General features: G+C 40.9%; 72 protein-coding genes and 2 pseudogenes (1 of these 74 only partly in view). 9 read left to right on the top strand and 65 right to left on the bottom strand.

Going from position 1 to position 53,893, the window contains the following annotated elements:
• The 11 genes and pseudogenes from T501_RS07285 to T501_RS07245 form a co-directional block, all read right to left on the bottom strand.
• Nucleotides 1-208 (bottom strand): annotated as a pseudogene (locus tag T501_RS07285) (radical SAM mobile pair protein A); the annotation flags it as partial.
• Entirely contained in the window at nt 205-642 is a 438-nt protein-coding gene (locus T501_RS07280; RefSeq protein WP_013282512.1) for a radical SAM mobile pair system MarR family transcriptional regulator, read from the bottom strand. The gene T501_RS07280 and the pseudogene T501_RS07285, both read right to left, overlap by 4 nt.
• A 165-nt stretch (nt 643-807) precedes the next feature.
• Entirely contained in the window at nt 808-1,122 is a 315-nt protein-coding gene (locus T501_RS07275; protein WP_050008183.1) for a hypothetical protein, read from the bottom strand.
• Nucleotides 1,122-1,505: a hypothetical protein gene (locus T501_RS22850; protein ID WP_044914009.1), complete on the bottom strand. Its 384-nt coding sequence runs from the start codon at nt 1,503-1,505 to the stop codon at nt 1,122-1,124. Before T501_RS22850 ends, T501_RS07275 begins: the two co-directional genes overlap by 1 nt.
• A gap of 33 nt (nt 1,506-1,538) precedes the next feature.
• Complete coding sequence (locus T501_RS07265; RefSeq protein ID WP_442856354.1) at nt 1,539-1,967, bottom strand: oxidoreductase; 429 nt, start codon at nt 1,965-1,967, stop codon at nt 1,539-1,541.
• Between the two features lie 46 nt (nt 1,968-2,013).
• Entirely contained in the window at nt 2,014-2,172 is a 159-nt protein-coding gene (locus tag T501_RS22845; protein ID WP_155994806.1) for a hypothetical protein, read from the bottom strand.
• A gap of 12 nt (nt 2,173-2,184) precedes the next feature.
• On the bottom strand, nt 2,185-2,832 hold the full coding sequence (locus tag T501_RS07260; protein WP_035773381.1) for a YoaK family protein: 648 nt from the start codon (nt 2,830-2,832) through the stop codon (nt 2,185-2,187).
• A gap of 54 nt (nt 2,833-2,886) precedes the next feature.
• On the bottom strand, nt 2,887-3,171 hold the full coding sequence (locus tag T501_RS07255; protein WP_022762007.1) for a metal-sensing transcriptional repressor: 285 nt from the start codon (nt 3,169-3,171) through the stop codon (nt 2,887-2,889).
• Between the two features lie 53 nt (nt 3,172-3,224).
• The gene (locus T501_RS22680; RefSeq protein WP_255345354.1) at nt 3,225-3,356 is read right to left on the bottom strand and encodes a heavy-metal-associated domain-containing protein; all 132 of its coding nucleotides are present in this window, start codon (nt 3,354-3,356) and stop codon (nt 3,225-3,227) included.
• 96 nt (nt 3,357-3,452) lie between these two features.
• Nucleotides 3,453-4,103 (bottom strand): deoxyribose-phosphate aldolase, encoded by a 651-nt coding sequence (gene deoC, locus T501_RS07250; protein ID WP_022762004.1) that lies wholly within the window; start codon nt 4,101-4,103, stop codon nt 3,453-3,455.
• A gap of 184 nt (nt 4,104-4,287) precedes the next feature.
• Nucleotides 4,288-5,325 carry a YeiH family protein gene (locus T501_RS07245; RefSeq protein ID WP_026496659.1) on the bottom strand — a complete coding sequence of 346 codons (1,038 nt, stop codon included), beginning with the start codon at nt 5,323-5,325 and terminating at the stop codon, nt 4,288-4,290.
• A 127-nt stretch (nt 5,326-5,452) separates the two neighbouring features.
• Here T501_RS07245 and T501_RS07240 point away from each other — a divergent pair, with 127 nt between their 5' ends.
• Nucleotides 5,453-6,346 carry a LysR family transcriptional regulator gene (locus T501_RS07240; protein ID WP_044914005.1) on the top strand — a complete coding sequence of 298 codons (894 nt, stop codon included), beginning with the start codon at nt 5,453-5,455 and terminating at the stop codon, nt 6,344-6,346.
• On the opposite strand, the gene T501_RS07235 is transcribed toward T501_RS07240, so the two are convergent.
• The 9 genes from T501_RS07235 to T501_RS07200 form a co-directional block, all read right to left on the bottom strand.
• Complete coding sequence (locus T501_RS07235) at nt 6,334-7,296, bottom strand: hypothetical protein (protein ID WP_155994805.1); 963 nt, start codon at nt 7,294-7,296, stop codon at nt 6,334-6,336. The genes T501_RS07240 and T501_RS07235 overlap by 13 nt on opposite strands.
• A gap of 131 nt (nt 7,297-7,427) precedes the next feature.
• Nucleotides 7,428-7,583 (bottom strand): hypothetical protein, encoded by a 156-nt coding sequence (locus T501_RS21255; RefSeq protein WP_155994804.1) that lies wholly within the window; start codon nt 7,581-7,583, stop codon nt 7,428-7,430.
• Nucleotides 7,584-7,814: 231 nt separating this feature from the next.
• Nucleotides 7,815-8,252, bottom strand: coding sequence for a hypothetical protein (locus T501_RS07230; RefSeq protein ID WP_044914002.1), 438 nt, complete (start codon nt 8,250-8,252; stop codon nt 7,815-7,817).
• Nucleotides 8,252-8,692 (bottom strand): hypothetical protein, encoded by a 441-nt coding sequence (locus T501_RS07225; protein WP_026499363.1) that lies wholly within the window; start codon nt 8,690-8,692, stop codon nt 8,252-8,254. Before T501_RS07225 ends, T501_RS07230 begins: the two co-directional genes overlap by 1 nt.
• A 79-nt stretch (nt 8,693-8,771) precedes the next feature.
• Nucleotides 8,772-9,041 (bottom strand): DUF6017 domain-containing protein, encoded by a 270-nt coding sequence (locus T501_RS07220; RefSeq protein ID WP_044914057.1) that lies wholly within the window; start codon nt 9,039-9,041, stop codon nt 8,772-8,774.
• A 159-nt stretch (nt 9,042-9,200) separates the two neighbouring features.
• A complete protein-coding gene (locus T501_RS07215) occupies nt 9,201-11,738 on the bottom strand; it encodes a family 78 glycoside hydrolase catalytic domain (RefSeq protein ID WP_044914001.1) in 2,538 nt (845 codons plus the stop codon).
• Nucleotides 11,701-14,508, bottom strand: a complete 2,808-nt coding sequence (locus tag T501_RS07210; protein WP_081843072.1) for an alpha-L-rhamnosidase — start codon at nt 14,506-14,508, stop codon at nt 11,701-11,703. Before T501_RS07210 ends, T501_RS07215 begins: the two co-directional genes overlap by 38 nt.
• A gap of 25 nt (nt 14,509-14,533) precedes the next feature.
• Nucleotides 14,534-16,963, bottom strand: coding sequence for a beta-glucosidase (locus T501_RS07205; RefSeq protein ID WP_044913999.1), 2,430 nt, complete (start codon nt 16,961-16,963; stop codon nt 14,534-14,536).
• Nucleotides 16,964-17,023: 60 nt separating this feature from the next.
• On the bottom strand, nt 17,024-18,430 hold the full coding sequence (locus T501_RS07200; protein WP_044913998.1) for an MFS transporter: 1,407 nt from the start codon (nt 18,428-18,430) through the stop codon (nt 17,024-17,026).
• A gap of 121 nt (nt 18,431-18,551) precedes the next feature.
• Between T501_RS07200 and T501_RS07195 the strand changes: the two genes are divergently transcribed.
• Entirely contained in the window at nt 18,552-19,745 is a 1,194-nt protein-coding gene (locus T501_RS07195; protein WP_050008181.1) for a helix-turn-helix domain-containing protein, read from the top strand.
• A gap of 24 nt (nt 19,746-19,769) precedes the next feature.
• Here T501_RS07195 and T501_RS07190 read toward each other — a convergent pair whose 3' ends face one another.
• The gene (locus T501_RS07190) at nt 19,770-21,260 is read right to left on the bottom strand and encodes an MFS transporter (RefSeq protein WP_442856352.1); all 1,491 of its coding nucleotides are present in this window, start codon (nt 21,258-21,260) and stop codon (nt 19,770-19,772) included.
• Between the two features lie 35 nt (nt 21,261-21,295).
• Nucleotides 21,296-22,840 (bottom strand): NAD-dependent epimerase/dehydratase family protein, encoded by a 1,545-nt coding sequence (locus T501_RS07185; protein WP_242845494.1) that lies wholly within the window; start codon nt 22,838-22,840, stop codon nt 21,296-21,298.
• Nucleotides 22,841-23,101: 261 nt separating this feature from the next.
• On the opposite strand from T501_RS07185, the gene T501_RS07180 reads away from it, so the two are divergent.
• Nucleotides 23,102-23,647: a TetR/AcrR family transcriptional regulator gene (locus T501_RS07180; protein ID WP_026511882.1), complete on the top strand. Its 546-nt coding sequence runs from the start codon at nt 23,102-23,104 to the stop codon at nt 23,645-23,647.
• A 113-nt stretch (nt 23,648-23,760) separates the two neighbouring features.
• Here T501_RS07180 and T501_RS07175 read toward each other — a convergent pair whose 3' ends face one another.
• The 15 genes from T501_RS07175 to acgA form a co-directional block, all read right to left on the bottom strand.
• Nucleotides 23,761-24,549: a hypothetical protein gene (locus T501_RS07175; protein WP_044913996.1), complete on the bottom strand. Its 789-nt coding sequence runs from the start codon at nt 24,547-24,549 to the stop codon at nt 23,761-23,763.
• Nucleotides 24,550-24,652: 103 nt separating this feature from the next.
• The gene (locus tag T501_RS07170; protein ID WP_026511884.1) at nt 24,653-25,192 is read right to left on the bottom strand and encodes a DUF3592 domain-containing protein; all 540 of its coding nucleotides are present in this window, start codon (nt 25,190-25,192) and stop codon (nt 24,653-24,655) included.
• A 231-nt stretch (nt 25,193-25,423) separates the two neighbouring features.
• Complete coding sequence (locus T501_RS20095) at nt 25,424-25,846, bottom strand: DUF3021 domain-containing protein (RefSeq protein ID WP_049945950.1); 423 nt, start codon at nt 25,844-25,846, stop codon at nt 25,424-25,426.
• Nucleotides 25,836-26,315, bottom strand: a complete 480-nt coding sequence (locus T501_RS07160) for a LytTR family DNA-binding domain-containing protein (RefSeq protein ID WP_049945951.1) — start codon at nt 26,313-26,315, stop codon at nt 25,836-25,838. The genes T501_RS20095 and T501_RS07160 overlap by 11 nt, the downstream gene beginning before the upstream one ends.
• A 20-nt stretch (nt 26,316-26,335) precedes the next feature.
• The gene (locus T501_RS07155) at nt 26,336-26,842 is read right to left on the bottom strand and encodes a hypothetical protein (RefSeq protein WP_044913995.1); all 507 of its coding nucleotides are present in this window, start codon (nt 26,840-26,842) and stop codon (nt 26,336-26,338) included.
• A gap of 68 nt (nt 26,843-26,910) precedes the next feature.
• Nucleotides 26,911-27,108: a hypothetical protein gene (locus T501_RS07150; RefSeq protein ID WP_044913994.1), complete on the bottom strand. Its 198-nt coding sequence runs from the start codon at nt 27,106-27,108 to the stop codon at nt 26,911-26,913.
• A 239-nt stretch (nt 27,109-27,347) separates the two neighbouring features.
• Entirely contained in the window at nt 27,348-27,611 is a 264-nt protein-coding gene (locus T501_RS07145; RefSeq protein WP_044913993.1) for a hypothetical protein, read from the bottom strand.
• Nucleotides 27,595-27,987, bottom strand: coding sequence for a hypothetical protein (locus tag T501_RS07140; protein ID WP_044913992.1), 393 nt, complete (start codon nt 27,985-27,987; stop codon nt 27,595-27,597). Before T501_RS07140 ends, T501_RS07145 begins: the two co-directional genes overlap by 17 nt.
• A gap of 410 nt (nt 27,988-28,397) precedes the next feature.
• A complete protein-coding gene (locus T501_RS07135; protein ID WP_044913991.1) occupies nt 28,398-29,555 on the bottom strand; it encodes a M20/M25/M40 family metallo-hydrolase in 1,158 nt (385 codons plus the stop codon).
• A 26-nt stretch (nt 29,556-29,581) separates the two neighbouring features.
• Complete coding sequence (locus T501_RS22380; RefSeq protein ID WP_255347425.1) at nt 29,582-29,707, bottom strand: hypothetical protein; 126 nt, start codon at nt 29,705-29,707, stop codon at nt 29,582-29,584.
• 259 nt (nt 29,708-29,966) lie between these two features.
• Nucleotides 29,967-30,533 (bottom strand): GrpB family protein, encoded by a 567-nt coding sequence (locus tag T501_RS07130; RefSeq protein WP_044913990.1) that lies wholly within the window; start codon nt 30,531-30,533, stop codon nt 29,967-29,969.
• A 28-nt stretch (nt 30,534-30,561) separates the two neighbouring features.
• On the bottom strand, nt 30,562-31,056 hold the full coding sequence (locus T501_RS07125) for an AAA family ATPase (RefSeq protein ID WP_044913989.1): 495 nt from the start codon (nt 31,054-31,056) through the stop codon (nt 30,562-30,564).
• Nucleotides 31,057-31,065: 9 nt separating this feature from the next.
• The gene (locus T501_RS07120) at nt 31,066-31,647 is read right to left on the bottom strand and encodes a nitroreductase family protein (protein ID WP_044913988.1); all 582 of its coding nucleotides are present in this window, start codon (nt 31,645-31,647) and stop codon (nt 31,066-31,068) included.
• Nucleotides 31,641-32,702 carry a radical SAM/SPASM domain protein, ACGX system gene (gene acgM, locus T501_RS07115; protein ID WP_044913987.1) on the bottom strand — a complete coding sequence of 354 codons (1,062 nt, stop codon included), beginning with the start codon at nt 32,700-32,702 and terminating at the stop codon, nt 31,641-31,643. Before acgM ends, T501_RS07120 begins: the two co-directional genes overlap by 7 nt.
• Nucleotides 32,703-32,803: 101 nt before the next feature.
• Nucleotides 32,804-33,019 carry an ACGX-repeat peptide gene (gene acgA, locus T501_RS07110; RefSeq protein WP_044914051.1) on the bottom strand — a complete coding sequence of 72 codons (216 nt, stop codon included), beginning with the start codon at nt 33,017-33,019 and terminating at the stop codon, nt 32,804-32,806.
• Between the two features lie 206 nt (nt 33,020-33,225).
• On the opposite strand from acgA, the gene T501_RS07105 reads away from it, so the two are divergent.
• The gene (locus T501_RS07105) at nt 33,226-33,555 is read left to right on the top strand and encodes a winged helix-turn-helix transcriptional regulator (RefSeq protein WP_026491803.1); all 330 of its coding nucleotides are present in this window, start codon (nt 33,226-33,228) and stop codon (nt 33,553-33,555) included.
• A gap of 85 nt (nt 33,556-33,640) precedes the next feature.
• On the opposite strand, the gene T501_RS07100 is transcribed toward T501_RS07105, so the two are convergent.
• From T501_RS07100 to T501_RS22840, 18 genes are all read right to left on the bottom strand, one after another.
• Complete coding sequence (locus tag T501_RS07100; protein WP_044913986.1) at nt 33,641-34,153, bottom strand: GrpB family protein; 513 nt, start codon at nt 34,151-34,153, stop codon at nt 33,641-33,643.
• A gap of 18 nt (nt 34,154-34,171) precedes the next feature.
• Entirely contained in the window at nt 34,172-34,657 is a 486-nt protein-coding gene (locus T501_RS07095; RefSeq protein WP_044913985.1) for an NUDIX domain-containing protein, read from the bottom strand.
• A 200-nt stretch (nt 34,658-34,857) separates the two neighbouring features.
• Entirely contained in the window at nt 34,858-35,013 is a 156-nt protein-coding gene (locus T501_RS21250) for a hypothetical protein (protein ID WP_155831552.1), read from the bottom strand.
• Between the two features lie 16 nt (nt 35,014-35,029).
• Entirely contained in the window at nt 35,030-36,280 is a 1,251-nt protein-coding gene (locus tag T501_RS07090) for a PDDEXK family nuclease (protein ID WP_044913984.1), read from the bottom strand.
• 60 nt (nt 36,281-36,340) lie between these two features.
• Entirely contained in the window at nt 36,341-36,733 is a 393-nt protein-coding gene (locus T501_RS07085; RefSeq protein ID WP_026511900.1) for a hypothetical protein, read from the bottom strand.
• Between the two features lie 32 nt (nt 36,734-36,765).
• Nucleotides 36,766-37,215, bottom strand: a complete 450-nt coding sequence (locus T501_RS07080; RefSeq protein ID WP_044913983.1) for a GNAT family N-acetyltransferase — start codon at nt 37,213-37,215, stop codon at nt 36,766-36,768.
• Between the two features lie 362 nt (nt 37,216-37,577).
• Nucleotides 37,578-38,342 carry a hypothetical protein gene (locus T501_RS07075; RefSeq protein ID WP_026511902.1) on the bottom strand — a complete coding sequence of 255 codons (765 nt, stop codon included), beginning with the start codon at nt 38,340-38,342 and terminating at the stop codon, nt 37,578-37,580.
• 346 nt (nt 38,343-38,688) lie between these two features.
• On the bottom strand, nt 38,689-39,933 hold the full coding sequence (locus T501_RS20725) for a tyrosine-protein phosphatase (RefSeq protein ID WP_081843069.1): 1,245 nt from the start codon (nt 39,931-39,933) through the stop codon (nt 38,689-38,691).
• A 32-nt stretch (nt 39,934-39,965) separates the two neighbouring features.
• Nucleotides 39,966-40,403 carry a GNAT family N-acetyltransferase gene (locus tag T501_RS07060; RefSeq protein ID WP_044913981.1) on the bottom strand — a complete coding sequence of 146 codons (438 nt, stop codon included), beginning with the start codon at nt 40,401-40,403 and terminating at the stop codon, nt 39,966-39,968.
• Nucleotides 40,404-40,413: 10 nt separating this feature from the next.
• Nucleotides 40,414-40,869 carry a GNAT family N-acetyltransferase gene (locus T501_RS07055; RefSeq protein WP_044914046.1) on the bottom strand — a complete coding sequence of 152 codons (456 nt, stop codon included), beginning with the start codon at nt 40,867-40,869 and terminating at the stop codon, nt 40,414-40,416.
• A gap of 251 nt (nt 40,870-41,120) precedes the next feature.
• Entirely contained in the window at nt 41,121-41,723 is a 603-nt protein-coding gene (locus tag T501_RS07050; protein WP_081843068.1) for a GNAT family N-acetyltransferase, read from the bottom strand.
• Nucleotides 41,724-41,823: 100 nt separating this feature from the next.
• Entirely contained in the window at nt 41,824-42,273 is a 450-nt protein-coding gene (locus T501_RS07045) for a GNAT family N-acetyltransferase (protein WP_024865553.1), read from the bottom strand.
• 4 nt (nt 42,274-42,277) lie between these two features.
• Nucleotides 42,278-42,769 (bottom strand): GNAT family N-acetyltransferase, encoded by a 492-nt coding sequence (locus T501_RS07040; RefSeq protein WP_044913979.1) that lies wholly within the window; start codon nt 42,767-42,769, stop codon nt 42,278-42,280.
• A 129-nt stretch (nt 42,770-42,898) separates the two neighbouring features.
• Nucleotides 42,899-43,483: a TetR/AcrR family transcriptional regulator gene (locus tag T501_RS07035; RefSeq protein WP_044913978.1), complete on the bottom strand. Its 585-nt coding sequence runs from the start codon at nt 43,481-43,483 to the stop codon at nt 42,899-42,901.
• An 87-nt stretch (nt 43,484-43,570) separates the two neighbouring features.
• Nucleotides 43,571-43,822 carry a hypothetical protein gene (locus T501_RS07030; protein ID WP_155994803.1) on the bottom strand — a complete coding sequence of 84 codons (252 nt, stop codon included), beginning with the start codon at nt 43,820-43,822 and terminating at the stop codon, nt 43,571-43,573.
• A 62-nt stretch (nt 43,823-43,884) separates the two neighbouring features.
• Nucleotides 43,885-44,571, bottom strand: a complete 687-nt coding sequence (locus tag T501_RS07025; protein ID WP_044913976.1) for an MBL fold metallo-hydrolase — start codon at nt 44,569-44,571, stop codon at nt 43,885-43,887.
• A 38-nt stretch (nt 44,572-44,609) separates the two neighbouring features.
• Nucleotides 44,610-45,464: a hypothetical protein gene (locus T501_RS07020; protein WP_044913975.1), complete on the bottom strand. Its 855-nt coding sequence runs from the start codon at nt 45,462-45,464 to the stop codon at nt 44,610-44,612.
• A complete protein-coding gene (locus T501_RS22840) occupies nt 45,461-45,577 on the bottom strand; it encodes a DUF3781 domain-containing protein (RefSeq protein WP_442856353.1) in 117 nt (38 codons plus the stop codon). The genes T501_RS07020 and T501_RS22840 overlap by 4 nt, the downstream gene beginning before the upstream one ends.
• 61 nt (nt 45,578-45,638) lie before the next feature.
• Here T501_RS22840 and T501_RS07015 point away from each other — a divergent pair, with 61 nt between their 5' ends.
• Nucleotides 45,639-46,481 (top strand): PIN domain-containing protein, encoded by an 843-nt coding sequence (locus tag T501_RS07015; RefSeq protein ID WP_044913974.1) that lies wholly within the window; start codon nt 45,639-45,641, stop codon nt 46,479-46,481.
• Nucleotides 46,482-46,524: 43 nt separating this feature from the next.
• Here the strand turns inward: T501_RS07015 and T501_RS07010 are convergent.
• The 5 genes and pseudogenes from T501_RS07010 to T501_RS06995 form a co-directional block, all read right to left on the bottom strand.
• Nucleotides 46,525-46,818, bottom strand: a pseudogene (locus T501_RS07010) (MT-A70 family methyltransferase); the annotation flags it as partial.
• Nucleotides 46,819-46,846: 28 nt separating this feature from the next.
• The gene (locus T501_RS07005; protein ID WP_026512033.1) at nt 46,847-47,071 is read right to left on the bottom strand and encodes a hypothetical protein; all 225 of its coding nucleotides are present in this window, start codon (nt 47,069-47,071) and stop codon (nt 46,847-46,849) included.
• The gene (locus T501_RS20715; protein ID WP_081843073.1) at nt 47,053-47,250 is read right to left on the bottom strand and encodes a DUF3990 domain-containing protein; all 198 of its coding nucleotides are present in this window, start codon (nt 47,248-47,250) and stop codon (nt 47,053-47,055) included. The genes T501_RS07005 and T501_RS20715 overlap by 19 nt, the downstream gene beginning before the upstream one ends.
• Entirely contained in the window at nt 47,247-47,438 is a 192-nt protein-coding gene (locus T501_RS07000; protein ID WP_442856351.1) for a DUF3791 domain-containing protein, read from the bottom strand. The genes T501_RS20715 and T501_RS07000 overlap by 4 nt, the downstream gene beginning before the upstream one ends.
• A gap of 70 nt (nt 47,439-47,508) precedes the next feature.
• On the bottom strand, nt 47,509-48,000 hold the full coding sequence (locus tag T501_RS06995; protein ID WP_049945973.1) for an alpha/beta hydrolase: 492 nt from the start codon (nt 47,998-48,000) through the stop codon (nt 47,509-47,511).
• A 165-nt stretch (nt 48,001-48,165) separates the two neighbouring features.
• Between T501_RS06995 and T501_RS06990 the strand changes: the two genes are divergently transcribed.
• The 4 genes from T501_RS06990 to T501_RS06975 are packed head-to-tail and all read left to right on the top strand — an operon-like array spanning nt 48,166 to nt 50,931.
• Nucleotides 48,166-48,753 (top strand): hypothetical protein, encoded by a 588-nt coding sequence (locus T501_RS06990; RefSeq protein WP_044913972.1) that lies wholly within the window; start codon nt 48,166-48,168, stop codon nt 48,751-48,753.
• Nucleotides 48,740-48,922, top strand: coding sequence for a hypothetical protein (locus tag T501_RS06985; RefSeq protein WP_022762587.1), 183 nt, complete (start codon nt 48,740-48,742; stop codon nt 48,920-48,922). Before T501_RS06990 ends, T501_RS06985 begins: the two co-directional genes overlap by 14 nt.
• Entirely contained in the window at nt 48,915-49,328 is a 414-nt protein-coding gene (tnpA, locus tag T501_RS06980; protein ID WP_044913971.1) for an IS200/IS605 family transposase, read from the top strand. The genes T501_RS06985 and tnpA overlap by 8 nt, the downstream gene beginning before the upstream one ends.
• Entirely contained in the window at nt 49,321-50,931 is a 1,611-nt protein-coding gene (locus tag T501_RS06975) for a hypothetical protein (protein WP_044913970.1), read from the top strand. Before tnpA ends, T501_RS06975 begins: the two co-directional genes overlap by 8 nt.
• 400 nt (nt 50,932-51,331) lie before the next feature.
• Here T501_RS06975 and T501_RS06970 read toward each other — a convergent pair whose 3' ends face one another.
• From T501_RS06970 to T501_RS06955, 5 genes are all read right to left on the bottom strand, one after another.
• Nucleotides 51,332-51,937, bottom strand: a complete 606-nt coding sequence (locus T501_RS06970; RefSeq protein ID WP_044913969.1) for an RpiB/LacA/LacB family sugar-phosphate isomerase — start codon at nt 51,935-51,937, stop codon at nt 51,332-51,334.
• Nucleotides 51,938-52,015: 78 nt separating this feature from the next.
• Complete coding sequence (locus T501_RS06965; RefSeq protein ID WP_026507836.1) at nt 52,016-52,765, bottom strand: CPBP family intramembrane glutamic endopeptidase; 750 nt, start codon at nt 52,763-52,765, stop codon at nt 52,016-52,018.
• A 22-nt stretch (nt 52,766-52,787) separates the two neighbouring features.
• Nucleotides 52,788-52,880 (bottom strand): MerR family transcriptional regulator, encoded by a 93-nt coding sequence (locus T501_RS22510; RefSeq protein ID WP_330363676.1) that lies wholly within the window; start codon nt 52,878-52,880, stop codon nt 52,788-52,790.
• Nucleotides 52,881-52,967: 87 nt separating this feature from the next.
• A complete protein-coding gene (locus T501_RS06960) occupies nt 52,968-53,423 on the bottom strand; it encodes an NUDIX domain-containing protein (protein WP_049945967.1) in 456 nt (151 codons plus the stop codon).
• A 111-nt stretch (nt 53,424-53,534) separates the two neighbouring features.
• Nucleotides 53,535-53,893 carry the 3' portion of a GNAT family N-acetyltransferase gene (locus T501_RS06955; protein ID WP_242845493.1) on the bottom strand. Its footprint extends 118 nt past the window's final position, so 359 of the gene's 477 nt are visible here — the last part of the coding sequence; the start codon falls outside the window, past its right edge; its stop codon occupies nt 53,535-53,537.

The raw sequence follows: 53,893 nt of genomic DNA, 5'->3' as shown, positions 1-53,893 counted from the left end.
AGAGATCGCTCATGCCGGTCAGCAGAAAATTCTGCGGCTTTTTCTTTTCCATCATACGAAGCTTTCCTTGAAAAAACTGTGGCTTTTCAAAATCATCTATGATGTGATAACGCCTCGTATTGTTTCTGGCATAGCAGTACGGACATCCAACAGTGCACCCTATAACAAGATTCATGTTCTGAATCTGATCTTTAATACAGATACTCATTTGTCACTCCATTCCTCAAGGTTTACCCTGATGCGGTTAAGATACTCTTCAAACTGAAGAATCTCTTTATCCGTAAAATCACGATAATAAATATTCCCCATCTCATTGGATACGGAGTCATAAGCTTCTTTAAGTTCTTTGGCTTTATCCGTGAGGAACAGAAGAGTTTTTCTCTTATCAGCTTCATCAGTTTTGCGGCTTATCAGTCCGTTTTTTTCCATCCGCTCAAGCATGGTTGTAAGTGAAGTAATTGCAAGTCCGCTTTTCTCGGAAATAATTTTAATAGGAACACCATCTTCCTGCCATAAGACATAAAGAATCCTTCCCTGAGCTCCGTTGAATGCATCAATGTTTTTTTCTGCCAGTATCCTTTCAAATATACGATCACCCAGCTGTTTTATTTTTGTAACAAGAAATCCACCATTTGTCTTCATAATTAAATACTCCTATATCGTAGTTTTATACTACGATATAGGAGTATTTTTGTCAAGCACACATATCATAACTTCGGATTTTATGTTCTATCATTCATCTCGAAAAACCTGAATCTGATAACGTGTTCCATCTGCTATAGTCTTCTACCAAACTCCCTAATTTCATTAAGTTTTTTCCTTTATTACACCTACATTTAATTTTTCAGACACAAAACCATGTTCAATCATTTCTTTTCTTCTTTCGAGAATAGAATTTTGCTCTCCAACAGAAGTAATCACCCCGATATCTTCTACCCCCAGGATTTTTGTTGTGATTTTATGGATTTCCATAATACCTTCATAAATCCCATCGATTCTGCTACTTAGAAGCATGGCGCACTTTTTAAGTTTTTCCGGCTTACCCATTGCGTAAATTCTACTTATTGCTGATTGTAATGGGCCACTAATGTTGTTGAAGAACATTGGAGATGCAAGACTCATTACCTCCGCCTGCTCCAAAGATTGAATCCCGGTGTGATCTTCGCCTGTCCCGTCGGCTCCTCATACCCCTGCTTTTCCATGATTTCTGCGCAGGCATTTCTGAGTTGTATTCCCGCATATGTTGGATGCAGTTTGCGACACCCTTCTGAATCACACAGCTCGTCACTGCGATATTCAGCATCGATGAGAGTGTCGCTATCGGCGAAAAAATCGTCGTAGTTCTCACCCTGCTGTCCTTTCAGAAACAGATGAACATTACTATCCTTGCCTTCCTGGGTAACAATAATTCTCTCAACAATACTTCTGATAATTGATACAATGACTTCCGGATCTTCATCCTTGGTCATTTTCTCAAAATTCATTGCTATTTCAAGCTCATCCATCGGGCACTTCCAAGAGTAGTTTTTTCCTACTCCCTAACAGCCGATGCAATGGAGGATCGAAGCAAAGTCTCCCCTGCGTGCTTTCTCCGGCATTTCGGGATCTGCAAGGGAAGCCCTTCCCATTGTACAAAGATCAGCGCTTCCGGATGCAAGGATGTTTTCCGCAAGCATCGGGTCATTGATTCTGCCGACTGCGATAACCGGAATATCCACGACCATTTTCAATTCGGCCGCGTGATGGACAAAGCCGCCGACAGGAACCGGCGCAGGCGGGATGATAATATGTCCGGTCGCAAATACGCCCTGTGAACAATGGATACAGTCCGCACCAGCATCCTCTATCAGCCTTGCAATCAGCTTCGCCTCTTCTATTTCAAGTCCGCCAGGAACATATTCTTCCGAACTCATGCGATAGAAGATCGGAAAATCCTCACCCGCCGTCTTACGGATTGCCTGTATGATCTCCCGCGGAAATCTTGTCCGGTTCTCGGTGGTACCTCCATATTCATCACAGCGTTTGTTCTACCATGTCAGGAACAGAATAAACTTTTATATCACCATCATCACTCAAGAGTACATTTTTCATCTTAAATTCCTTTAGACCATCATTTTTAGCGGAGTTGGAGAATAGCACCTGCTGAACCATCGCCTCCAGCAAACCGCGCATTGTATGCCAATTTTACCTTACTTCTTTTACCATCATATTGATAACTATAAGCAGTATGACTACCGAAATCCATATGGTTTTTATCCCAATGATTCCGGATATTACTCCGCCAAATCCTGCTCCTATAGCAAATATCAGAATGATTCCAAAGAAGTGAAATGATTTGTACAAAGATTGTTTGTTTTTGTCTCTAAGGTATTTAGAAAGGCTCTCTGTTCCACTTCTCAGATTTCCAATGCACATGGTACTTGCATATCCATATCCATGTACTTTTCTAAATGTTTGCACCTGCATGGCACATGAAAATGACACAATCATATTTGCTATCATATTCATATCCATGGGGAGAAGTCCGACAATGCTAAGCGCAATCATTTCAATTATTATGATAATCTGTCTCCAGTGGATTTTTTCAGCACATTTATACTCGTTTTCAATTCTCTCTGCTATAAAAATCCCAGCAGCAAACGAAAAAAGCGGACACATATAGTGTAACCCCTGCATAAAATTACCCTGCATCAGGTTCTGACTCATTAAAACAACATTGCCGGTCTGTGCATTGGCAAAGACTTTATCCCTCATATTATATGTATACGCATCCTGTAATCCTCCTGAAAAGGATAATAATGCACTTAATCGAAAACTCTCAGATGTCTGCATATTTCTCCTACATATTTTATTATCGCGGAATAGTTACTCATGAATGTAATTCTTTTATTTCATGAGTTTACGGATCGTCTTCAATAATTCGTCCACGATTTCTTCATCGTCATTTTTTATGCCGTCCGTAACGCATCCTTTCAGGTGATATCCAAGAAGTTCCTGATTAAAGCCGTCTATTGCTGAGGCTGCAGACATGGACTGTTGAAGGATGTCGTTGCAATATACGTCATCCTCGATCATTTTTTCCAGGCCACGTATCTGCCCTTCCAGACGTTTCAACCGGTTGGTCAGAGCCTTTTTCTGTGCTGCTGTTCTGACTGTCTTTTTATGTGCCATAAGTAATCTCCCTATTATTCATATGTTGACTAATAGTATCATATCCCGGCTATTTATTGTACAGAAACAACCTTATAGCCAAGATCTTCTATCTCCTTTATCAAGGTGTCATCCTCTACCTCTTTTTCGTACTTCACAACAGCTTGCTTCTTTTTGAGGTTCAGTTTTGCAGATACGCCATCAATTCTGTTGATCCGTATATTTTTTAAACTCAGTCAAAATATTATTTCTGTCCATATGTACTGATTATTCCATTTCCAGTGTTTTATAGTTTTTCTAAATCACATACTTTTAGCAATCTTTACCAGCCTGCTTGTGCCAAGTCTGTGTGCTCCAAGTTCAATAAATTTCTCAGCATCTTCAATTGATGCAATACCGCCTGATGCCTTGATCTTGATATTTGGACCACAGTGTTTTGCAAAGAGTTCTATATCTTCAAAGGTTGCACCGCCTGTTGAGAAACCTGTTGAAGTCTTGATATAGTCTGCCTTTGACTGCGTAACAATCTCACACATCTTGATCTTCTCCTCTTCTGTAAGAAGGCAGCACTCAATGATAACCTTCATGGTATGGTCGCCACAGGCTTCTTTGAGTTCATTGATCTCATCAAGAACAAACTTATAATTCTTAGCTTTCAGCTCCCCTATGTTTATAACAATGTCGATCTCTGTTGCTCCGTTTGCAAGCGCATCCTTTGTCTCAAAAACCTTGGATGCAGTTGTTGTATTTCCATTCGGGAATCCGATTACTGTTGTTATAGGCATATCAGGGCCCATATACTCACGGGCTTTCTTCACATAATATGGAGGAATGCATACGGAAGCCGTATGGTACTTCATACCATCGTCGCATATCTCTTTTATCTCATCCCATGTGCTTCCCTGAGCAAGCAGTGTGTGATCAACCATCTTTAATATTTCTTCAAGTTTCATTCGAGTATCCTCCATTCTTCGACCTAAGGGTGGTACCGCTTGCGGTGGATTCCCTAGGTCCATCCAAAAATTTCATAGTCTTTTTGGTTCATAATTTGACAATAAATACGGGACGACAAAATAGTCCCCCCTACCATTTGCAATATATACTAGGGGGGAGTATTTGTCAACGCCTATTTTTCTTTTACCATATTCCCATTACATGCTGCATCAAAAGGCTGACAACTGTTATTCCGATCCAGCAACAGCCGCCAAGCAAAATCGGCTTCCCACCTGATTTAATTAGTTTGATTATGTTACTGTTCAAGCCAATAGCAGCCATGGCCATTATTATAAAGAACTTGCTAAGTTCCTTAAGTGGCTTAAAAACATAAGAAGGGACACCTGCTCTCAAGCAAATAGTTGTGATAATTGAAGCAATCACAAAGAAGACTATGAACATCGGAAATGCTCTTCTAAAGCTAAAGCCATTTGTCGAACTTCCATCCTTTTTTGCTTCCCTTGCCCTCAAATACGCAAGTACCAGTGTAATAGGTATGATAGCCAGTGTTCTTGTAAGCTTGACCGTAACTGCCTTATCAAGAGTCTGACTCCCCAGGTTCCACATACTATCCCAGGTTGATGCAGCTGCGGTGACGGAAGAAGTATCATTAACTGCAGTTCCCGCAAAAATACCGAAAGCCTCTCCTGTTGTGATATCAAAACCTATAAGCTTTCCCAGCGAAGGAAAAAGAAGTGCTGCCAGCACGTTAAAGAAAAATATCACAGAAATTGCCTGTGCCACTTCATCATCATCCGCATCAATGACAGGAGCCGTAGCTGCAATTGCTGAGCCGCCGCATATTGATGAGCCAACTCCGATAAGAGTAGCTGTGTTTCCTTTGATATTCATAACCTTATGAAGAATCCATGATAGGATAAGCGATGTTGAAATCGTGCAGATAATTATAGGAAGTGACTGTTTCCCGGTCTGAAGAACGACCGAAAGATTCATACCAAATCCAAGGAGGACAACAGCCTCCTGCAGAATTATCTTTGATGTAAACTTTATTCCATCAGCCGCCTTCCCCTTGTCATTCCAGAACAGGGCTATTATCATGCCCAGAATGATTGCAATCACCGCTCCGCCAACGACAGGGAAGCGCTTTCCCAGGAGCCATGAAGGAACTGCAATAGTGAAGCATACTATTACTCCCATGTAATTCTTTTTCAAAAAATCCATCTCAAGACCTCTCTCTCTTTTTAATCTGTTCTTTCGCAGGTCTTATTCTATTCTGTCTTTTGAAAAAGATAAAATTATATATTATTATATATCCATAAACATTTCTTATCGTTAGGGAGGACTGATTATGCTGGATTTCAGGATAGATACCTTTCTATGTGTTTGCAGGCACCTCAATTTCACCAAGGCGTCTAAGGAGCTGAATATTACTCAGCCCGCTGTTTCTCAGCACATACATCATCTTGAAAATGAATACGGGACAAAGCTGTTTACTCAGGATGGAAAAAAACTTTTTCTAACTGATAACGGAAAACTCCCGTATAAAAAAATGAATCAGATAAAAAATGATGATGAAAGTCTCAAAGAAATACTTTCAAAGAATAACCATGGCTTAAAAGACATCTCTTTTGGTGTCACCATGACCATAGGAGAATACATAATTGCTGATCCGATCAGTGATTACATAAAAAATCACCCGGATACTAATCTTAAGATTACATTTGGCAACACATCGGAGCTTCTTAAAAAACTCTCCGACGGTGTTATAGATTTTGCACTTGTAGAAGGATATTTCCCTGAAAATGATTATGAAACGCTGCTTTTTAGCAAAGAAGAGTTCGTTCCTGTCTGTTCGGCAAAGCACTCTTTCAATCAGAAGCCACGCGTGATAAAAGATCTCTTTCCCGAGCGAATTCTTATAAGAGAACCCGGTTCAGGAACGCGCAATATATTGGAAAGAGCTCTTGCCCTGAACAATTACTCCACAAGTGATTTTAGGAATTTTACCCAGGTGGAGAACATGCATGCCATAATAAGCCTTATTGAAAAAGATTGTGGCATCACCTTTTTATATAAAGCAGCGGTTGCATCAGGACTGCAGGCCGGATATCTGAAAACAATCCCCCTTGACGACTTTAGGGTAAAACATGATTTTACCTTCATCTGGCCCAAAGATACTGTTTTCAGTGAAGAGATCCGTGCAATATGTGAGGAAATACAACCTATAACTCATTCTGCATGAAGTTCATGTTCTTTTTCATAAAGCTTGTTATCCTGCCGTCTCATGAAAATCATCCGGGACAGAAAAAGAATCAAGCTACTTCCTACAAAAATCTGAATCGGATATGTGATTAGTACGCTTTCAGATATTATCATGCTCAGCATGGTAATAGCGCCAACCGGTGGCATATACATCTTAGTAAAATGAATAACGATAAGCATACCACTTGTAGCAACAATTGCTGAAATCGTAATAGGAAGCCCTATCCAAATAGCAAAGAAATATCTTGAAATCACACCAATTATGGCACACACAGTTATCACTGCCACCGTTTTGACTGGCATATTTCTTGTTTTGTTCCTTGGCCTGGAAAACTCAGTAAATGCCACAAGTAACGGAGGTGCCACAACAAATCTATAACCCGTTCTGAATGCAACACCGGCTATTACTGTCACACAAAGGATTCTAATGGAAGTATCTACCATATCGTCCCTGGAATTCAGCATCACAGGAACATATTCCTCATCTGCTCGGATTCCCTGAAATAGAAAAAGTTTATGAAACAATATTACAAGTAATGTCAGTACAAATGCAGCTATAGGATACACTATACTTGTAGTATGCATCATCACCGGGAGCACTATTGCTGAGACAAATGGTGCAAACGTGGTTCCTGAAAACATAAAGATTACCTGAGCGATTGTGAATGCCAAAATCACTTCGATATACGTATCAAACGTAACAAATCTTACAATGCACACTCCTATTACCGCACAGCCTGTTATCAGTGAAAGCATACGCTTTCCATTAACCTTCCAGCTTCTATTTTTTGCCACCATATATCCAACTGCTAATGCTGTTATCTCAGGAAATATAATCTCCTTCTCATTTAAAGTTTCTGCAAATAGTGTCATCAGCGCTACTAACAGAACTGTACAAGCGTATGGTATTATTCTCTTGACTCTATACATATTCTATAAAAAACATGCAATCAATGTGATGATTGCGATTCCTCCTTTAGTCAATTTTAATCAGGATCTGCAAAAGAATTAAGCATATATAGTAAATAAAAGTTACTATTCCAAGCAAGTGGCTTTGCAAATCAAGCCGCTTGTGCTTTTTCGGCAGCTGTTTCTACAACAGTGCTCTTTGAGTCAAGCTCCTTAATTACACTTCTTGTCGTCAGAACAACAGCTACTGATGTTACAATGTCCGCTACAGGAGCTGAGAAAAGAACTCCCTCAACTCCAAATAACATAGGAAGAACGATAGCAAGCGGAACGCTTAATATGGCATATCTCCGCAGCCTCCGTGAAGCTGTTCTCCTGCACTATTATTAGAATGAGTCTTTCAGTTTCAATTCTACGCACCATTACGCCTCCAACACTTTTCAGATATTTATCTTCTACTATATCCGTTTTCAAAAAATAAAAAAAGTCATCTGGCAGTTTTATCTGCTAGATGACTTCAAAATCGTGTATTATTGTGATTATCTTCTCCAGAATCTGATATTAAGCAAAATAGTTATAACTGTTCCAACTCCAGTAATTATCAGCCGTGTGTTCATAGGTGTCACATCACTAAGTTCATAGCATAGAAAAGCGACAACCAGACAGCCAATAATACTTCCCATAATCTTGGCAATAGTAAAACAGTGTTCAAGAATGAGCGTAGCAATTACAGTTACCCCATATATAATCAGACACGTTTTTGAATCCAATCCCATGTTACGAGTAAGGAATAATGGAATAAAGCCAGCACTGGCAGCATTGAGGATATCAATCCTCATAATGAGAATCCCAACAGCTGAAAGGACCAATGCAAGCGGAATAGCAGCAAGACCTCCCAGAGCGCCGGCAGCACTGCTTGAAACACTATCTGATACGCTATCGTGTCTATTAAAGAAAAACTTATCTTCATCCCACATTATTTGTCACCCTTTTTAATCTGATTCAATTTGTTGACATACACTGCAGCCCTGCAATAGAACTTGAGCTGCTCTTCGCCATCTTTTATTGTTGTGGCTCTCTCGACTCCTTTTGCTGTACCCTTCTTGACTGCCTCATTAAACATCTTGCCAAGACGGGCTCTTATCTGAGCCGGTGATTCCTTGATCTTGTACTCTACAAGTACCTCATTCACATCTGCAAAAGTAGGAAGATCTGCCAGAGTGAACTCTTTATCCATCTTCTTGGCTTCCTTGATCATCTCGCCAACGGCCACTGTATAGTCGTAGGTAGTTCTTTTACCAAAGCGCTCTTCCAGCATCTCGCAGATATAATAATTGACTGTGATGTTCTGCTTCTTGGCTTCTTTCTCGATACGATCATACATATCCTGTGTAAGTGATAGATTTACTCTTGGCATATCTTCATCCTCCTATGAGTGTTGAACAGTCATGTTATATTTTGATTATATGAGTGTCGAACACATATGTCAAATGTGTTTACATGGCTCTGTATGCCTGATCATGACTGACCTCTGACTGGTAATAGCTCCCCATAGTAGTAGGTGCATTGAAAAGAGCTGATAGAAGATAGTTCTTTATATTCCGCACCTTGGTGGTATTATCCTTCATACATCCCATAACATACTCAAGATGCATATGGTTAAGCTTCAGGAACTTGGACTTAACAAGATTTGTCGGATACTCGTTCTTGGAGATCCAAATGGTTGGATTCTGGCAAAGAACTGTCTCAAGCACCAGATCATAGATGCCTGATAAGCAGGAAGTGCCTCTTCAGACTTAACTTGGATATACAAATAACTCCCCATTAACGTAATGAGGCTCTCCATCCGGACAATGATATTCACATGGCAGCACTGGATTTCATATTATATTCACCCCCCTAGCACACACATAGGCTCATGCCACTCATTCCTCAAAAAAATGCTCTCCGGGTCCGGCTGTTAATTCTGTTCCCCCGGGGAGAATGATCTTAGCCTCGCAATTGGCGGGGATAACAACATTGTATACAACCTTACCATCCTTCTTTTCCCAGTCACTCTCCACCTTACCAAAGACGCTGTTATATGAAGCCTTGGCAAATGTGAAACTTCCTCCGGGTCTTGGTGAGATTACAAAGCGGTTTTCACCATCAACATTTATTCCACACATGGACTTAAAGAGCCACTCGCAGACAGCACCTTTGGAGTAATGGTTCAAAGATCCGAGACCTGCTCCCTGAGTGTTGAATGGTCCTGACCAGTTCTCCCAGATGGTCGTAGCGCCATTTTTTGGCATGGAGAGCCATCCGGGAATCTCCTTGTTCTCTAGGAGCTTATAGGCTGAATCAATATCATACTCAGCAAGTACAAACAGGATCAGTGGTGATGACAAAAAGCCTGTTCCCAGTCTCCATCCATAATTCTCCAGAGCTGTGATCAGTCTCTTCCTTGCATATTCCTTTTGTTTATCATTAAGAAGACCAAGCGCCAGCGGTCTTACAAGCTGGGCCTGTCTGTCAGTATCCAGAGTGTACTTACCGCCGGAAACCAGCTCCTGATAGGCTTTCCTGCATCCTTCTGAATATGAGCGGAATTCCTCAGCATCGCTGCCATGCCCCAGTTCATCAGCAATTTCAGCCATAAGCCCAAGTACATAAGCAGTGTAAGCAGTTGACACTTCAGGATGTGGAGCTACAAAATCCTGCCACTTAAAGGCGCAGACATCCTCAGGCTCAGCCCATTCACCATAACTCTGGCCTGCATTTACCAGGTACTTCGCATTCTCTTCTGAAAGTTTTATCTTTTCTCCAAAGATCTTTGAGCTCTTTCCACATCTCTTTTCCATGAATCTGGCATACCTTGCCATGCGGTCATAGAACTCCCTGATCATGGACTCATCCCCAAACATCTTCCAGAATCTGTAGGGGATCAGAATTCCCACATCAGACCAGCCAACGGATCCATTCATGGCGTTCATGTATTTATCAACACCTCCTGCAGGTGCTATCTGGGGAAGCTTACCATTACCGGACTGCAGATCATATACATCATGCAAGTACTTATTTGAAAATGCAGCAAAGTCAAACATGTATGCTGCAGTCTCAAAGAAGATCTGTGCATCTCCTGTCCATCCATGTCTCTCACGGGTTGGACAGTCTGTAGGGATATCCAAATGATTACCTTTTGCTGACCACACCGTTGCTTCAAAAAGGTTATTCAAAAGTTCATCGGAACTCTCAAAAAACCCCGTCTGCTCCATATCCGAGTACACTGCGATAGCCGTAAAATCCTCAGCCTTAAACTCCGCTTCAGTCTCCACAAGGGCATACCTGAATCCAAAAACCGCAAAGGTTGTCTTATATTCATTAACTCCGTCTTTGCAGAAGTACTCCACCTGCTGCAAAGGCGTAGTATATCCGTTCTTTTTCTTAAGCTGGATGTTTTTCTGGGTGAACTCTCCATCCGAATCAAGCATTTCCCCGAACTTGAGAAGTACTCTCTGTCCTGCTTTCGCATTCAGGTTAAAAGAGATTATTCCGGCAATATTCTGTCCGAAATCAAGAACCTTCTTCCCAGCGGGCGTCGTAATAAGCGCAGGCTTAAAACGCTCATGCTCTGTAACCGGGACATTGTTTGAGGCAGTTGGAAGGACGCTGTACTTTGTGGCTTTGGCCTTTCCTCTAAACAGCGGAACCCTGAAAGCCTCCACCACTTCGCCATCCTTGTTGTCTGCAAAACGAATCGTACCGTCGCTGCACCAGTCCCAGCTATCATCTGTTACGATCACGTTCTTTACACCATTTGTATAGGTCAACTCAAGCTGTGCCAGAATCTTGGTCCTTATGCCGTACTGGTTCTTAAGTCCCCAGGCCCCACAGCTTCCGCGATACCAGCCATCTGCCAGCTGCAAAGTAATCTCGTTTTTGCCGGTCTTTACAAGCCCCGTCACGTCTATGGTCTGATACTGAACGCGTCTTCTGTAATCGGTATGTCCCGGAGCCATGTAAAAATCCCCGGTCTTTTCACCGCCGATCCTTGCTTCATAGGTTCCGCAGGCAGTAATATAGAGCCTTGCTTTTTCAACGGGGCTTTCAACCTTAAATTCTTTTCTGAACAGATCCACCGGATATCTATCATTCCTGTTGACCTTATAATCCCCGGTAATCCATTTAGCTTCCCAGGATGATATTCCCATCTCAAAAAAGCTCTCGCTCCACTCTCCCGCAACGCCGTTTTCATCAAAGAGCCTGATCTTCCAATTAACCCTCTCCCTGTCTGCAAGCTCTTTTGGATAAAACGCGTGCATAGAAGATGTTTCAACCTTCCCGCTGTCCCAGTTATCAGTGACGATCTGATAGGCGCTCTGCTTAACGCCGCCCTCACAGTTCCACATAAGTCTTGGGTGCTGTACATCAATCCCCAGGGGATTAACAAGATATTCTGTTCGTAGTCTGATTGCCTTCATTTCTTATATCTCCATCAAAAGCCGCGCCCTGGTTATTTGCTTTTTCCTGCACATTAAGAGCTGCTATTACAGCTTCATACATAGGCTTTGCTTCAGGAGCCTGAACCAGCATCTCCGTAAGAGTCATGCCCATGGCATATCCGATCATGGGATTATCCAGCATTCCCGGAGCAAACTGTTCAAACATGTCCTTTGCAAGCTGATTCTGCAATATCTCGCCAAGAGTGCTCTCCATGCTGTATCTCTCCACAGTCAGATCCGTATCAGTAGCATAGTCGAACTCATAGGTTCCGGAACCAAGCACCTTAGTCTCAGTCTGCTCAGGAAGGGTCAACTCAGCCGTAGTATTAACCGGAACAACAACCTTAACCTTTATCCTTCTATCTTTGCAGCTCACATGACTCTCTATGGTTCCGTACATGGTTTCAAAAGACCTGTCGAAAGAATAAATGCCCTTCACCAGCATCGGCTTTACCCTGAATCTCTTGTATCCGGGCTCAAGCTGCTCGATTCCACTTATCTTCCTGAACATCCAGTCTGCGATCGAACCATAGGCATAGTGATTAAGAGAGTTCATTCCGGACACATCAAAGTCACCCTCCGGGGTGATGGAGTTCCATCTCTCCCAAATCGTTGTTGCCCCCTTATTTACGGCATAGAGCCATGAAGGATAGTCCTCACGCATGAAAAGAACTGTTGCCAGATCATGAGCGCCGTTCTCGGAAAGCACATGGCAAAGGTATGGAGTTCCTACAAAACCTGTCACCAGGTGATTCTTGTGTGCAGCTATATTTTCAACCAAAGCATCAAGGATTCGCTTTCTGTCCTTTTCTCTTGCCAGTCCGAAGAAAAGAGATATCACTGCCCCGGTCTGTGTCTCACTTACGATACGTCCTGTCGAGGTATAATACTCACTCCTGAAAGCTTCAAGGGTCTTTTCATAAAGCTTAGAGTAGCTCTTTTCGGCATCGGAATGTCCGAGAACTTTGGCTGTCTTTCTCACAATATCGGTCACATACAGATAGTAAGCATTTGCTATAAGATACTTGTCTGTCGCACCGGTCCTGTCAGCCATCTCCTCCTTATCCAGCGCAAGCCAGTCACCGTACTGAAAGCCGGTCTGCCAAAGGCCGTTATCGCCGCAGTGATTCCTTATATGATCAACCCATTCATGCATGCACTGCCAGGAATCTGAAAGAATCCTTGTATCGCCATAGGTCTGATAAACAGCCCATGGAATGATAACAGCTGCATCCGACCAGGCTGACGAACTGTAGGAGCCCAGTATATCCGGAACCACATGAGGCACACCCTTTTCAAGAGATGACTCGGCACCAATATCCTTCATCCATTTGCTGTAGAACCTGGCTGTGTTTCTGATCTCTGAAGCAGTCCAGCAAAAAACCTGGGCATCTCCCATCCAGCCGAGCCTTTCGTCCCTCTGAGGGCAATCTGTCGGAACATCAAGGAAGTTATCCCTAAAGCTCCAGGTCACATTGCTATAGAGCTGATTGACCTTCTTATTTGAGCACTCAAAATCTCCGATCTCTTCCATATCAGAGTGGATCACCAGAGCTGTGAACATGTCCTCTGTGAGATCCTCAATGCCTTCGATCTTCGCATACCTGAAGCCATGGAAAGTGAATTTAGGTGAAAGAACCTGCCTCTCTCCATTAAGCACAAACGCATCTATGGACACGGCTTTTCGCAAAGTTTCAGGATAAAAGACTCCGTTCTTATCCAGGGTCTCAGCATGCTTAACTGTTACCTTCTGCCCTTTTTTGCCCTTTATATTAAGCTCAACAACACCTGTAAGGTTTTGCCCGAAATCCACAAGCTTATTGCCTTCGGGATCTGTAAATATCTTTACGGGTTTAAGCCTCTTTGTTACCCTGACAGGCTCATTTTCCTGGGCAACAAGGGTCTTTGGATCGAACTCCGTTACTGATACCTTACCCTCTGCAAAATCAGCTTTTGTGGTATCTACCGACTCTCCCATATAGATCTCACTTGATAGAATCTGCCCTTCTCTTACGCCCCAGTTCTCATCAGTAAAGATTTTGTCGCAGCTTCCATCCTCATAGAAAACGTGAATCTCAGCAAAAGCAGCAACCCTGTCACCATAATTATTGGGCTTTAGAGTGAATCCAAGGATGCCCTTATACCATCCGTTTCCAACTGTGATCTCAACGAAGTTTCTTTTATCAATAAGCTCAGTAATATCATAGATCTGATACTGAAGCCTGTTTTTGTAGCTGGTCCACCCGGGAGCCATTCTCAGGTCTCCTGCAGTCTTTCCGTTTACGCTCATCTCATAAACGCCGTAGCTTGTGACGTAGGCAACAGCTCTTTTAACCTTTTTCCTGGTAGCAAAAGAACTGTAGAACACAGGACAGCTCTTGTTATCCTCTGACAAGTCGTGGGTGATCATGCGCGCCTGAAAGCTTGCAGGGTCAAATATACCGGTAACGAAACCGCCTTCAATCTCGCTTTTTTCATCATGATTGTCGCAGGCTTCCACGTGAACACTGTATGCCGTCTCATCTAAAAGAGCATCTCCCGCATACTCCACATGTATTGATGCATCTGACTCTATCAACTTGCTGTCCCAGACAGTGTTTCCGCTATCAGATTCAGTGACAACAATGCGATAGTTCTTCTGCATGGTATCGGTCCTGCCGGACTTAAGTTTCCAGGAAAACCTTGGATTTTTTACTGAAAGTCCGAAAGGAGCTTTGTCATATTCTATTCTAAGGTCATATAAATTCATTTTATTATTCCTCTCACTTGGGAAGTCAGGCCAGTTTCGCAGCCATCTTTATAACTCTGGAGGCGTTTATCTCAAGCTGCTTTCTGTCAAGAGTTCCGGCTTTAAGCGCATTTAAAACATTCTCATAGTCCTTCTTGCCACCGGGCATAAACAGGTCACCACCGGCCTTTGCCACTTCATTTGACAATGAGTTTCTGTAGATGGAGTTCTTGCTGTCCATCATGCTCATCACCCAGTCGGTCATAACTATTCCATCAAAGCCGAACTCACAGCGAAGAATATCTTCTATTAACCCTCTGTACTCGGCTGTATGTGTGCCATTTAAGAGGTTATAACTGGTCATCAAAGCGTGAGGCTGTGAAAGCCTTACACAGATTCCAAAACCGCGGAGATATATCTCTCGCATAGCTCTCTCACTCACATGGGAGTTGTTGCAGTAACGGTTAGTCTCAGCGTTGTTGGCTGCGTAATGCTTGATGGTTGTGCCACAGCCCTTGTGCCTTTGAACTCCTCTGGTGATGGCCGCTGCCATAAGTCCCGATACAAGCGGATCCTCTGAATAATACTCAAAGTTCCTTCCGCAAAGGATGCTCCTGTGGATGTTGAGCGCAGGAGCAAGCCACAGATTGATTCCCATACGCTCCATCTCATCTCCGACAATATCGCCCAGGCTCTCAGCAAGCTCCACATTGAAGCTCTGTGCGATGGCTGTGCCGATGGGTATCCTGGTTGCAGCGTGTTCCTTTATAGTTACTCCCTTTGGGGTTTTGTTTCCGCCGGTTAAAAGATTTGCTATGAATCTGGCCACCGGGCCCATGGCTTCCTGCATGCTCTCGGGGATCATCCCTGCTTCGCCTGCACCGTGAGCACCCTTTTCATCCTCGTAGTACTCAAGGGAAAGCCTGAGTCCCGCAGGTCCGTCGGCCATGATAAGTGGCTTAATGCCTTTGTTTTCAAGCAAAGAAGTAGTCTCACCTGCTGCTCCTGCCACATGAGTTGCAGCATTCCCGATTATTGAAAGGCCCTTGGCATTTGGGTCAAATCCACCGATTTCCAAAAAACACAGTTCTTCATCCGAAAGTTCTTTTACGTTATCATCAATCTCATATTCCCTGTCAAAAGAAACTTCGCCGCAGGAGAAGTCTTTTGCATCAATAAGGATTCTCTTAGCCTTAGCAGGAACATTCCCCCTGTCAAAGGAAGGCGCTGTAATATCTTTAAATCCAGGATCGCCAAGGCAATTCTTTGTCTTAAGAACAGTAACTTTCTCATCAAGGCCGGCCACACATATGACCTCCGTATTTGCGCTGCTGTTTCCGACTCTTACGATATATTCACCCTTTTCAAGAATGTATGAGGCGCTCTTCTCGTCATAAGAAGAAAGGTCTTTAAGGTCAAAAGAAATCACAATCTCTTCCTCTTTACCCGGTGCAAGAAGACCTGTTTTTGCAAAGCCTGCCAGTTCCTGATATGCCTTGGGAAGTTCCCCTTCTGGGAGTGTCACATAGGCCTGAACAACCTCTTTTCCTGCGGCAGATCCTGTATTCTTTACAACAGCTTTGAGGGTGACTACGCTGCCTTTCGCCTCTGCGTCCTTACAGCTGATTTCAAAGTCTGTATAAGAAAGTCCAAAGCCAAACGGGAAAAGAGCCTTATGCCCAAAGGTATCAAAATACCTGTATCCCACGTAAATGCCTTCTTTGTATTCATTGTCATTGAAATCGCCAAATGTGCCCTCAGCTGAGTATTTCTCAAAAGCTGCCCAGGTTGTGGAGAGCTTCCCTGAAGGATTCTGTTTGCCTGTAAGAATGTCGGAGAGCACTTTTCCCATGTCAGAGCAAAGCTGTGACAAAATGAGAATATTTCCAACTTCCATAACCGGTGTTAGATCCACCGGTCCTCCAACATTAAGAACCAGCATGAATCTGTCATATTTCTTATTTAAAGCAATGATGTCCCTCACTTCTGATCTTGTGAGTTTTACATCGCCTTCTACGACCTTCCTGTCGCTCCCCTCTCCGGAATTTCTTGAAAGAACATAGATGCACACATCACCGCCTTCAGCATCAAGAGCCATTCCGTGGCAGGGCTCCAAAAGCTCTTTTCCCATTAGATACATGATGGGGTTTTCATGCTTCTTTTTGGCTTCCTTCTTAAGAGTCTTATAGTACTCTTTCTTGGCGGTTTTCCTCACCTCGTCATACTCATCAAGCCACTTCTTTGTGGTGATCTCAAAGCCCTCTTTTTCCAAACCTTTTTCAATCGTATATGAAAATCTGGTGTTGACTTCTCCTGACCCGGTGCCACCTATGATCGTATAGCGCATACCTGAGCCGTAGGCTGCTATTTTGCAAGGCTTCTCTAAGGGAAATTTCCCGTTCTTTTTAAGAAGCACAGTGCACTCGGCTGCGTTATCCAGTACCAGATTTAAATGATCATTTTCATACTGCTGCATATTTACACCTCTTCCATAAATGGTTTTTGAGGCGGAATTTCACCGCCTCAAATTTCCGTATCACTTATTAGCTTTTCTTTTCGCGATCTCTTCTCTCATTGAAGGAAGCTTAGCCTCAAGGTCAAAGTAAAGAGTAAGAATGAACATTACCACAAACAGTAAAAGTGGAATGTAGATACCAAAGGTATATACTGCCTGTCTTACTGCAGGTGTAGTAACCTCTGCAAGGCCATCGTAGCTTGCAACTGCCAGGCACCAGCCTACAAGTGACGCCCCGAGACCGGAACCGACTTTTCCGCCAAATCCACTTGCTGCATTACTTGTACCAACCATCTTCTTACCGAATTTATACTCATTGTAATCGATTGTCATGGCAGTCATAACACCCATAAGGCACATCATAGGGATGTTAGCAAATGTTGCAAAGCATCCAAGGATTGTGTTGTACCAGAAGGCTGATGGATTTATGATACGAAGTGCTGTAGTAACCATGCCGATAAAGAATGAAACCTTAAGCGTTCTGGTTACGCCAAGCTTCTTGATCATAGGACCAACAGCGATAAATCCGATCAGTGTAGGCAAAAGACCAACTGCACCGAGAATACCGGTCAGGTTGTCGTCGCCGTAGATAAGCTTGCAATAATAAGCTCCTGAAGATCCGCCTATACCATAAGAGATATTTGACATAACACCCATGATAAGGATCATTACCCAGTACTTATTGCGGAAAAGGTTTCCTAAAGCTTCCTTAAACGGAACCGGCTCTTCATCATCCTGCTGATCTGCAGGAAGTGCTTCTTTTCCGGTCTCAACAGCGCACTCTCTTGCCTTCTTGTAACAGATAAGAAGTGCAAGAACTACCATCAGTCCAAAGCCAACCCCAAACTTGATCCAGGCTGCCTGATCACCGCCAAGCATGTTAGTGATAGGAATGATTCCCATAGCAATTACCATTCCTGAAACATAGCCGGCTGCTGCACGCCAGATTCCCATGTTGCCTCGCTCTTCCTGGCTGTTTGTCCTCACAACCAGAAGCGAACCGTATGGAATAGCGATTGCTGTATAGATAACTGCAGTTAAAAGGATGTTCGTAACGAACATATAAGCTATCTTAACATAATCCGAAACACCCTGTGGCACCGTAAAGAGCATGATTAGTATTACCAGAGCCGGAATAGCCATCTTTAAAAGCCATGGTCTGTATTTCTCTTTTCCGGGCTTAGTATGGTCAACGATGTTTCCCATGATCACATCTGTGAACGCGTCAATGATCTTACAGATAAAGAATACTGTTGCAACAGCTCCCGCAGCCAGCGCAGCCTTATCTGTGTAGAAGTATGTCAGCTGTCCGACAAGACCTGACATTGAATTAAGGGCGAACTGTCCCAAAGAGTCCGCAAAATAATCTCCCTTTCTCATTACTTTCTGGACACCGGATTTATCGAGTCCAAGTGGTTTCTTTGCCATTTCTTTGTATCCTCCTCTAAATATCACACACAGTGCATCTCTTTCTTTATTGACATTGTAGTGTATCTGTAGATAATATTATTGCAAGCACGTGAATTTATTTGTAATTAGGTGAATTATAATGGCTGGAAAAAGAAAAATCGAAGACTTCCTAAATCTTCTATACAACGCGGCATATATTCCTGTCCACTACTTCAGGAAAGACGAGCTTATTATGGCATTCCCTGCAAATGAGCTGCCGGTGGACTTTATCTCTGTATATAAGGGGCTTCTTACAGAAAGTAACGAGAATGTCAGTTTCAGATCCACAGAAGACTTTCTCTTTTTAGGAATAATACAGAACTTTAACACCGGTGAAACCATAATCGTAGGACCTGTAAGCAATGTCACAATAACCTCTGACATCATCGATCACATGATAAAAGAGTACTCTCTGCCTGTGGAATACAAGCTGGGAATAGAGGAGTTCTATCGCAAGACTCCTCTGTTTTCATACTCTCAGTTTTTCAATATCCTTGCCCTGATCAACAGGGAACTGAATGGCGAGACCATAGACATTATCTCCAAGTTCAACGTATTTGATCAGGGAAAAGAGAAAGCTATCGGTCGAAAGCATACAAGAGAACTTGTGGATATCAAGGAAAATGAGCGTTTCCACAATACGTATCTCTTTGAGAAGGAATACTACGGATACATTCAGCGAGGTGACGTGGAAGGCCTCAAAGCATTCTTCAAAAATGCGCCAAGGATAACTGAAGGAAAAGTGGCGGGTGACTCACTGCGCCAGGCCAAGAACATCTTTATCAGCTCCATCGCCATCATCACCAGAAAAGCTGTTGAAGGCGGACTGGATGTGGAAACAGCGTATCTTCTCTCCGACTCCTATATCCAGGAGGCGGAAAAGATTACGGACTCTGCGGCCATCACATTCCTTAATGCCACGGCAGCTATGGACTTTACCAAGAGAGTTTCGGAAGCAAAGATTCCTTCCGGAATGCCCATTGATATCTACAGGGCCATCGAATATATCTCCAATCACGTCAATCAGGACATCTCTGTAGAAGAGATTGCTGATCACCTTGGCATGGAGCGAAGCACCCTCTCCAAGAAATTCAAGAGAGAATTGGGCTTTAACATCAGCTCTTTTATCATGAGAAAAAAACTGGAGGAAGCCAGAAGCCTCCTCCACTACTCTGATCGCTCCATAAGTGAGATCAGTGAATATCTGTGTTTTTCTTCCCAGAGTTATTTCCAGAATGTTTTTAAAAAGAAATATGGGATGACACCCAAGGAGTATAGAAAGAGCATATCCTAAGCAGTCACCTTACTGACCTGACTCTTAGCAACATGATTCTGCAGCTTTTCTTAAAAGGATCTCCTCCTGCTCCTTATGTATATCTCTTTCAACGTTCAGGCCGACGAGGAGCAGTGCACAGATTATTCCTGTTATGGCCTCAAGACCCACAAAGAAAAATGTAATCACATTCTGGGTCGCGGCATTCTGAATAACAGAAGTAGTCATTCCCGTAACAGCATCAAAGGAAGGCGCCACATATCCTGTAGTGCTCAGGCCCAAGTTAAAGACTCCTGTAGCAATCCCGGCTGAAATCGTAGTGATGATAGAATATACCGACATAGCCATTCCATCACATCTAAAGCCATTCTTCCACTCAAGGTGATCAAGCACATCAGCAAAAAGAGCCATAAAAACATAAGCTGAAGGCAGTGCGCCAATATTCTTTATGAACTGTCCTCCAAGAACGATCGGAAGGCTCTTTGGCGCTATAAAACAGATAATACTTCCTATTGAGAGAAGGATGAATCCTAAAACCGTCGTATTCTTTTTTCCAAACTTATTTGCAATCGGCCAGACGGCAAAAAGCCCTATTCCCATCGGAAGCCCACCTACAACCGAAACCAGCGTCTGTGTATAGCCATCATTGTAGGCTCCCAGAACGTTGTTGCAATAATAGACAAGCGAAGTGTTCTTAAGCTGCGCTGCTATAAGATTAATCGTAAAGTATGCAAAGATCAGAATACTGTACTTGTCCGAAAAGATAGCTTTCAGCTGCTTTTTGCTGCCCACTGCCTCTTTCTTTGTGTTCCCCGAATCCTCCAGCGTAATGCGTTCCCTTGTAAAGTAATACTCCATGATAATGAGCGGGAATGCCAGAATTGATAAGGCTGAAATGGTAATAAGCCAGAGCTTTTGATTTACTCCGATCACAGGCAGGATAACAGCCGGGAAAAAGAGCGCTCCCAGGATACCCGTCATCATGGTTGAAGCCACGTTATTCAGCACAGAAAGGCTCCCTCTCTGTTTAATATTTCGCGTTGACAGGGGAACCATCAGACTGTGACTCATATTAAAAAGATTAAATGCCAGACCGTAATATAGGTTAAATGTAAAGATCACCCATGCTATCTGAATGGTCTGATTACTGCTTGGAACTATGCATAGCAGTATTCCGCTTATCAGTATCAATGGCGCCGACAAAAGAAGCCATGGTCTCGCCTTGCCTTCCTTTGTCCGGGTTCTGTCTATGGCACTTCCGATAAACAGATTTATAAATGCACTCAGCACCCTTGATATGATCGGAAAAACTGCCAGGAAAACACCTCCCCAGACAGTTGTCAACTTCAGAACATCCGTGTAAAAGACATTCAAATTGGTTGCCAGAATGCCGTTTAAAAGTAGCGCGCCTGAAGGAGCCAGCAGATATCCCAGTATCCGCTCGCTTCCTGTAGTATCTTCACTCTTTATCCTGGAGGATAAAAGAGGCTTTTCAAAAATCCTGTTAATCCTTGTAACCACCCGTTCTTCTCCCAACTTGTTATTGTATTCCAGCAGAAATTACTTTCCCCTCATACCTCCAACTCGCTTACTGTTTTTGGATACTCGCGGATCTCATCCTCATCATGAAGAGGATTCCAAACCTGAGCAAAGAACTTGTCCTTCCTAGCTCTCATTCCATAGTTCCAGGACTTTCTCTCGCACTCGTCGCACCAGTGTCCGCCCTCAAGGATCAGTCTTGGGCTTCCTTTGAAGTGATGCCCGAACTGGCAGGTAAACTCAAGAGGAGTCTTCCAATCTCCAGTCTTCATTTCTGTAGAGTCGCAGGTACCGCCCCTGAACTTTGCAGCATCTTTCATATCTTCAAGCGTCAGCTCTGATTCAGGCTTACTCTCATCATAGCCATGGTCGATGTGGACCACCTTATCCCAGTCGGTAAACTCTTCCATCTCACTGACCTTTTCAGGAAGTGCTTCCCAGGCCTTTTTGCTTCCCCAGTAAGCATCGATGTGATCTTCCATATTGTTATCAAGCCAGTGCTTGGTGCCATGCTCTGTATCGAGGAGTTCCTTGAAGGTACCTTTGATGATGGTGCCCATGAGCTTTTGTCCGCCAGGGAACTTGGTGATGATCTTTCCTGCAGTCTTTGCTCCGCCAAGTTCCTTAAGATATGCGTCATAGAAGTATTGCATGGAGTCACTTCTGAAGTGTAAATAATTCTCGAGCTTATCTGAATCCAGATAATACTGACCGTGAAAGTTTCTTGTGGCATACATCTTGGGATCAATTACCGGGTCAAGGCTCTTAAATCCCAACTCCCCATACATAGCTTTGTACATATCAAGTGTGCTGACACGACAGCTCTCTCCGCCACCGATGTTATAGATGTGTCCCCAGAAGCTTTCATCAAGACTTCCATCAGCATCAAAGGCTACAAGATTTCTCATTGCTCTTCCACTGTCTCTGTCTGAAGCATATTCAAGTACGTTATAAATGCAGTTGTGGAACTGGATGGCGTCTCTGATCTTTGCCATGGCAGGTCCCATGATACCTGTCTGACGAAGAGATACCCAATACTTAAGCCCGCTCTCGATAACATGGCGCTCTGCTGCAATCTTAGATACCGCATAATAGTCAAACACGCTGGGCTTTATTGGGTCTCCGACTCTTCCCCAGTGAATAGGTGGCATGCGGTCTCCTGTTTCTGCTACTGTTCCGATATAAACAAACTTATAGGTATCTTTCTTACCACATTTTTTAATAGCCTCTGTAAGGTTCACTACCGATCCATAATTTGTCTTCATGGCTTTGTCAGGATGGTAATCTGCCTGAGGTGAAACCAATGCTGCTATATGAAGAACCATGTCCGACATTTCAACGCACTTTTCCACATCGTCTTTATTAAGCAGATCCCCATATACTATTGTTAGTCCCTTTGTTCCCTTATAAGGGTCAAAAAAGTCATGATTTTTTTCTGTATCCCTGTCAAAAACTATAAGGTCATATTTTTTTCCTATATCCGGGAGCATCTGCTTAAAGCTCTCAGAGCCCATTCCTCCGCCTGCTCCTGTCATAAAAACCACAGGTCTTTTCTTATTTTTCATTTCATTGCTCATGATCTATACCTCTTTTCTCAAATCCAGAATGATCCATTAACCTTTTTCATTTTTATGATTATTTCCTCTTCACTATCCGGTGCTTGTTTCCGTTTCTCTTTAAGGGTATAATATAGACATCGTGTATTGTTTACAACTTACAATATTTTTACATACGTAGTGTTTAATACATATTTAGTCCAAAATGTACAGTTTAGAATATTCCAAAAGTCCCATGTACCGTTAAAAATCTAAACTTTTCATAAAGTGAGGAGGACATATATGGCAACAAAAAACAACAGACGTATCCTAGTTACCAAGAGGATCCTCAGGGAATCCCTTATGGAATTGATGCAGGAAAAGCCAATTTCAAAGATCACTATCAAGGAAATATGTGATCTTTCCGAGATGAGTCGCTCAACCTTTTACCTTCACTATCAGGATCAGTTTGAGCTTCTTTCTGATGTAGAAAACGAAGTTATGGAAAACACTTTGAAAGCTTTGGAAAACCTTAGTGGAAGCTTCAACACCACTGAATCTATTGAAGCTTTCCTTGAATATGTAAAAGAAAAAAAAGAAACCTTCGGAATCCTGCTGTGCCAGCCGGATACCGAAGATTTTCAGAAAACAATAATCGAAACAATTGCAAATAATGTAAAGGCTGCAGTGCCTGAAATCCTGGATAACAAAAATGCAGACTACCTCTTCACTTTCGTTATGTACGGAAGCCTTAATGTACTGCGTGTCTGGATACAAAGTGGTTTTGACACCCCCACCAGGGACCTGGCAGAGCTGATATACCAGTCATGCAATAATATTGCCAAATAATCTTATGTGTTTAACTCTGAAAAGAGCAAAATATCTTAGGAGGAGTTATACCATTTTTTCAAGTTTAGTTTTTTGCATTATTTTATTTTCAATTTTATGGTTTTTGATTCCTTTTACTTTGACACTTTGACCGTGTCTATAAGCACTCCATCGTAGTAAACATTTGCATCTTCTTCAGGAGCAAGATCTTTTGTGTCTACAAGCGTAAAGGACTGATTTGTCTGGGTATCACTCTTTACAGTTATGAGACTATCAATCATAAGGTAGGAATAGTCAATATCATCACCCTGAATTAGGGCTTCTGCAGATGATTCCTCCGGTGTCGTGGTGATACTATTGATGATGGTCTTTGTAAGCTCTTCAGCCTCATCTCCGTCCTGCCAGAAGGACAGCTCTCCAAAATCATTGCCTGATACAAAAATATAGTTTGCGACAGTGAATTTACCTTCCTCGCCCTCATAGCTCTCCGTTGAGTAATAAAGTCCGAGATCCGTGTCATTTATAGTAACTTCAGTAATGCCGTCAGCATTATATTGCTTTGCTTCTGCTTCGGTATAATCGTACAGATCTTTTCCTTCATTAGGAAACTGGTAGACATCGAAATCCATCTGGAATTCATCGCTCTTATAGTAGGCTATCATGTCATCCTTACGTTCATTATCATATACTTCGCCCTGATAGTAGCTTTTCGGGATTTTGATGAAATATCCGGTGGTTCCGATTTCAATGTATTGGGCATCTTTAAAGGCTTCCTGAATTTTAGCCTCTTTTTCCTCAGTGGTTTCATTGACTGTCTCTGCTGTCTTTGATTCAGCAGAGCTTTTTGGTGCATAGCCATACCCGGAAATAAGAGCTGCCGAGCAGGCTGCTATCATAAGTGTAGAGAATGCTTTTTTGTTCATGCTTGTACCTCCTTGTTTTCCTTGTTAGTCAAATACCCCACGGCATTTCCAGATGACCATGCTGGCATGGTCTCCTGACTCGTGCCTACGTGTGAATAATAGGTCACTCGTTCTTCTTTAAGAAATGCATCAGTGCAAAACCGATTGCGCCTCCGATTGCTATAACCTTTATAAGGGAAATCACAAAGACCAGAATTCCCAATATGATAAGACCAACTCCGCCCCACCTGAATATATTCAGGAATGTTCCGTCTGATTTGGAGATATCTTCAGAATATAACTCCATAGGATCGTCTGGATCCACATAAATAGTGTAGCTGCTTCCTACATTAAAAGTGTCCTTAAAGGAACTGCTGTAGGTACCTGCTTTTGATGAATAGGTCTGTCCGTTATAGTCATATTCAAACACAGGTGTTACAGCTGATGAACTTGAACTGCTTTTCTCAGAACTCTCTGACCTATCAAAACCTGTTACCGTCGCCTGTACCTGTGCTGTGCACCGTTCCTTTAAACTGGCATTCTGTTTTGCCATGAAGGATGACACAAAGATAAATACTATTCCAAGTATCACCATGATTATGGATCCAAATAGACTTCCTATAGGTCCGGTATTCCTGTTGGTTGTAGTTGTAGTAACTCTCATGGTAAACCCTCCTGTTATCTGTGTAGTTGACTGATGATCATTTGTTACAAGATATAAGCTTTGCTTGTTTGTTGTTTACCTGAAAAATATCATTTTCACTGATGATTCACAATAGAATATGTCTATGTGGTTGTTTTTGATGTCTAAACGGTAATTTTCCTAAAAATAGATCATGTAACAAATGCGATCATAAACAGTAAGCGCTTCCGAAATGAAATGTTTACTTTTTTTTTAATCTTTCACATTTTTCATAATTTCAAGATCCCTGTTGATATGCCTTATTTCCTTTTTCCACAAAGCATATTCCACGAGCCATATGATCAGATAGACTGCAGAAAAAAATATAACCACAATTAGTATTATGCTGCGTGGAAACCAGTCAAGTAGCTCACTTACAGCAAGCATTGTGATAAAAGTTACAACATAGTGAGTGAATGTAGCCCTTAAAAGCCCCCAGTCCTCAAAGTCATATACAATTGCTCCGCCATTTGCAATAACTCCAAAAAAGCCAGAACCAAAGAGCTGCATTATCAGGTAGCTCTTATTTAGTGGCTCTGTATCACTGGCATAGAGAACAAACATTATTGCACCGGCTATGAGCCCCAAAGAGAACCCAAAGAGTGCCCTGATTGTAAACTTTGTCCTAATGCTCATGGCCGCCTCCTTTCATCAATGCATTCTTCACATTTTTGACCCTTCTTCTGGCCACCCATGTGCTTTCACCATTTTCCAGTTCTACACCTATCGTTCCGATGGCTGAAAAATCAAATCTCTTTACTTTTTTCAGATTAATGATCTCTGACTGGGAAATACGGACAAATCTTTCTTTATCTAGCAATGCTTCCAACTCACCAAGAGTCATTTTTACCTCATATATTTTTTCTGCAGTCTGCACCATAACCTTTCTTCTTGAGATATAGGCCCTAAAAATCTGTCTTTGAGGCAACATAACCACGCCATCCTCGAAATATGCCGAAATCATAGGGACCTTATTACTGGCATAGGACTGAATAGCAGCTATCACGCCTTCAACATCATCACTGCGCTCTTTGTTTGTAATGGTAACTGTGAGCTTTTCATACGCCTTATCTATGATAAGTTTGATATCAATAAAGTCGGACATTTACCCCACCTTTTAACATATTATTCTGACTGCCCGGCAACGGTTACATTAAATAGCCCTATGAGAAGAATACCTGCAATAAGCGCAGGAACCAGATCCACAAAAAGAAGAATCAATATACTGGTAATTATGAAAGTCTTTTTGTAGGTAGCGGCTTCCGAAAGGGCAAAGGCTTTCCCTGTATCTCTTACATTTTCCATGGTTTTCTTAAGCATTCCGAATATATATATGAATGCAACACAGACTACAGCACAGCAAAGAAGCTGAATTGCAAAGAAAATACCGAAATTTCCGCCTTCTTTTATTGAGGTAAAAGGAATTAGACCAAAGATTCCCATGTCTGCCTCAAGAGATGACTGAGCTGCTGCGACATTGGAGGGATCCTGATAATACTGATTTATGAAGCCATTCATTGCAAATCCACAGACTGCTCCCAACACACTAAATACTAGTCCAATAATAGAGAATGTTCTGAGTACCTTTGCAATTGTTACTGCCGTATTTGAACTCTTTTGAATCTTTTCCATAGTGTATTCTCCTTTTCTTTTGAACTATTTAACTATGCTTTTGTGAGAAATTGTTCCAATATTCAATTTTAATAACTGCTATGATTATTATCGCTGCTTTCTAAGTCTTTTCGTATCATGTAAACAATTCCTGAAAGCACTCCGCCAATCATTACCGCAATCCAGCTTATATTCCAGGAATTTCCGAAAAATCCCCACAGGAACATAATTAGTACCGATACCATGCTGATTATTGAACATATTGTTCCGGTTTTAATATTCTTCATAGAATGCCTCCTTTTCTTTTGCTTTTTGATGGTATGACTGTAACATAGCCTGAAAACACCAACAATGATTTATGTCTATTCGGTTGTTTTTGATGTCTAAGTGGTATTTCTCAAAAGACAAAAAGTTTCCTCATAATAGGATTGACCATTACTATTCTTAAGCAATAATAAAACGAGAGCAAATTTCAATAATGAATTGAAACTGCTCTTGGCTTGCTTTGCACAAATGCAATATTATGTTAATTGAACTGTATTCCCGGACCGAAGACAAAAATATCTATAGCCATCAAAATAATTCCAACTGCAATTAATACGAAATTCGGCTTCTTGGGGAGGTCATATAGAAAGCGGCTCTCTTTAGGCTGATTTACTTTCATAACACCGGTAAACATGAACCCCCAGAAAAATGGTATCCACATGAAGTTAAAAAGTATCATACTTCCAATAGATAAGCCACCGCTTTTATAATGCGGTCCTATCAGCGTATTAAGTACTCCAGTCACCAGCGCCAAAGAAGCCTTCTATCAGAAAGTATCCAAACCCCTGGCAAAGATGAGCTCCCATCAGCTGAGTAAGGAAAAGACGAAGTGCTGATCCCATTGAGCATTTGAGCAGTATTATTGCCAGCATAACAGCAATGATAGCATTGAGAATTGAAGCACTTCCCCCGGTAACCATAATACGGTTAAGAGGCGATAGTGCTTCATAGTTAATGATATCAGCTGGCAGAACTGCCGTGGCTGAATATATAACGACTTTATCACCATACGCCAGTGATGTAAGAGCATGGAATAGCTCGTGGACAGGTACAGTGAAGAAAATAGCCAACAGGCTTGATCCGATACAGTTTAACAATGAAAAATCTTTTTTACCGTTCATGCATATACCTCCTTTCCTTTAATTCTACTATATTGCGTCATTTGATAATCTTAAATATGTATAAAAATAGTTGCGGAAGAGATTATCTTTCGCAACCAACCGTTACACATAAGGAAATGATATATATTTTCAGTAAGACTCTTCTATCTCTGGTACGCCTTATCTCTATCTGTTCGTTTTTGCAAACAAATAAAAAATGTAGTACGAAATTGCAATACAAATATGCATTTCAAATCTGCATTACAAAAACTATAATAATAGTATGAAAAACATGGAATTTGAATGGGACGAGTATTATGGCTACTATTAAAAAATCAATAGACGTAACTTCAAAACTTACAAACGAACAGCTTAAGATGCTTAAAGAAGCTGAAAATACTCCTTATTCCTATTCATTATTGCCCCTTATATTAGCAAAAGCCTTTAAATTGTTCCTCATGGTATGTCATAAGTATCTTTATCAGTTCTGTGAAGTCTGCTATTTCCTGGACAGTTGTGTATTCTTCAGTTGTATGTATGTTATGCATGGGACCGTATATATTTAGTCCGTCCATTCCGTGTTTTATCAAAGAATTTATATCACTTCCTCCAAAGGATTTCTTTGCCACGGCTCTCCTTCCCTGTTTCTCTAATGCTCTCTTATATCTATCCAAAGCACTTCCTTCTGCGGCTCCGGGATCTATCCTGTAAACGGTGATTCTTTCTTTTTTATCTATGCAAAGCTCTGCACCTGCTCTATTCGCTTCTTCTGAAAAAATGCTTTCTACTAAGTCTATTGTCCGATGTGCATCTTCATGGACACCGCTTCTTATCTCACCTTTTATAAAACAGTTTTCCGGAACAGCGTTGGTAACACTTCCGCCTTCTATTATTCCGATATTCAGCGTGGTGTGATCATCAGCCCACCCCTGCTTTATTCTGCTGATTGCAGCAGCTGCTACTGCTATTGCATTTATTCCCTTTTCAGGCTCATAACCAGCGTGGGAAGCCTTACCCTTTATATGTACTTCGAATGAAATGAGTGTCGGCTCGCAGGATGAATAGACTCCATATTCTCCGCTGCAGTCGGGAGCAAAGGCTATCCTGGAGCGAATCCTTGAATAATCAAGAGCCGCGCTTCCAAGGCCGTAAACCTCTTCTGCCACCGTAAACAGAAACTCTATTGGCGGATGATCCAGATTTTCCTCGATTACTCTGGTGTACGCCTCGATAATTCCTGCTATGCCAACCCTGTCATCTGCTCCCAGGACAGTCGTATGATCGCTTGTGATTGTTCCGCCGTCATTTAATATGATCTTCTTATTGTTCCCCGGAGATACGGTGTCCATATGTGCACAGAACAGAATAGGCTCAGAGTCTGCATACTTTCCTCGCCCCTCTGCAAAGCCATACAGATTCCCACAGTTACCACCGATCTTACCGGCAATATCATCCTCGATAAGCTTTATTCCCAGCTTTTGGAACTCTACTATAAGATAATCAGCGACAAGCCTCTCATTAAAGGATTCACCGTCTACCAGCGCAAGCTCTGTAAATCTGTCTACTACTCTCTTGTCATTTTCTCTCATAGAAAATTGCTCCTGCTTCTTCACAGTCATATTGGCTCATTTTCATTACCCAAGGTACCACTTTCCTGGCTATCACCACCTTGTGCAGCATTCCCGCAGCCACTGATCATGATGCCCATAAGTAAACAAAGGGCAAGCAGCCTTCTTTTCATGTTTTTCAATTATCCTCTCATAAGTAAGCTTAAGTTTGCCAAATCAAGCTTTAGGTGGCATCAATACCCCTTTAATTTTACTATATTACGTCTTGTGATAGTCTTAAAAATGCATAAATAATACATGGTTACAAAAAAGATGCACACGGAAGTTATTATTTCCTTGTACATCTTTTTAGTTTATGATGTTTCCTGATTCATCATAGATAATGTACCTCCTTTCTGAGGTCATTATAATAAATCAGGAAATTTAAATATGTCAGTATCGGTCTCCATATTCCTTTCGTGCTTCTGCCGTCCATTTGGAGATGAAATCTGTCTTCGCATCTGTATATGCATCCCGGTCATGCTCATATTGTTTCCAAAGCCGGAGCTTCAAGGTTTCATATTCTTTTGCCACGGCAGGATGCTCGTTCAAATAATCACGGAAGTACAGTTCATCATTGTCCCCGGCGTACCGCAGATGGATATGATATACTTTATCCGCAAATCCGTTTTCAGTATATCCCTTATTAAGTGAAATCCGGTTTGCCTCGGCGTACATGACGGTAAAACCGCTCTGTTCCAATAGTTGTGCTATATCTTTCATGTCTGCGCTTTGAGGAATCTCAATCATCACATCAACAATATTTTTAGCCCATATTCCCTGAATAGCGGTGCTTCCGATATGACTGATCCGCACAACAGGCTGAGCAGCTAAAAGACCGGTCAGCGTTTGCCTGATCTCATTGAAGCTATCTTTCCACCGATCATCGTGCGGCACAAGAAAGATGGGAAACAATGCCCATAACTCTTCCAATGTCATTTTAGATAAATCTTTTCCCATGCCAAAGGCCTCCATAAATTTGTTGATATCAAAGCGTCAGTATTTCACTCACGATTTCACAAACGTTCTTATTGACTGTATCCACTTTTATGGTGTCAAGTATTTGATACATGTTGATTCTTGCAACACTTCTGTCGATTACATCGTTACTGCGGATCCCCCTGGCGATGTCAGCAGAGAGTCTTTTTCGCAAATTGGTTTCATCGATCATAAGCGAAATCTTTATGACTCTCGCATCTCCTGTGTCCAGACTATTGATTATTTCGTCAATAATGGATTGTTCATGCATTACCCAGCAGAAAATGATATTTTTATAGGTCGTACAGTGGAGAAAACTATTCAGCAAGAAGCAGATGTTGCGCATGACCATGGTTTTTGTTTCTTCTGTTACCTGAAACGGATCGGCATCCCAACACCAATCGCCGTCAAGAAAAACACTGTTCGGCAACTCCTTTTTCAGCTGCTGACTTACCGTCGTTTTACCGACGCCCATTGTACCGCCAATCAGATATATTGTTTTCATATCCGTTCCTCACAAACACTCTATGATCTGTACTCTTCCCGGCTTTCTCGGCTTGCTGACCGGCTGTTCTCCGTCGATATATCCGAGAACCACAAAGCCTTGACATATATAATTATCAGGTACGCCCCATTCTTTCATAAGTGCCCAGCCCTCTTCACTGTCAAAAGTCTCTTCGCCCCTGGAGATGATGCAGGATGCGATGCCAAGCTCTGTAGCCTGCAGCACAATGTTTTCTGCCATGCAGAAAGCGTCCGCAGTCTTAAACAGGAAATTTCCCTGTGAAAAGATTGCTATAACTGTCGGTGCTCCGTAGAAGCCATCCTTCATTGTCGGATCATCAATGACACTGGGCTGCTCCTTCGACACATAAGAACCAACAAGGTTTCCCCTGTTAAACTTCGCAAGGTTCATGATACCAAGCTTTCTTGTCAGCTCCTTATTGTGAAGAGCCACCATCATGCTGCGCTGCCCTCCGCCTGCATTCGGCGCATAGTTTCCTGCTTCGAGAATCTTCTCAAGATCCTCACGACTGATCTGTTCATCCGTATACTTCCTGATCGAATGTCTGCTCTTAATGATATCCATCAACATGATAACACCTCCCCTGTGATCTCGTTCTTTATTTTCCAGCACTGGGGATCCGCAGCGTAAAAATCTCCGTTTGTTCCTTTTGCGACTGCAGGACATCCCCTGCACCAGGGCTTTAATTCACATTTAGAACATTTACTGAACTTCTCATACTCTCTGTAACTCTCCATCTGGCATACCCAAACATCCGCAAGTCTTTCTTCAAATACGTTTCCTACTTTACTCTCTGCTACTCTTCGGCATGCATAGATATCGCCATTAGGAAGGATCGTGATATGGCAGTTTCCGCAGTTACATCCGCCATATATCATTCCCTCTTTTGCGCTCTTGGGAATCTTAAACTCACCGGTCTCATATTCATAAAGCGTCCAAAGGTGATCCTTCTTGTTAAAGTATGTCTCACATCCTTCTGCTTCGTATTCTTTGAACTTCTTGTCACAGACAGCCAGAAGCTCTCTGTATTCCTGTGCGGTCATGCTGGCATCCAGATCTCCGCCGCTCGGTACATACCGTGAAAAAGCGAATATGTTAACACCTGCCTTTACCACTTCATCAATGATCCCCGGAACCTCCATGCGGTTTGTTTTTGAAACCGTAGTCATGATAACGCTTCGGATCCCTGCCTTATTGATGCATGCGATCTTTTCAAGCGTACAGTCAAAGGAGCCCGGCTTTCTGAACCAGTCATGAGTCTCTCTGAGGCCATCAAGAGAAAGCTGATATTTCTCACATCCATAGCCCTTTAGTTCCAGGCATACCTGATCGTTTAGGTGGAAGGGGTTTCCAAGGATCGTAAACCCTATCTCATGTTCTTTTAAGAGTCCCAGCAGTCTCCATAAATCAGGATGTAATATTGGATCTCCTCCCGTTATATAAAAATACGGAGTTCTTCCATACATTTCACAGAAATCAAGGCAGTTATAAAAGGTGTCTTCCATCTGCTTCCAGTTCATGGATTGCAGGCAGGTGTGATTACCTGCTGAATAGATGTAGCAATGCTTACATCTCTGATCGCATTCATCTGTTATATGCCATTGAAAAGAAAAGTATGGCTTCATATCTGTATCCCTCCGTATCGTAAACAGCACGTAAGCTGATGATCTTCTAAAATAATCCCCCGGCTTTTGACTGCCTGGGGGATCAACATGGTATGTCTTTCTTATTTGTCCCCTGCACCACAAGCACTTCCGCAAGCTGAAGGTTTCTCTTCCGGCTTATCTGCCGCCCCACATGCTGCAGGTGTTTCAGCGGGCTTATCTCCTGTACCACAAGCTGCGGGCTTCTCAGATGCACCACATGCTGCCGGTTTGTCGGATGCGCCGCAAGCACTCCCTGCCGTGTTTTCGTTCCATCCTGCAATGTTTGATAATGCCATGATATTTACCTCCGTTAAGTTGATTTCAGTAGGCCCTATTGCCTTCCTGTTATCATGATTATCGCAGAGGCCGGAAACCATTGTAAGTACGCACTTTTTTATTAGATAGTTACCTTTTTGTAACTTATTGACTGTCAGACGCCATAACAGTAAAATTTATATGTAACATTCAAATTTGAAGTTTTGATAAAAATGAGGTGTTATCAATGAAAACAAAAGATGAATTACCTGATTGCCCGGTAGCTACAACGGTCAGCCTGATCGGCAGCAAATGGAAACTGCTTATCATGAGAAATCTCCTTGTCCGCCCCTGGCGTTTTAACGAATTACAGAAATCTCTGGATGGAATCAGTCAGAAGGTGCTTACAGACAGTTTGCGCTCCATGGAAGCAGACGGCATCATTACCCGTACCGTATATCCCGAGGTTCCGCCCCGCGTCGAATACGCATTAAGTGAGCTTGGTGAGTCCATGCGTCCGATTATAAAGTCCATGGAAGCTTGGGGAAATAACTACAAACAGGGACTTGAAGAATAAACGCAAAATGGCGGTCATGAGTTTCTCATTTCCGCCATTTGTTATTTTATCTTCCGATATAACTTACTATCCGGGATTTATTGAATTATAATAATCCGATACGGTTATATACACTTTCGATAAACGGAGATTTATGCTCGATATATTTATCAATATCCCAGGGGTGTAGTTTTGCCCCCTCCTCCTTAATTCTGCTATACTCAGCAACAGCTTCAGGATTATTACGGAGATAGTCACGAAAAGCTATGTGTCTTCTCAGTTCTTCTGCATCCAATGCACATACATAAAGATGATGTTTCCTAAGATGTTCCTTCCCCTCATACTTAAACGCTTCTCTCCCCGGAATTCCCTGATCTCCTTCATGTGAATAACCTATCTTTTGAAGAGCTGATATTACTTCTGGTAAATCTTCCCTATCCTGAATTACAACATCAATATCAATGATAGGTTTTGCTGAGAGGCCTTCCACCGATGTGCTTCCGACATGTTCTATCCGTAGCACAAGCTCCTTAAGCACAGTATTCCATTCGTCCCTGATTGCTACGAAATCATCTGCCCATGTTTTATCGTATGATTGTACAACAACGTGTTTTTTCATAATACAACTACCTAGAAGTTATAATTCTTTCAATGTTTTTAACGCCATAAATTCTCTTCTGTACAAGCCATAGTTCGCTATTGAAGTTTCATGATATTCTTCATATCTACCAAAAATCTCAATCGCATCCTCAGTTTTCATCCACCTTGGCACATCTCCGCACTTAATCTCTGCATCAGTTAAATGCTGTATGCCAGTATCTTCAATATATTCGCATAGAAAATAATGTTGAATATGTCGCCAATTAAGAAACAGTTCCTCTATCTCAAGATATTCATCGCCAGTCTTTACAATTATACCGGTCTCTTCCTTTATTTCTATTGCGCAACATTCAGCAAGTGTCTCGCCATCCTCCACACCACCTCCAGGTATAATGTATTTATCCTCATTAGATTCGTACCTTAACAGAAGTTTCCCATCTTTAATGACAATGCCTCTACTAGCATGGCGGCAAATATCTACATGCCCCTGATAGTCATCATTTATAATCTGTATTTTTTGCATTAGTGTCTCCAATTATTTCATTTACACCACATATGACATATCATTAATATGCCTAACTTGATGTTTTCCATCATCACTAATAATCATATGTGACACTCCCCCGGCCGGGCCATGGATATCAACTTCATAGTATGATTCAACTGGTAGCCCTAAAACTGTATGATAATCGTTTCAAAATCATTCAAAGATTAGAATGCGAACTACTCTTCTTCAGCAAGCTGCATCAAAATAGGCTTGGCATCAATACTGGTGTCATTCAAATTGCATCTCATCTTGTCTGCAAGATCAAGATTGGAAAGTATCTCTTCCTTTGTTATTTTCAGGCTCCTTTTGCTCTCGATCAGGTCTTCTTTCATGTTTATTTTCTCTCCTTTAAGTATTTGAAAGGATTCTTTTTACATTAGCATCTGTGGGCTGAACATCATATGCCCACTCAATAAGTCTTACTCCGTTTTCTTCGCAGAGAGTTCTTTTTTGCTGATCGAGCTCTTTCCTCTGTAAAAGAGCTTCCTCCCCGCCAAAAAAATCTACTGGGTGGTAATGCTGAATACCCTGATACTCAACTGCCGTCCGGATTGATGGAACATAGATATCAAGGCTCTGCCGCCCCAGCCAATCCGGTCTGTACTGATATAGCGTGTCAGGATATCTCTTCCTTATCATGTCAAATAACGAAAGCTCATGTTTCCACTTGGGCTTTATTACACCGTCTGCGGTAAGCTTGGTTCTTATCATCGTACGTTCCAGCCTCCAGTCAGTCTTAATGCCATCCTTTTCCTCATAGAGCGCAATATCCGTATACCACCATTGAAGAACTGGCATGATCACTGTAGTCAGATTCAGGAAAAAGTCCAGTTCCGACTCAAAATAACCGCACCCGAGTATATACTCTATATTTCGCCTGATGTAGACTGTCTTTGCCGGATTATGGTGAAACTGGATATTCCCCTGGAATTTTGCCAGCCGGTCAGGAAGGTAAGGAGACCGAAGCACTACGCCGTCTTCCCAAAGATGCGTCTGGTACCAAGAAAACGGGTAGTCATATAGAGAATACCCGCCATAAACTTCCTGTGAACCTCCTGTATAGAGTAGATGATACATTAGAAGCACATCATCCATGTTTTCTTTATCAAAGACAGCTAAATAATGAACCTTTTCTTCGTCAGGAAACAGACTCCTGATGGGATGAAACTTTTCTGCTCTCATGCAGACCTGTGTTACAACAAAAAACTGCGATACATAGCTCTCAGGGAAGATAAATACTGCCTTATGGTCAGTATCAATTTCGGAAAACTGGCTCATGAATCTTTCCACATACTTGTTGGGCCCAATCGGTCCGATTTTTTCAATAAGTTCCTTTGTAGCATAGCGGTATGGTAGATCCTCCCAGGACAGCCTGATAAGGAACTTGTCGAATCCTTTTGATTCATATTCTTTCCTGAGCTCATCATCAAAGTCTTTCTGATAGGATTCATGCTCTTTTAGCAGTTCGTCCAGACTCGTGAACAGTTCTGGCTCATGAAACTGCGGATATTTATCCCAGAGCATTTCCAGCCTGTCAAATGAATTCGGAAAAACTGTCTTTTTATGGATTGGTGGATCCTTTTTATATGCATATTCCATTTAGATTCACCCTTTACCTAAAGCAATTATCCTGCAGCAATACAACATTACCGGAAGTATTTATTCGATAATCAGATCAATATAGGTCTGTCCATCTATTTCTTCTCTACGGTTATAAACATGTTTTCCCACTATCTGAAGCAGATTTTCTATATCTTCCATGCTGGCACCCGTAAATTCCAAATAACAAGTATTGTCACTGCCGTCATTTAGATTCTCATAGAAATCCTCGACTGCAACATAGTATTTGTCCAAAATATCTTCAAGAGGATACTGAGAAATATCACTCGAGTCAGTTCCTTCTCCATATTCCGGTTCTTGTTCAAAAGAAATCGAAGTAACATAAGCATCCTGATCCAATAAGGAATCATGTGTCTTATATATATTTGCTTTTACCTTAGTATATTCATCTGCGGCATACTTTTCAGTCGTGAAAATTCGGATATTCTTCATTATTTTAAAGCCTTTCATACTATTTCAATTAATTAAAAATCTAGCTGAAGAACTATCTCTTCATCATTCATTTCTCCTGTATCTCGGAATCCAGCCTTCCGATACATGGATAATGCATTGGTGTTTGTATTCTTTGTTGATAGACGTATATTGTTTGCTCTGTGAAACTTAAAATACTGTATGATTTCCTTAAGTGCCGCAGTTCCGTATCCTTTTCCCTGCAAACTTTCGTCAATCATTAATCTCCATAACCAATATCTGTCATTCGGATCCTCATACTCCTCATCAAAGGCAAGCATTGTAAATCCCACCATTTTCCCATCGCAGTATATAGCAAAAGGACGGGCTACTTTATCATTTTCTTTCGCAGTATTCCAAGAATCCTCATTTGAAGCAATATATTGCATCTGATCCTTAGCAACTCTAAGGCCAAAGCATTGCCCCATATTTTCTTCAGTCAGATCTCTTAACTCAATCTTCATTCCAGCAATCCACCTATCATCCTCGGTAAAACAGAACTATCATAATCATTTCTCTATAAGGAATATTTTTGTCACCACATACCTGAAAGAAATCATACTGGTCAGACCTCAATCTGGTTCATTATCTTCCCAATGCTTTCATGAAAAACGAAGTCTGCTTTTCCTTCGAGTTTTGTTTTTCCCTTGTTTATTATCACAAGATATTTTCCGTTATGGGCCCCAAAATGCAGAAGATGATCTGATCATTCGTTGCTACAAAATTTCTTCGCATTTATCCTGCATATCCTGCGTGATCTTGTCAAAAGCTGCGGCTCTGGGTGCAAGGTACCCTCCGAGAGATATACCTATGATCGTCACATCCTTCAATTTGAAATAGTCAATGCAAATATCACTGACCAGGATACTATAATGATACCTAAAACCAACTTGATGCCCACTTCCGGCCTGAGGTCATAGAATTCCATTTTGCCAAATCCAATCAGAGACATCAGGACTCCAATTATGATCATGATCAATGGTAGCAGCGTCGCAAACAAAAGAAGGAAAATAGCTGCTGCGAAAAAAGCATCTACTCGTAAGCAATCACTGATCATTGAGCTATTCAAAAATCCCACTAGCAAAAAAATGCCTACGAATAGAAAAATAATACCGGCAATGCGAAACAAAAATCCCTCTTCCCAGCTTAAGCGTTTGTGATTCCATATTCCCGGGAGATATGCAAAACCGTGATCTCTCAGATAATGTTCAATGATGGAAAGGAGTTTGTCCTCATCAAATCCAATATTCGCCCAATCCTTATGATCGATTCTTTTTCTCCAAGGCAAATTCTTCGGTGTAGAGAGTGAAAAAACAGCTCTGGTCTCCGTGGACAATGGCGGCTTATAAGTATCTTTGACAAGCAAGGTTTCACCGCCGCAAAACGTTTTGTCTCTGCTAAGTATATATGTCACATAAAAGGAACCGGTGTCCCTGTTGTCAGTTTCTTCCGAGATTTGCTGCGTTTTCCACCTGGCAACAATTTTATTTTTTTGAACAGTTACAACAAAGGGATATTCATCCGAGTTTAGATCCCTTTGTATTAAAGCTTTAAAATCATTAAATTCTTTTCTATTAATCCTTTTCTTCATGTTTTACTTAGTCCATTATCCTGAAATATAATATTGTTGATATTATTATTTAAATCATTTTTCTTCCCTTCCCCGGGCAATAAGCCAAATTGCAAATGCCAATATACTAATGATCATCACACTAAAACTATAGGGCATCCAAACAAACATGAACCTGTAGCTGATACGGGAGATCACAGGAATCAGAATCAAAACAATCAGAACCACGATCCCACCGTAAAGGCAAAGTTTCTTTTTCCAATAATCCAGCAACAATAGATATTGTGAAATGTTATAAACAATAGAGGAACAAAATTCGCACATATAGCCTGAGTAACAAATCCAAGATAACATGCGAGTAGTCTTCTTATAGTTCTTTTAATCCTTCTTTATCGAAATAATAGATGTTTTCTCTTTTATAGCCATACTTTGATCCACTGACACTGATATGGGGTTCAAATGTAAAAAGACTGACATCTGCAAGTTTCGTCCTGTTCCCTTTTTCAATATAGATCCTGTCTTCTTTCTTACGAACTATGGAATGTCCGAGATTGCCCATAAAATCAAGATTGATGTAGCCCTCTGTCTGAATGAACTCATTCATCTGATAATATAGCTCTTCAAATGTCATCTCAGGCCGTACAATTTCCATCATCCTGTTATGGAGTCGTTTTTCCATTTCAACACCTCTGCGCCATTCAGCGTTCATGATTGTGTCATATGATCGAACAGCTTTACCGTTTTGGACGATAACAGTTCTTGCATAATCTCCCCACATTCCTTCCACCTGAGGACTGAGATCTATAGTGATAATATCATCCGTTGCAATATATCTTTCCGAAGTAATATATTCCCTTCCGGAAACTGAGACCGTTGTATCGTCACCTGCAAAAACAAATGCTCCGATATCATAGTACCAGAAAGAATCTGCACCAAGTTCTCGCATCTTCTCTTCACACAGAAAGCGTATTTCTTTAAGTGGCATTCCGGGCTTTATTTCATCTATTATGTATTCGATAGTATCCTTAGCTATCTTCTGAACTTCTCTGTATGTGAGAATCTCCAGAACCCTTTTGATGTTCTTCTCATTCGGGACTATGGTATTTAAATTAACTTCCGGGTGTGCTGCCACATATGAAGTCAAAAATCCCATCAGATTGTCCTTCGTTTCCATGTAATCATCTATGATCCTTTGATCGCTTATACCAAGATTCTTCAGTATGATCGCTGAAACCACGCCCGTCCTGTCTTTTCCGGCACTGCAAAAATATAGTACATTGCTATCCGCATTCATTATTGTATGAATGATCTTATCCATATGTTCATCCATCATAGCAAGATAAGTTTCTGCAACTGCATCAGGTGAATTAGGTGTGTCTGCACCGGTCACCGGCAAATGATAATAGACAAAGCCTTCTTCATCCTCAAGTCTGCAGGGTTTAGCTAAATATTCTTTTTCTTCTCTCAGATCAACGACCGTTGTTATATCATTTTGAAGAAGCCACTTCACTTCCTGATCTGTAAGTTTTCCGGGATAATCGCTTCGTATATAACGTAGATTTCCAGTGGGTAGTGCCCTTGTATTTAATGTTGATTGTAATAATGTTCCCATATGCTATCTATTTTCCAAAATAATATTCCAATTTATCGCTCAATCCCCAATATGTGAGATTTCATTTTGAAACCATACTTTTCATACAAATGAATCGCCTTGTTGCCATCAACCACTTTAACTTCGATATGTCTGACATTGTTTTGGTCAAACACTAGCATCGCCCAGTCCATGAGTTCCTTTCCAAAACCTTTTCCCCTGAATTTCTCTTTTACCACCAAATAGTCCAGTATACCGATTTCTCCTTTAATATCGACTTTGCAGAAGCCGATAATCCGGTCTTCAATTTCAGTGACTGCAATATAGGATTTTTTCTCTCGTAATGCAGCCTCAAATGATTCCAGGGTCTTTTCATATGGATTTAAAGGATAAAATCCTTTGAAATTCACAGAAGTTGTATTGTGATAGTCTGATAACTCACGAATACAATCGTACAGTTTGCTTACCTCGTTCGGTGTTATTTCTCTCATACTATTCCTCCTACAGATTCGTCAGTACCATACATTCTGTAGAATCAGTAAAGCCCATACTTTCATAGAGTGGTCTTCCCATTGCGGTTGCATCAAGACTGATCTCCGTTGCACCTTTTTCCCATGTTTTCTCGATCAGCATTTCAACCATTTTTCGCGCTATTCCCTGACGACGGTATTCACTTCTTGTGTAGACATTCATAAGATGGGCTCTTTTTCCTGTAGGGTGCGCAAAGGTTGGCATTATCCTGATAAAACTCATGGATGCACAACCAATAACTTTATCTCCGTTGCTAGCCAGAACAGTCATCTGATCTCCATTTAAAAAGTAATCACGACTTTCATTTATCACTTCATCTGAATGTTCAAAATTTTCTGGTAGGTTGTTCACTACCGTAAGCATCTCAAGGCGAATACTCATCAGACAGTCTATATCATCTTTTGTAGCAATTCTTATATCAATCATTTTCATCTTCTCCTCTCGGCACAATCGACAACATCCTGCATGGCTCGTTATGATAAGATATAAGTGCGCCTAATCCCCAAAGCCCCATCCAGTTAATAAGTTTTTCTTAATTCAATTACGAAAGCACCTCGCTCCGGAACTCCGCCTCGCAGCGCGTCCTTGTACATCTCGCAGGATTCCTTTGCAGAATCTCCACCAAATATTTCGATATGATTGCTGATTTCAAGTGCATCCTCGATAAACGCAAGACACTAGCCTGCATATTCCGTGCTGCCATGTTTGCATTCAGCCCAACGAATCATATTCTCTGTCAGTTTCATCTCCGAGTATCTGTCGCAGTCTATTACAGGACAGATCATCTGAAGGTCATATGGTTCCTTTTCAGCAAGTTCTTTTATAGGAATGCTTGCCAGACCACTTCCCATTGCTCTGTAAAATGCAATCGTCTCCTCAGAAGAACAGGCAGATATGTACAAAGCCTGTGCACCAGCTTTTATTGCTTCCGCTTTTCCCAATTCAAATAATCGTCTGCCAACACCTTGGCCCCTGCATTCAGAAGATACCTGCATCATATCAAGAATCATGTAAGGACCGTTTAGTTTCTTTAATAGCCCAATAAAGCCAACAACTGTATCATTTTCTAATGCGATGTATGTAATATAATCATCACTGCTTATTTGCTTTGCCACAGAACGCTTTTGGCTTAAGTCCCAATCTTCGGTATATTTGCATTCTACTAATGCATATTCTCCGTCTATTCTTCGATATACTTTATTTACATTCTGTTTTCTGTTATATGAATCTAATGCTTCTAAACAGAAATTTGTCTCTGATAATAATTCGATTTTTATCAATTACAACATCACCTCAATCCCCACAGCCGTTTTTCTTAATGTCCTTTATGCTTTTTTTCTTTTTCTGTTCATCTACACGGATAAAGGTTCTTCTCCCTCATCACTCACATTTCTTAATATAATAAATGAATTCATTATCCCGACTCACTTCCACATATCCCAGCTTGGTATAAAAGGCGTTTGTTCTGACATTCCAAATGGGCGTATCTAATACAAATTCCTTTACATTTGAAAACATTGTCTCAATTTCCTGCATCATGTAGACTCCATAGCCTTTGCGATAATGCTCTGGGCTTACAAAGATCCTTCCAATGTTCAACTTGTCTTTTTCCAAAAATAGAATCGCACCGCCAACAATTAGTCCATTGTCCGTGAGCATATACAAATGATTTGTTCTGGCCATCTTTGTGTGATAAGAAACAGACATATATCCAGGTGGCCCACCAGCTGACGGTGCTCCAACCTGAACATCGCTATCAAAGGCTCTTTTAGATATTCCATTAAGTGTCAAAGCATCAGAAGTGCTTGCTTTTACAAATTGTAGGCTCATATCTTTACCCCCTTCTTTTCATCATCAGATAGCAGTTAATCCCATTTTTATAAAAATCAGTTAGTTCTCCAACAGACTTATATCCCAGATTTTCATATAATTTCTTTGCCCTCGGGTTAAAATCATCTACAGTCAAAAAATATTTTGCTGAAGGAGAATCAGAAGCATTATCTTCAAAATACTTCATCAGCTGTCTACCGATACCATAACTCCTGTATTCTTCCTTTACAGCAACAATATGAAGATAAGGGCAGCTTCCAAAAACACCATTTGTCATGTAGTAAATAAATCCTAAACATTTCTCATTTTCATCCAGTGCTACATATACGTTTTTTTGTTCCACTGCATATGTAAGCATATTAGTTGCCTTTTCATGATCGCTAAAATACGCTCTTCCTAAATCAGAATTTTGCAAAATGTCTATGCAGCTATCAAGATATTTCATATCTGCAAGTTGAATATGTATATCCTTTTTCCACTTACGCTCTTCACACATGAAACTTTACCTCCGGCACCTTCGTCAAAATCGAAAACTATCTATACCTTACATAATCATCAAAAAACGCAGCGTTATATATATCTACAACCAACTCTGCATCAGACACCTCAGCATTTCTGAACTCAATCATTTTTTATTACCCCTCTTATTTCTATACCCATCCATCCCGGATATCATCACATTCAGTGATATCTCAAAGCTCTCTTTCAATGATATTGGATTTCCAAAGGAATTATGAATCTGAAGCATAATAAAACCTTCAAGAAAAGCCCTGTATGTTCGAAGCAAGTGACTAGCGATCTCACGATCTATCCCTAAGCCATCTGTCTGCTTGAAGAAAAAAGAATATAATCCTTCTGTGGCAGAAAGCAGCGCATCATCTGAGTATTTGTTATACCAGAGCATCGCTTCAAATACGCCAGGATTCTCCATTGCAAACTTATAGAACTTTTTTCCGTACTCAAATAGATTTGCTTTTTCATCTGAAGAATCAATTCCTCTGACAACATCTTCCGATACAGTTTGCCACCCATATATCATAAGACTTCTGTGCATATCTTCTATGGTCTTCATGTGGTTGTACAATGACGGCTTCTTGATTCCTAAATATTCTGACAGTGTAGTAACCGACAAGTAAGACAGCCCCTTTTCGTTGGCCAGTTCTGCAGCTTTTTCTACTATTTCTTCTTTAGATAATCCTGTTCTTGGCATAACATCTCCTAATCAAAAATAGCTAACATTGTTAGTTAATATTATACTAACAATGTTAGCTATTTCAAGTATAAAGTGCAATATAAATTATCTTGTCAATTTGAATTTATCGACAGCATCTGACATATCATACTTGTACGGTCTCAATGACGCAAGTTTCATTGCTACATCGTACTCGGAAGGAAGCATCCTCGCTTCTAGAATATTTGCAAACAGCTTATAATGCTTGGAATACTGCCTGATCTTCTCAGTGTATGAACTTGTTTTTCTGAATTCCTTATTGATCCAACCTGTTGGCAGTCCATTTTTGTCGCCTACGGTATTTATTGCATCCTTCATTGAAGAAGAGGCAAAAATCAAACTATCAATATCCGTTGTAGAAGCCCGGAACCATCTTCATTTTATTCATCCACTTCCTCTAACAGATCTCGAATTGTATCCTCTTTCGGAACTGGAACCCAGTGTCCTTCAAGGCAAATAGCCGCCTCTGATTTCATTATGGTTTCGGATAATTTCTTACTCAGTACAGGATTCTTTTTCCATTCAGGAAATGACCCACAGGTTGCGTCCCCAACAAACAAAACTCCTTCTTGGGAAATTTCAATTAGAGTCGAATCATCTGTATGAGGTGATTCAGCCTGAAAAATCTTAATTGGGCAATTGCCTGCATCCAGCACCATGCTGTCATGAAAAACAATGTCTGCCGGCGTTACTATCACCGGTTTGTTATATGAATACTCATTACGTATGCTCTCATGCATGTTCAGGAAGAACTCGTTCCCTTCCTGGGATAGCCTACGCTTGAAATTAAGCAAATACTCATTCGTGCGTTCATTAGCAAGACAAAGCCCATTTACCGCATGCATTCCAAATGTATGATCCCAGTGCCAATGCGTGATCACAGTGAGTTTTGGAAGCGGTAAACCATTCTCTTCCAATGCCTCATAAAATTCCCTGGTATGTGCCTCTGAATGGCCCGCATCAACAGCAAGACTCCAGTTATCTCCACGTATATATCCTAGATTAGGCCTGTCTCGCTCCTCTTCCATGGGATAGTACCAGATTCTATCCGATAATCTTTTCAGCATCTTCACACCAATTCTCTTTCTTGATTTCGATTTCTATATCATTCCTCTAATAGAGCAGCCCAGTAGCCATCAATTGCTGCTTTGTTATCGTATGAACTGAGTGCCATAAGCAAAAAGAATAATTTACTCACTTCCTCAAACGACGGCATCTCACAATATGTCTCATATCCCGCCTTGAATTCATCCCAGTCCTCAACCTGGTAATGAAGAAAGCTAAGCTCCCATTCTACAGGTCCAATCACATACGCATCTAAATCAACACACGCTACAATATTCTCATCGCAAAACAAGAACTGATCCGCGCAGATGTCGACCATAATTAGAGAATTCCCATTGTTTGAAAGCTTTTTATCCTTTATCTGCTCGTAACAACCCCTGACCTTTTTATCTGCATCATCATCCCCACTCCAATGCTCGCTAATACAATCTTCAATATATCTTCTGGCATTCTCAAAAAATAAATCTCCTTTTGAAACGCCCAAAAGTCCGGAATAATCGTACTTTGTCCTGTGATTATATCCAATAAACTGTCCTAGAGTATAAGCATTTTTCTTTCCCTTTGGAAAAAAATCATTATCCCATGCTGTTCCTTCAACAAACTCAAAAACGCTTGCATCTTCATTGGCTGCTACAAACGGAGCCACTTTTATGTGATGGTTAGCCTTCAAAGTATTGTAGATATTATGAAGACTTGAATTCTGCTCCTTTACCGAATAACCAAACACCTTTCTCATCATTGTCCAGAACGGTGAAAAATCATCTCTTGTCATTAAGGGAGTCTTTAAAATATATCTTTTTCCCTCGTATGTAAAAAAACGAATTTCATTGGATGAGACTCCTCCCATCTCAAAAGAGGATTTATTCCTTTGAGCATATTCCAAAATCGTGTTCATTCCTTATAGTCCTCCGTAGAAATATACCAATTCTTTCCCTGCCTGCTTATCTCTGCCTTTTTTGACATTATCTTTGACTTGCACCACTCGACAACATCGACTTCATCAAATATTAGTGAGCCACCTACATATCCTATTGTATAATATAGTCGTTCGATCAGCTAAGGTATATATATGAGCAAAAGATATTTTATTGATAGTGAAAATGTCGGGGATAATTGGATATCTCTGCTTGATACTGTTGCAGAAGAAGATGAGATTCTTGTTTTTTATACTGCGAAAAGTCCGCATATGAATTATAAAAATCTGATCACACTTAAGAAGTCTCCTAAGGATGTGACATTCATCGAATGCTGCGAGGGTAACAATGCACTTGATTTCCAATTATGTACAGAGCTTGGATACCAGGTCCATGACATTGGGGATGATGAATACATTATCGTTACCAATGACACTGGCTATGATGCAGTTGTTAAGTACTGGAAATACAGAGGAATTGCATTAAAGCGTATCACCGGAAAGGCCTGTATGCTGAAACAACAGTCCTCCGATAAAAAAGATGAACCAGGTCCTGTTGATATAGAAACTGTTATGCCCAAGCCCGTTGAAATCCAGGACGATGGAATCCCGGATGAGGCAAAAGAGATCCTCTATATCTTAGGGCGGGATCAGCTGCAACCACTTCACGAGTCGCTGCACCAGATTTACGGAAAACAGGGCGTCACCTATTACAATGCTTTTAAGTCTAATGCGACTTATAACAGTTACATTGAGAACCACAAAAAGAAGAGCCTTGCAGACAAACAGAAATCTTACTGTCAGATAGTTTTTGCACATGCCAAGGGCAAGACTGCAATGCCATCTGATTTTCCGAAATTTGTAACTGAAACCTGGAAGAAGAAAAAGAATCTCAATTCATTTCGGTCTTCCTTGCAGACCAAATACGGAAAAGATGCTAGTGAGAAATACTATACTCTGATCAAGGCTCATATAAAAATCTTAGACAAAATCAAATAAAGGAGAGCTGATCGATCCTGCGAGGGTTTATCCCTCGCTGTTTTTATGCTGCAAGAAACAGATCGTTTTCAACTTCATTCCCCCAGGTATCCCATCCTGGAGTCTTCTGCCGGGCAAACAGTTCCACACGGGGAACATCTCCCACAAGTCTCACAATCCGCCCACGAGTCTCTGCTGGTTTCTTACTATGCTCTTCGATGTGGCTGATAATCACCTGATGAACCGCTGAGTCGATTCGCTTCGGATGTCCTTTGGTTGCAAGGAGGCACACCTCAGCGTTGGATCTTGTCCAGTAGCCCATGCCCCAGAAAAGGGAATCCGATTTTTTATTTTGCTTGGCGGCGCAGCATCAGTAAGCTCAAAATCTAGGAGATATGCTGTTTATTTTCAATCATTCTGTAAAAATCAAGAAAATAGTCAGAACCTTCCATCCATAACTTTGAATCAAAATCGTACAAACATTTACAAGCATCCGAATCCAAAAGCTTATTTCTTGCTTCATCAATTGAGATATTCTCTTCCATTGCCATGTCTTCAATAGCATTAGTAAGAACCATATCAGCACAAGCATTCATTTTATCAGATGACATATTTCCTTGCCTCCTGAAACTCCAAACAACCAACCGCATATTCTGTAAGGAAACTTAGGATCACTTGTAAGATAAAAACCTTTGCCAAAACCTTTGCCATTCATGCACTGGTTCAAATCAATGTTTTCATCACTCGTATAACTACCATGGTAAAGAAGCATCCCATCTTTTAATTTCATAGAGCTGCCCCTTTCCGCTTCAAAACATTACATATATCATCCAAATTGTAGTCATCTCCACTAACATGAAAAACATCATAGCATGACTCTATGTACTGCCAGATATTATATTTTGTAAAAATTCTGTTTGCATCCGCCCTGGTAAGCTTATATCTTTCGCTAAAAGCACCTACTAACCTTATTTCCATATACAGAATTTCATTTATCATTATGCACACCCACTATTTCTTGATAATGCAACTGTTTTCTTCTCCTTAATTATACAATCTTTTCTAAAAGAATGTCATTTCTTTGAAAATAATACGACCATGCCTGATGATTTCTTTTTGTATTCCATACCTTGGAATGATTATTTTTAGAACTATCTGTATCATAATTGTCTATCATTGGATATAGCGGCATCTGAAAAGCAACTTTTACTTCGCCCTTATCTCTTGCCAACATTGAGATGGCTGCAGTTAATCCACCTCCCGCACTCTCTCCCCCAACCATTATCTGGTCTGGGTTTATTCCAAGTTCTTTAGCATGGTCTTTAATATACAAGAGTGTGGCATAGCAATCATATAAAGCTGTAGGATATGGATGAAACAGCGACAAATGATACCCCGGAGCTATAACTACAGCGCCATGATTTCTCACAAGATCCGCTGCCCGTCCAATATAGGCCATCTCTTTCATTCCTGTCATATATCCACCACCATGAATCCACATAACCCCCGGCGCATTTGAAGGTTCATTTATGGGTCTCAATATCAGCAGCGGAATCCTTCTTCCGTTTGCTGTTATAAAGTAAACTTTGGCGCAACGTAGGCGAAAACCCACAGGCTTGCCTGTGGGATGAAGCCTTTTTCTATTTTGACAAACACATAGAATAAATATATAATCTATGTATTAAACATAAAGGAAAAAATACAAATGGATAATTCGAAATGCGTAGAGTATGTGAATTCTCATGTAGACGAAATTGCTGAATATGTAAATGAGTGCTTTGATCAATCAAAAGAATTCATAAAAGCAAGGCTGATTCGTCGGATAAGAGATGAATTGTCACCCACTCCAGTTCACTATGAGATAAAATATGTCTACGATCCTTATGATCATTCTGGAATACTTGTAGAAGACGGATATATTTCGCTCGAACAGACTGTAGGAGAATTTCTTGAAAACGAATATAGCGGAAACAAGGAAGCTACTTATGAAAGCGGTCGCGGTTGGAATTATCTTACATACGGCGATGAAATAAGTTACGATACATTAGATATGGCATCAGATATAATGTTTTCTGCAATACGCAGACATATTGAAAATCATCTTGGTGAAAATCTTTCTGATGATGAACTTGAAGATATTCGAGAATCCTGCAGTGATTTCGATGATATATATGTGGATTGCAAAGCCTATGATTTTTTTTGTAGTATGGGTGCTGCTGAATTTGTTGGTATTGAGGATATGCAACTTAAAGACATTGTTAAGAAAGGGAGAAATTCTAATGGCACGACCTAAAAGCGAAAATGTACAAATCAATATCTCTATCCCAGCTGAATGGAAGAAGGAACTTGAAAACCTTGCACGGATCTATTCAGTTGAGGAAGGTGAAACCGTTACTTTCCTTGATCTTATGCGCAGGGGAATTCAGGAAAAATATCAGTTAGGAGTAAAAGACAATGAGTGAGGGGCAATATCATAGTGCTTCACATTGTAAATATCTGATACAGTATCATATCATCTGGTGTCCTAAATTTAGAACTTCAGTATTAAAGGGCAATGTAGAAGATACGCTCAAACTGATACTTCAAAAAATCTGCGATGATTATAACTATAGTATCAAGGCCCTTGAAGTAATGCCTGACCATATACATATATTTGTAGATGTCCCACAGACTGTTGCGCCGTGCGATGTTGTCAGGACTCTCAAGAGTATCAGTGCAATAGAACTGTTTAAGGCATTTCCACAACTCAAACGATTCTATGCAAGATGCGGTGTTTTATGGTCAAAGGGATATTTTGTGTCAACGGTGGGGCATATAAGCGAAGCTACAGTAATTAAGTACATTGAGGAGCAAAAAAGGCATGACTGATTATGAATACGGGAGGATATTAAAGAAATTCCATAAGCTTTCTGACAGGCATATTATAGTCTCCGAAACTGATATGCCTTATTCCGATGTGCTTAAGGTCGTGGCTCTTTCTGATAAGATACGCAAAGCGGGCAATGAACTTGTTGGTCTTATGAGAAGGAACCATGACCAGCTCATGCGTACAAAAAGATACCGCAAACTGCTTTCTTTGTATGGTAGTACGGAAAGCATGGCTAAACGTAAGATACTTGCCGATCAGCTTAATGAAATGCAGAAATCCTATAATGTCACATGGGATTGTTGTAGAAAATCAATGATTCCAATAGGCAAAAAGTATGGGATAGATGCTATATTTGCCTTAACCAAAGCTGAAGATGTATGGCGCGGTATGGAGAAATGTCTCTATGGTAGTGGTAAGACCATACATTTCTCAAAATTTGGGGAGCTGCCATGTATCCGGGCAAAGCAGATAAACCGTGGTATACCCATTTCTGTAAAGGATAACAGATTACAATTCAAACTCGGAAAGAAAGCTTTCGGGATACAGATAGCCGATAGATTCCAAATGGATGAAGTAAATGCCGTTCTGTCGTATCTTAACGAGCCAGAAATAATGGATAAAAAGGCTGTAGATACTTTACTTGAGGAAGCTTATTGTATAGATACACACAGACCATGCTATGCAACTCTCGTCCCCAAAATGATAAGAGGCAAATACAGGGTATACCTGCATCTGACTATTGAAGGCAAAGCAAAACCTAAGTATGATAAGTACGGCAATCCGCGCCATAAGTATGGCAAAGGTATGATAGGTGCTGATATTGGCACACAGACAGTTGCCTATACATCTGATACTGAGGTTGGTCTAAAGAACCTTTCTGAACGTGGTGACAGCATACAGACATCCGAAAGAAAAGAGCGTCTGATCTATCGTGCCATGGACAGGTCAAGAAGGGCAACCAACCCGCAAAATTATAATGAGGATGGTACTGTTAAGAAAGGTCGTAAAATCTGGAAATACTCAAATCATTATAAGAAGATGAAAGTCAGACATTCTGAGCTGTGCCGTATCAATGCAGTTAACAGGCAACTTGCAATAAATGAGGACGCTAACCACCTACGAAGTCTTGGAGAAATAATTGTAACTGAGCCTAAGAATGCAGGCAAGCTTATGAAACGATCAAAAGAGACTACCAAAAACGATAAAGGTAAGTTCAATAAGAAAAAACGTTTCGGTAAGTCTGTAAAGAACAGATGCCCCGGTGGTTTCCAGACCACATTGGAAAGAAAATTCAAAGCCACAGGTGGAACTTATATTGAAGTCCCAAACAATTACAGAGCATCACAGTATGACCATACGGCTGATGACTATATAAAAAAGAAGCTCTCCGATAGATTGTATAAACTTCATGATGGCACGGAAGTACAAAGAGACTGGTATTCATCATTCCTGCTCTATTGCTATGAACCTAAAACGCAAAATATAGATAAAGACAAATGTGCTAAGACTTTTGAGGCACAATACAATAAAGAAAAAGCCTTAATCACCTGGATCAAGGCATATAAAATCAAGATATTAAACAGTGGAATTAACGTAGCTTAACAACTTAATAATCAGGGAGATTGACTATACTTCCTTGCTGAAAAGCAGAAATTTACCGCTAATGTGGTCGTTGGACTGCTTGGTAATGAAAGTCCTGATTCAAACAGATTTACACTTGTAACTCCAAAGTCTGAAAATGATGTACGATTACAAGCTACGCTTGCCAATCAGAACCCCACGGGCTTGCCCGTGGGTATAGTCAGTTTAATTCGCTTGCTATGTATCCCCTTGGTACTAAAACTGTACATTTCATTAGCCCCCACATATATTTGGAATAATAAATTTGAATTTGAGCGATTGACTTGCGCTATAACGAACCATGGCGAGTGGAACATTTTACTGTATTATCCTCGAACGTAGGAATTGTCCGATACCGTATACTGGTAAATGTTCTTTCTTTTCATTCATACCGATTTGACCTTCTTGTTGTACCTGATATTATTTCATCCCCCTTTTTCTTTACCTTATCTAGCATAGATGCATCCAATTTTTTTAGAAACTCCTGCATCGAAATCTGTCCAACTTTTCTAATTTCCTTAAGTTGTTCTGAATCTTTTATCTTTCTCTCTGCCTCGCTTTTAGGATATCCTTGCCCAAATGGTTCCGAGAAAAGAGCTTCTATTGTTTTTTCAAGATTTTCAGTACCTGACCATGTATAATCTTCACCTAATGGCAATGATATCGCATTTCCGTTATTGATCTGAGCAAATAAATAGGCATCCTTTGGTGTCGGTGCATACCCGCAAATGACGCCTGGCATGCTGTTACAAGCAAGCATCATTCCCTGCCCGGAAGAACAGCCTGTTACAACGAAATCTACTGTTTTTCTTTCCAACAAAATACCTACAAGAATAGAAATCTCTATATATGAGTATTTTTCATTTTCTTCCATCGTGCAGCCAAAATTTATAACCTCCGCACCCTTCGGTGCATGCTTTGTTACTGCATCATAAATCATTTGATTTTTAGCCGCTTGCGAACTAGCTTGAATAACTCCGATTCTCATACTTTCCCCTACAAATTCAGATATGAAAGTTTACCGATATATTAGACAGAATTTTTGCCTATAATTTCAATTTTATTCCTAATTGTTCGCATCCAAGCTATTTCCATTTCCAAATTCTTTAACCAGATAGAATAGATACCCTCCCAAAACAGCAATAATCAACACTAAGTTGATTACCCTTTCTGTCAGAGGATTACTCATCCCATTTGCAGAAAAAACTTTGAGCGCATTATTAGCAGAGTGGAATAAAATACATGGTACAATAGACTTCCCATGATAAAAGATTATTACCAGCACAAATCCGACCAGAACGGCAAATACAATTTGAATCATGGACGAAATCAAATCTTTTCCACTTCCGTTGAAAAGATTCACAATATGTCCCAAGCCAAATGTCAGCGCAGAAACAATAATTGCACTCTTAAGATTGTCCTTCTCCATTGCCCTGAATAATAGTCCACGGAAAATAACTTCTTCAAGAAACCCTACGCAGAGCATGCTGATGAAATAAAACAGAGATTCCAATATGTCATATTGCAATTTTATTCCGCCCCAAAAGGCTGTCGATGCAATTATAATAAGCGGTATATAAAACAGAAACCGTTTTGCTGGAATAGATAATCTACAAAACCCGTATTTTTCACCAAGTTTATTTTTTTGAATCCAGAAAAACAAAATCAAAGACATTGCTATGTGAAGCACAGCTGTTATAGATTTTGTAATGCCAATGTTCTCTGAAAACTGATCTGCCAAACTGCTCAGAACAACATAAGCAACAATCCACAGGATTGCAAAAGTAATCTCACTTTTCTTATATATTTTTGTCATTTTCAATTCCCCAATCTGTCTTTCATAGTCCGTTTTTTTCATCGTAAAGGCGGATCGCCTTCTGTGATACCCCCGCCTTCTTTGCCATTTCACCAGATGTCATTTTCTTCTCCATTTTCGGAACTTCCTTCTTGTTTATAAACACACCTTAAGGGGTTCCCTAAGGGAAGAGTCAATGTTTTTTTTAAATACTTATAGTTAATTATCTTTGAAAATATCTTACTTGTGCAAGTTGTACCGCATCATCAATCATTTCATTGCCTGCACGATCAGAATACTTAAGGTAATCTTTTACCCTATCAGCAGCTACCAGCTCTCTCCCATACACTTTTCCTGTAGCCGGATCAATATGACTCTCATAAATATCTTTTATCTTCGCTATCATTCTTACCTGAGCATACTTATCCGAATTATCCTTCACCAATAAATACCCAAGATAATGGATATCTTCCAGTTCAATATTTAATTCTTCAATATATTCCCGTTTCAATGTCTCTTCAAAAGTTTCAGCATTTTCAGGCTTTCCACCGGTCAATTTGAATTTTCCGTCCTCAATCCTCAAGACAACCAGGTTATCTGCTGAAAATGCTATTCCATAAACCTGTTTTACCGGTAACTGGTCAGGAACAGAATCCTTAAACCATGTAAAGTCAGCCATAATGCAATCCCCATAGTATGATTTCCATATTAAGAAAAAGACGGCAAGTCTTTTAACTTACCGCCTATAATTGTCTGAAGTCACAATGAGTATTATACTAAATTCTGAAAATTATTTCAAAGACATCACATATATCTGACAGGGATTTGCCTCATCCCAAAGAAGCGGGAATACTTCCAGCTCCTTGAAACCACAGCTTATATAAAAGAGATTAGTCCTGTCATAGTCCTCATACATTCCCATCTTCACAGTCTTAACCTGCATGAATTCATACCCTTGAGATCTGGCAGTTTCTTTAGCCCTTTCTACGAGCTGCCTGCCAAGACCGCTCCTGTGATGATTCTGTAAAACACCCATAACAGCCAGTTCGACAGTAGCCATTCCTGTTTCTTTTAAGCAGAGGAATCCCACATATTCATCTTCTTCCTTTGCTGCAAAAAACGTCCAATTGGCGCTCCCGGAAATATATT

The sequence above is a fragment of the Butyrivibrio sp. WCE2006 genome (assembly GCF_000701985.1).
Lineage (GTDB): Bacteria > Bacillota > Clostridia > Lachnospirales > Lachnospiraceae > Butyrivibrio.
This window is presented reverse-complemented; position numbering and strand designations above follow the sequence as displayed.

Bases quoted from the DNA above. Each gene is read 5' to 3' on its own strand.
- T501_RS07280 (WP_013282512.1), bottom strand. From the start codon at position 642: ATGAAGACAAATGGTGGATTTCTTGTTACAAAAATAAAACAGCTGGGT.
- T501_RS07275 (WP_050008183.1), bottom strand. From the start codon at position 1,122: ATGAGTCTTGCATCTCCAATGTTCTTCAACAACATTAGTGGCCCATTA.
- T501_RS22850 (WP_044914009.1), bottom strand. From the start codon at position 1,505: ATGGATGAGCTTGAAATAGCAATGAATTTTGAGAAAATGACCAAGGAT.
- T501_RS22845 (WP_155994806.1), bottom strand. From the start codon at position 2,172: ATGCGCGGTTTGCTGGAGGCGATGGTTCAGCAGGTGCTATTCTCCAAC.
- T501_RS07260 (WP_035773381.1), bottom strand. From the start codon at position 2,832: ATGCAGACATCTGAGAGTTTTCGATTAAGTGCATTATTATCCTTTTCA.
- T501_RS07255 (WP_022762007.1), bottom strand. From the start codon at position 3,171: ATGGCACATAAAAAGACAGTCAGAACAGCAGCACAGAAAAAGGCTCTG.
- deoC (WP_022762004.1), bottom strand. From the start codon at position 4,103: ATGAAACTTGAAGAAATATTAAAGATGGTTGATCACACACTGCTTGCT.
- T501_RS07245 (WP_026496659.1), bottom strand. From the start codon at position 5,325: ATGGATTTTTTGAAAAAGAATTACATGGGAGTAATAGTATGCTTCACT.
- T501_RS07240 (WP_044914005.1), top strand. From the start codon at position 5,453: ATGCTGGATTTCAGGATAGATACCTTTCTATGTGTTTGCAGGCACCTC.
- T501_RS07235 (WP_155994805.1), bottom strand. From the start codon at position 7,296: ATGTATAGAGTCAAGAGAATAATACCATACGCTTGTACAGTTCTGTTA.
- T501_RS21255 (WP_155994804.1), bottom strand. From the start codon at position 7,583: ATGTTATTTGGAGTTGAGGGAGTTCTTTTCTCAGCTCCTGTAGCGGAC.
- T501_RS07230 (WP_044914002.1), bottom strand. From the start codon at position 8,252: ATGTGGGATGAAGATAAGTTTTTCTTTAATAGACACGATAGCGTATCA.
- T501_RS07225 (WP_026499363.1), bottom strand. From the start codon at position 8,692: ATGCCAAGAGTAAATCTATCACTTACACAGGATATGTATGATCGTATC.
- T501_RS07215 (WP_044914001.1), bottom strand. From the start codon at position 11,738: ATGAAGGCAATCAGACTACGAACAGAATATCTTGTTAATCCCCTGGGG.
- T501_RS07210 (WP_081843072.1), bottom strand. From the start codon at position 14,508: ATGAATTTATATGACCTTAGAATAGAATATGACAAAGCTCCTTTCGGA.
- T501_RS07205 (WP_044913999.1), bottom strand. From the start codon at position 16,963: ATGCAGCAGTATGAAAATGATCATTTAAATCTGGTACTGGATAACGCA.
- T501_RS07200 (WP_044913998.1), bottom strand. From the start codon at position 18,430: ATGGCAAAGAAACCACTTGGACTCGATAAATCCGGTGTCCAGAAAGTA.
- T501_RS07195 (WP_050008181.1), top strand. From the start codon at position 18,552: ATGGCTGGAAAAAGAAAAATCGAAGACTTCCTAAATCTTCTATACAAC.
- T501_RS07185 (WP_242845494.1), bottom strand. From the start codon at position 22,840: ATGAGCAATGAAATGAAAAATAAGAAAAGACCTGTGGTTTTTATGACA.
- T501_RS07180 (WP_026511882.1), top strand. From the start codon at position 23,102: ATGGCAACAAAAAACAACAGACGTATCCTAGTTACCAAGAGGATCCTC.
- T501_RS07175 (WP_044913996.1), bottom strand. From the start codon at position 24,549: ATGAACAAAAAAGCATTCTCTACACTTATGATAGCAGCCTGCTCGGCA.
- T501_RS07170 (WP_026511884.1), bottom strand. From the start codon at position 25,192: ATGAGAGTTACTACAACTACAACCAACAGGAATACCGGACCTATAGGA.
- T501_RS20095 (WP_049945950.1), bottom strand. From the start codon at position 25,846: ATGAGCATTAGGACAAAGTTTACAATCAGGGCACTCTTTGGGTTCTCT.
- T501_RS07160 (WP_049945951.1), bottom strand. From the start codon at position 26,315: ATGTCCGACTTTATTGATATCAAACTTATCATAGATAAGGCGTATGAA.
- T501_RS07155 (WP_044913995.1), bottom strand. From the start codon at position 26,842: ATGGAAAAGATTCAAAAGAGTTCAAATACGGCAGTAACAATTGCAAAG.
- T501_RS07150 (WP_044913994.1), bottom strand. From the start codon at position 27,108: ATGAAGAATATTAAAACCGGAACAATATGTTCAATAATCAGCATGGTA.
- T501_RS07140 (WP_044913992.1), bottom strand. From the start codon at position 27,987: ATGAACGGTAAAAAAGATTTTTCATTGTTAAACTGTATCGGATCAAGC.
- T501_RS07135 (WP_044913991.1), bottom strand. From the start codon at position 29,555: ATGAGAGAAAATGACAAGAGAGTAGTAGACAGATTTACAGAGCTTGCG.
- T501_RS22380 (WP_255347425.1), bottom strand. From the start codon at position 29,707: ATGAAAAGAAGGCTGCTTGCCCTTTGTTTACTTATGGGCATCATGATC.
- T501_RS07130 (WP_044913990.1), bottom strand. From the start codon at position 30,533: ATGGGAAAAGATTTATCTAAAATGACATTGGAAGAGTTATGGGCATTG.
- T501_RS07125 (WP_044913989.1), bottom strand. From the start codon at position 31,056: ATGAAAACAATATATCTGATTGGCGGTACAATGGGCGTCGGTAAAACG.
- T501_RS07120 (WP_044913988.1), bottom strand. From the start codon at position 31,647: ATGTTGATGGATATCATTAAGAGCAGACATTCGATCAGGAAGTATACG.
- acgM (WP_044913987.1), bottom strand. From the start codon at position 32,702: ATGAAGCCATACTTTTCTTTTCAATGGCATATAACAGATGAATGCGAT.
- acgA (WP_044914051.1), bottom strand. From the start codon at position 33,019: ATGGCATTATCAAACATTGCAGGATGGAACGAAAACACGGCAGGGAGT.
- T501_RS07105 (WP_026491803.1), top strand. From the start codon at position 33,226: ATGAAAACAAAAGATGAATTACCTGATTGCCCGGTAGCTACAACGGTC.
- T501_RS07100 (WP_044913986.1), bottom strand. From the start codon at position 34,153: ATGAAAAAACACGTTGTTGTACAATCATACGATAAAACATGGGCAGAT.
- T501_RS07095 (WP_044913985.1), bottom strand. From the start codon at position 34,657: ATGCAAAAAATACAGATTATAAATGATGACTATCAGGGGCATGTAGAT.
- T501_RS21250 (WP_155831552.1), bottom strand. From the start codon at position 35,013: ATGAAAGAAGACCTGATCGAGAGCAAAAGGAGCCTGAAAATAACAAAG.
- T501_RS07090 (WP_044913984.1), bottom strand. From the start codon at position 36,280: ATGGAATATGCATATAAAAAGGATCCACCAATCCATAAAAAGACAGTT.
- T501_RS07085 (WP_026511900.1), bottom strand. From the start codon at position 36,733: ATGAAGAATATCCGAATTTTCACGACTGAAAAGTATGCCGCAGATGAA.
- T501_RS07080 (WP_044913983.1), bottom strand. From the start codon at position 37,215: ATGAAGATTGAGTTAAGAGATCTGACTGAAGAAAATATGGGGCAATGC.
- T501_RS07075 (WP_026511902.1), bottom strand. From the start codon at position 38,342: ATGAAGAAAAGGATTAATAGAAAAGAATTTAATGATTTTAAAGCTTTA.
- T501_RS20725 (WP_081843069.1), bottom strand. From the start codon at position 39,933: ATGGGAACATTATTACAATCAACATTAAATACAAGGGCACTACCCACT.
- T501_RS07060 (WP_044913981.1), bottom strand. From the start codon at position 40,403: ATGAGAGAAATAACACCGAACGAGGTAAGCAAACTGTACGATTGTATT.
- T501_RS07055 (WP_044914046.1), bottom strand. From the start codon at position 40,869: ATGATTGATATAAGAATTGCTACAAAAGATGATATAGACTGTCTGATG.
- T501_RS07045 (WP_024865553.1), bottom strand. From the start codon at position 42,273: ATGAGCCTACAATTTGTAAAAGCAAGCACTTCTGATGCTTTGACACTT.
- T501_RS07040 (WP_044913979.1), bottom strand. From the start codon at position 42,769: ATGTGTGAAGAGCGTAAGTGGAAAAAGGATATACATATTCAACTTGCA.
- T501_RS07035 (WP_044913978.1), bottom strand. From the start codon at position 43,483: ATGCCAAGAACAGGATTATCTAAAGAAGAAATAGTAGAAAAAGCTGCA.
- T501_RS07030 (WP_155994803.1), bottom strand. From the start codon at position 43,822: ATGAAGGATGCAATAAATACCGTAGGCGACAAAAATGGACTGCCAACA.
- T501_RS07025 (WP_044913976.1), bottom strand. From the start codon at position 44,571: ATGCTGAAAAGATTATCGGATAGAATCTGGTACTATCCCATGGAAGAG.
- T501_RS07020 (WP_044913975.1), bottom strand. From the start codon at position 45,464: ATGAACACGATTTTGGAATATGCTCAAAGGAATAAATCCTCTTTTGAG.
- T501_RS07015 (WP_044913974.1), top strand. From the start codon at position 45,639: ATGAGCAAAAGATATTTTATTGATAGTGAAAATGTCGGGGATAATTGG.
- T501_RS07005 (WP_026512033.1), bottom strand. From the start codon at position 47,071: ATGTCATCTGATAAAATGAATGCTTGTGCTGATATGGTTCTTACTAAT.
- T501_RS20715 (WP_081843073.1), bottom strand. From the start codon at position 47,250: ATGAAATTAAAAGATGGGATGCTTCTTTACCATGGTAGTTATACGAGT.
- T501_RS07000 (WP_442856351.1), bottom strand. From the start codon at position 47,438: ATGGAAATAAGGTTAGTAGGTGCTTTTAGCGAAAGATATAAGCTTACC.
- T501_RS06990 (WP_044913972.1), top strand. From the start codon at position 48,166: ATGGATAATTCGAAATGCGTAGAGTATGTGAATTCTCATGTAGACGAA.
- T501_RS06985 (WP_022762587.1), top strand. From the start codon at position 48,740: ATGGCACGACCTAAAAGCGAAAATGTACAAATCAATATCTCTATCCCA.
- tnpA (WP_044913971.1), top strand. From the start codon at position 48,915: ATGAGTGAGGGGCAATATCATAGTGCTTCACATTGTAAATATCTGATA.
- T501_RS06975 (WP_044913970.1), top strand. From the start codon at position 49,321: ATGACTGATTATGAATACGGGAGGATATTAAAGAAATTCCATAAGCTT.
- T501_RS06970 (WP_044913969.1), bottom strand. From the start codon at position 51,937: ATGAGAATCGGAGTTATTCAAGCTAGTTCGCAAGCGGCTAAAAATCAA.
- T501_RS06965 (WP_026507836.1), bottom strand. From the start codon at position 52,765: ATGACAAAAATATATAAGAAAAGTGAGATTACTTTTGCAATCCTGTGG.
- T501_RS22510 (WP_330363676.1), bottom strand. From the start codon at position 52,880: ATGGAGAAGAAAATGACATCTGGTGAAATGGCAAAGAAGGCGGGGGTA.
- T501_RS06960 (WP_049945967.1), bottom strand. From the start codon at position 53,423: ATGGCTGACTTTACATGGTTTAAGGATTCTGTTCCTGACCAGTTACCG.